At 52.6% G+C, this 57,671-nt stretch carries 43 protein-coding genes (2 of these 43 cut by a window edge); 6 read left to right on the forward strand and 37 right to left on the reverse strand.

Annotation, left to right across the window (positions count from 1 at the left end; genetic code table 11):
• From BLW29_RS13425 to BLW29_RS13500, 16 genes are all read right to left on the reverse strand, one after another.
• Positions 1-276, reverse strand: partial view of a hypothetical protein gene (locus tag BLW29_RS13425; RefSeq protein ID WP_090980272.1) — the 5' portion only. Its footprint begins 63 nt before the window's first position; the window shows 276 of its 339 coding nt (coding positions 1-276); its start codon is at positions 274-276; the stop codon falls past the left edge of the window.
• Between the two features lie 198 nt (positions 277-474).
• Positions 475-954: a transcription elongation factor GreA gene (gene greA / locus BLW29_RS13430; protein WP_090980274.1), complete on the reverse strand. Its 480-nt coding sequence runs from the start codon at positions 952-954 to the stop codon at positions 475-477.
• A 148-nt stretch (positions 955-1,102) separates the two neighbouring features.
• Positions 1,103-1,378, reverse strand: coding sequence for a hypothetical protein (locus BLW29_RS13435; protein WP_090980276.1), 276 nt, complete (start codon positions 1,376-1,378; stop codon positions 1,103-1,105).
• Positions 1,379-1,421: 43 nt separating this feature from the next.
• Positions 1,422-2,273 carry an AraC family transcriptional regulator gene (locus tag BLW29_RS13440; protein WP_177186616.1) on the reverse strand — a complete coding sequence of 284 codons (852 nt, stop codon included), beginning with the start codon at positions 2,271-2,273 and terminating at the stop codon, positions 1,422-1,424.
• Between the two features lie 138 nt (positions 2,274-2,411).
• Positions 2,412-3,476 (reverse strand): dual-specificity RNA methyltransferase RlmN, encoded by a 1,065-nt coding sequence (gene rlmN, locus BLW29_RS13445; protein WP_090980280.1) that lies wholly within the window; start codon positions 3,474-3,476, stop codon positions 2,412-2,414.
• A gap of 102 nt (positions 3,477-3,578) precedes the next feature.
• Positions 3,579-5,225 carry a DUF4091 domain-containing protein gene (locus tag BLW29_RS13450; protein WP_090980282.1) on the reverse strand — a complete coding sequence of 549 codons (1,647 nt, stop codon included), beginning with the start codon at positions 5,223-5,225 and terminating at the stop codon, positions 3,579-3,581.
• 25 nt (positions 5,226-5,250) lie between these two features.
• Complete coding sequence (locus tag BLW29_RS13455; RefSeq protein WP_177186617.1) at positions 5,251-5,853, reverse strand: carbohydrate-binding family 9-like protein; 603 nt, start codon at positions 5,851-5,853, stop codon at positions 5,251-5,253.
• A gap of 176 nt (positions 5,854-6,029) precedes the next feature.
• Positions 6,030-7,970 (reverse strand): diguanylate cyclase domain-containing protein, encoded by a 1,941-nt coding sequence (locus tag BLW29_RS13460; RefSeq protein ID WP_090980286.1) that lies wholly within the window; start codon positions 7,968-7,970, stop codon positions 6,030-6,032.
• Positions 7,971-8,344: 374 nt separating this feature from the next.
• On the reverse strand, positions 8,345-8,872 hold the full coding sequence (locus tag BLW29_RS13465; RefSeq protein ID WP_090980288.1) for a hypothetical protein: 528 nt from the start codon (positions 8,870-8,872) through the stop codon (positions 8,345-8,347).
• 73 nt (positions 8,873-8,945) lie between these two features.
• Positions 8,946-10,367 carry a sensor histidine kinase gene (locus tag BLW29_RS13470; protein WP_090980290.1) on the reverse strand — a complete coding sequence of 474 codons (1,422 nt, stop codon included), beginning with the start codon at positions 10,365-10,367 and terminating at the stop codon, positions 8,946-8,948.
• Positions 10,364-11,101: a response regulator transcription factor gene (locus BLW29_RS13475; RefSeq protein WP_090980292.1), complete on the reverse strand. Its 738-nt coding sequence runs from the start codon at positions 11,099-11,101 to the stop codon at positions 10,364-10,366. Before BLW29_RS13475 ends, BLW29_RS13470 begins: the two co-directional genes overlap by 4 nt.
• A gap of 210 nt (positions 11,102-11,311) precedes the next feature.
• Positions 11,312-12,505, reverse strand: a complete 1,194-nt coding sequence (locus tag BLW29_RS13480; protein ID WP_090980665.1) for an MFS transporter — start codon at positions 12,503-12,505, stop codon at positions 11,312-11,314.
• A 90-nt stretch (positions 12,506-12,595) separates the two neighbouring features.
• Positions 12,596-13,024, reverse strand: coding sequence for a MerR family transcriptional regulator (locus BLW29_RS13485; RefSeq protein ID WP_090980294.1), 429 nt, complete (start codon positions 13,022-13,024; stop codon positions 12,596-12,598).
• A 200-nt stretch (positions 13,025-13,224) separates the two neighbouring features.
• The gene (locus tag BLW29_RS31425) at positions 13,225-13,368 is read right to left on the reverse strand and encodes a hypothetical protein (RefSeq protein WP_177186618.1); all 144 of its coding nucleotides are present in this window, start codon (positions 13,366-13,368) and stop codon (positions 13,225-13,227) included.
• Positions 13,369-13,507: 139 nt separating this feature from the next.
• Positions 13,508-13,891, reverse strand: coding sequence for a rhodanese-like domain-containing protein (locus tag BLW29_RS13495; RefSeq protein ID WP_090980298.1), 384 nt, complete (start codon positions 13,889-13,891; stop codon positions 13,508-13,510).
• 15 nt (positions 13,892-13,906) lie between these two features.
• On the reverse strand, positions 13,907-14,224 hold the full coding sequence (locus BLW29_RS13500; RefSeq protein ID WP_090980299.1) for a rhodanese-like domain-containing protein: 318 nt from the start codon (positions 14,222-14,224) through the stop codon (positions 13,907-13,909).
• Positions 14,225-14,439: 215 nt separating this feature from the next.
• On the opposite strand from BLW29_RS13500, the gene BLW29_RS13505 reads away from it, so the two are divergent.
• The gene (locus tag BLW29_RS13505) at positions 14,440-16,002 is read left to right on the forward strand and encodes a catalase (protein ID WP_090980301.1); all 1,563 of its coding nucleotides are present in this window, start codon (positions 14,440-14,442) and stop codon (positions 16,000-16,002) included.
• A 143-nt stretch (positions 16,003-16,145) separates the two neighbouring features.
• Here BLW29_RS13505 and BLW29_RS31430 read toward each other — a convergent pair whose 3' ends face one another.
• The 3 genes from BLW29_RS31430 to BLW29_RS13515 form a co-directional block, all read right to left on the reverse strand.
• A complete protein-coding gene (locus tag BLW29_RS31430) occupies positions 16,146-16,316 on the reverse strand; it encodes a hypothetical protein (RefSeq protein WP_177186619.1) in 171 nt (56 codons plus the stop codon).
• Positions 16,317-16,464: 148 nt separating this feature from the next.
• Positions 16,465-18,327, reverse strand: coding sequence for an LTA synthase family protein (locus tag BLW29_RS13510; protein WP_371264719.1), 1,863 nt, complete (start codon positions 18,325-18,327; stop codon positions 16,465-16,467).
• A 71-nt stretch (positions 18,328-18,398) separates the two neighbouring features.
• The gene (locus BLW29_RS13515) at positions 18,399-19,091 is read right to left on the reverse strand and encodes an antibiotic biosynthesis monooxygenase family protein (protein ID WP_177186620.1); all 693 of its coding nucleotides are present in this window, start codon (positions 19,089-19,091) and stop codon (positions 18,399-18,401) included.
• A gap of 200 nt (positions 19,092-19,291) precedes the next feature.
• Here BLW29_RS13515 and BLW29_RS13520 point away from each other — a divergent pair, with 200 nt between their 5' ends.
• Positions 19,292-19,750, forward strand: a complete 459-nt coding sequence (locus tag BLW29_RS13520) for a MarR family winged helix-turn-helix transcriptional regulator (protein WP_090980307.1) — start codon at positions 19,292-19,294, stop codon at positions 19,748-19,750.
• A 16-nt stretch (positions 19,751-19,766) separates the two neighbouring features.
• Positions 19,767-20,522, forward strand: coding sequence for a class I SAM-dependent methyltransferase (locus BLW29_RS13525; protein ID WP_090980309.1), 756 nt, complete (start codon positions 19,767-19,769; stop codon positions 20,520-20,522).
• A 115-nt stretch (positions 20,523-20,637) separates the two neighbouring features.
• Here the strand turns inward: BLW29_RS13525 and BLW29_RS13530 are convergent, their stop codons facing one another.
• The 18 genes from BLW29_RS13530 to BLW29_RS32025 all read right to left on the reverse strand — a co-directional run bounded on the left by BLW29_RS13530 (position 20,638) and on the right by BLW29_RS32025 (position 53,684).
• Positions 20,638-22,344 (reverse strand): ribulokinase, encoded by a 1,707-nt coding sequence (locus tag BLW29_RS13530; protein ID WP_090980311.1) that lies wholly within the window; start codon positions 22,342-22,344, stop codon positions 20,638-20,640.
• Between the two features lie 15 nt (positions 22,345-22,359).
• On the reverse strand, positions 22,360-24,156 hold the full coding sequence (locus tag BLW29_RS13535) for an L-fucose isomerase (RefSeq protein WP_090980313.1): 1,797 nt from the start codon (positions 24,154-24,156) through the stop codon (positions 22,360-22,362).
• 20 nt (positions 24,157-24,176) lie between these two features.
• The gene (locus tag BLW29_RS13540) at positions 24,177-26,255 is read right to left on the reverse strand and encodes a hypothetical protein (RefSeq protein ID WP_090980315.1); all 2,079 of its coding nucleotides are present in this window, start codon (positions 26,253-26,255) and stop codon (positions 24,177-24,179) included.
• An 8-nt stretch (positions 26,256-26,263) separates the two neighbouring features.
• Positions 26,264-27,109: a carbohydrate ABC transporter permease gene (locus BLW29_RS13545; protein ID WP_090980318.1), complete on the reverse strand. Its 846-nt coding sequence runs from the start codon at positions 27,107-27,109 to the stop codon at positions 26,264-26,266.
• 29 nt (positions 27,110-27,138) lie between these two features.
• Complete coding sequence (locus BLW29_RS13550; protein ID WP_256208599.1) at positions 27,139-28,032, reverse strand: carbohydrate ABC transporter permease; 894 nt, start codon at positions 28,030-28,032, stop codon at positions 27,139-27,141.
• Positions 28,033-28,115: 83 nt separating this feature from the next.
• Positions 28,116-29,465, reverse strand: coding sequence for an ABC transporter substrate-binding protein (locus BLW29_RS13555; RefSeq protein WP_090980323.1), 1,350 nt, complete (start codon positions 29,463-29,465; stop codon positions 28,116-28,118).
• Between the two features lie 102 nt (positions 29,466-29,567).
• A complete protein-coding gene (locus BLW29_RS13560; protein WP_090980326.1) occupies positions 29,568-31,193 on the reverse strand; it encodes a response regulator transcription factor in 1,626 nt (541 codons plus the stop codon).
• Positions 31,194-31,196: 3 nt separating this feature from the next.
• Positions 31,197-32,984: a cache domain-containing sensor histidine kinase gene (locus BLW29_RS13565; protein ID WP_090980328.1), complete on the reverse strand. Its 1,788-nt coding sequence runs from the start codon at positions 32,982-32,984 to the stop codon at positions 31,197-31,199.
• Between the two features lie 87 nt (positions 32,985-33,071).
• Positions 33,072-40,484 (reverse strand): 3-keto-alpha-glucoside-1,2-lyase-like domain-containing protein, encoded by a 7,413-nt coding sequence (locus BLW29_RS13570; RefSeq protein ID WP_143044400.1) that lies wholly within the window; start codon positions 40,482-40,484, stop codon positions 33,072-33,074.
• A 339-nt stretch (positions 40,485-40,823) separates the two neighbouring features.
• Entirely contained in the window at positions 40,824-41,363 is a 540-nt protein-coding gene (locus tag BLW29_RS13575; RefSeq protein WP_090980332.1) for an NAD(P)H-dependent oxidoreductase, read from the reverse strand.
• A gap of 406 nt (positions 41,364-41,769) precedes the next feature.
• Positions 41,770-43,026, reverse strand: a complete 1,257-nt coding sequence (locus tag BLW29_RS13580) for an ROK family transcriptional regulator (RefSeq protein ID WP_177186621.1) — start codon at positions 43,024-43,026, stop codon at positions 41,770-41,772.
• A gap of 30 nt (positions 43,027-43,056) precedes the next feature.
• Positions 43,057-44,826, reverse strand: coding sequence for a sensor histidine kinase (locus BLW29_RS13585; protein ID WP_090980335.1), 1,770 nt, complete (start codon positions 44,824-44,826; stop codon positions 43,057-43,059).
• Between the two features lie 9 nt (positions 44,827-44,835).
• The gene (locus tag BLW29_RS13590) at positions 44,836-46,344 is read right to left on the reverse strand and encodes a response regulator (RefSeq protein ID WP_090980337.1); all 1,509 of its coding nucleotides are present in this window, start codon (positions 46,342-46,344) and stop codon (positions 44,836-44,838) included.
• Positions 46,345-46,418: 74 nt separating this feature from the next.
• Complete coding sequence (locus tag BLW29_RS13595) at positions 46,419-48,104, reverse strand: type 2 periplasmic-binding domain-containing protein (RefSeq protein WP_090980339.1); 1,686 nt, start codon at positions 48,102-48,104, stop codon at positions 46,419-46,421.
• 80 nt (positions 48,105-48,184) lie between these two features.
• Positions 48,185-49,078, reverse strand: a complete 894-nt coding sequence (locus BLW29_RS13600) for a carbohydrate ABC transporter permease (protein WP_090980341.1) — start codon at positions 49,076-49,078, stop codon at positions 48,185-48,187.
• A 31-nt stretch (positions 49,079-49,109) separates the two neighbouring features.
• A complete protein-coding gene (locus BLW29_RS13605; RefSeq protein ID WP_090980667.1) occupies positions 49,110-49,973 on the reverse strand; it encodes an ABC transporter permease in 864 nt (287 codons plus the stop codon).
• 263 nt (positions 49,974-50,236) lie between these two features.
• Complete coding sequence (gene nagZ, locus BLW29_RS13610) at positions 50,237-51,799, reverse strand: beta-N-acetylhexosaminidase (protein ID WP_256208600.1); 1,563 nt, start codon at positions 51,797-51,799, stop codon at positions 50,237-50,239.
• 88 nt (positions 51,800-51,887) lie between these two features.
• Positions 51,888-53,684: a galactose-binding domain-containing protein gene (locus BLW29_RS32025; protein ID WP_177186622.1), complete on the reverse strand. Its 1,797-nt coding sequence runs from the start codon at positions 53,682-53,684 to the stop codon at positions 51,888-51,890.
• Between the two features lie 342 nt (positions 53,685-54,026).
• Here BLW29_RS32025 and BLW29_RS13620 point away from each other — a divergent pair, with 342 nt between their 5' ends.
• The 3 genes from BLW29_RS13620 to uvrA form a co-directional block, all read left to right on the forward strand.
• The gene (locus BLW29_RS13620; protein ID WP_090980343.1) at positions 54,027-54,371 is read left to right on the forward strand and encodes a hypothetical protein; all 345 of its coding nucleotides are present in this window, start codon (positions 54,027-54,029) and stop codon (positions 54,369-54,371) included.
• 27 nt (positions 54,372-54,398) lie between these two features.
• Positions 54,399-56,432, forward strand: a complete 2,034-nt coding sequence (locus BLW29_RS13625) for an exosporium glycoprotein BclB-related protein (RefSeq protein ID WP_090980345.1) — start codon at positions 54,399-54,401, stop codon at positions 56,430-56,432.
• A 212-nt stretch (positions 56,433-56,644) separates the two neighbouring features.
• Positions 56,645-57,671, forward strand: partial view of an excinuclease ABC subunit UvrA gene (gene uvrA, locus BLW29_RS13630; protein WP_090980347.1) — the start only. It continues 1,478 nt past the right edge of the window; 1,027 of the gene's 2,505 nt are visible here — the first part of the coding sequence; the start codon lies at positions 56,645-56,647; the stop codon falls past the right edge of the window.

Here is a 57,671-nt window from a genome sequence, read left to right on the forward strand (position 1 = left end):
CATGACATCTTTCTCGGAATACGTGTAGCAGTGTTGATATACCGGGCAGCAGTGATGCTGCTTGACAACTTCTACGGCGTGAACAACGTTTACAAGCTGCGGATGGAAGACGTTCTCATATTGCGTAACCGGAGGATCATAGATGGTTTGTGTAGGGCAGTCCGGACAGAATTGGTCGTTTGCGCCCGCCACCATGTTAGGTCCCATATTTGGTCCCATGTTTGGACCCATGTTTGCACCGGCAACTTGGCCCATGTGTGGATAATTACGTTTCAAGGTATAATCTCCTTCCTTGTTTTGGAATACACCACATTGTATTCACAGACGAGCAAGGCGGCCTGTACGCTTGCCATGGAAGGCGATGGCCTTCCGCGATTGCGCGGGTTTCCGTTCGGGAGAGATGCCGGGGATCCATCAGCAAACACGAAAAAACCGCCATGCATCTCTGCAGCGGCGGCTTTTCGAAATATAGAATCAGAGCGCTTTGATCTCAAGCAGCTCATACACGATAACACCCATCGGTGCATTTACATGGATCCGGCTGCCTACCGTTTTCCCCAGCAGCTCTTTGCCAAGCGGGCTCTCGTAGGAAATTTTATTGTCCTGCACATCTGCTTCCGCGGGAGCTACGATTTGATATTCAATCCGTTCGTTGAACTCCACATCGTTTAAGATGACCCTCGAGCCGATTTGAACCGAACCTGAATTATTGGGGTCGGTCTCCACGATGCGGGCCGTATTGAGCATTTTTTCTAAGATGATGACGCGTGTTTCCAAGAACGATTGATCATTCTTCGCGGAATGATATTCGCTGTTCTCTTTCAAATCCCCGTAGCTAATGGCAAGCTTAATCCGTTCGGCCAGCTCCTTGCGTTTCACGTACTTGAGGTCGTCAAGCTCCTCCTGCAATTTAGCAAAGCCCTCTTTGGTCAAAATCATTTCTTCGTTAGACATCGTTACAGCTCCCGTTCCATGGAATTCCTCTATTCTACCCGATTTGGGGCCGAATGTCGCCTCGTGTACCCACCTCAATAATTGTTGACAAAAAAAAGGCTCCCTATAAGAGGGAAACCTTCACAAAAATTGTTAAGCGATTCTGTCATTAAAGATCGATCGCCACATGGGGTTTACTGTAATGACTCACGCCTCCGCCGCCTACCATAACCTTGCCGCCTCTAGGGAAAACAAGCAATTTGGAAGCGCCGGTACTCAGCAGCACGGTTACCTTTGCATCATTTCGGGCGGCCGTATACACGACATACCCGCTTCTGGTTAGGGAGGTCCGCCAATAGTTACCAAACTCAGATCGGACTACTCGGCTGGAATAGACCTGATTCTCTCGTTTGACCACCTTCGCTCGCGTTTTAGCTTTAGCCATCGCTCGTACCCATCCTTCATCACGTAGTTAATCCTACGCTATCCTATTCCGAGGATGGAGGGACGATTGGACGCAATGGCACATAGATATCGAGCTCTGAATCCGCGCGTCCTTCTTGGCAACGAGCATCATAGTATTCATAATCATAACCGCGATCACCCATGCCGCGAAGCGTCTCTCCGGAAGCCGTGAGCCACTCGCCATAGATATAGCGGAAGGTCTCTCCGAGCAATTCGGTCGAACCCACATGCGTGAATACCGCATATCTTCCGCCCGGGATGGTATATACCACTGCGTCTCCCGGCATCGTTTGCAGCGGATCGGCCACCTCCGTGCCTGCCAAATAATCGAACTCTCGCTCCCGATCTCCGCTTGTAAGCGGATTGTAAATCTCGAGCCCGAAGCAGACCCTCTCGTCTACCTTGCCCGGAATACTCGCCCAAATGCGGCTAAGCGATTTCCAGGCCTGCGCAATGTTGCGATCCTTCGTCGTATCCGTCGTGCATAACACGCCCGCGACATGAATCGTCTCACGGTTAATCAATACCGGCTCTCTCATCGTACACACTCTCCTTCGCAGGGATTGCGGAGGTTCTCCGAACCGTTTCATAAACGAGCGGATGAAGGATTCGTGGCTGCCATATCCGATGTCAAAGCCGATTCCCGTGCCGGACTGCTCCGAGTCCCGCAACCTTCTGGCAGCGTAAGCCAAGCGGCGCTCCCGAATATAGTGGGACAGCGTCTCTCCAGTGCAAGCATAGAACAGCCTGTGAAAATGAAACGGCGAATACCCCGCCAGCTTCGCGAGCTCCTCTAACCGAAGCTCCTCCTGCAAATGCTGTTCCACGTAAGCTGCAGCCCGCCATATTCCCTTATACCGCTCTTCCTCTTCCATTCGGATCACCTCCTTGCTCTCCATGTTAGGTCATTGCCGCTCGCTGCACCTGACATTTCTTGCGAAGCTATATCAAAAAAGGCGCATCGCCGAGTATGACACGGGATACGCCTAATCTGATTGTTCATGGTCGGCTGATTATACAGTAGCCTTTATTTGCTTACTCCGCAGCTGGCCGCAAGCCGCGTCGATATCTGTCCCGTGCTCGAGACGGACGCTGACGCTGACGGATTGCTTCTTCAATGCATCGTAGAAGATGCGAATCGACTCCTGCTCGCTGCGCTGATACTGACTGTGTTCGTCGACAGGATTGTACGGAATCAAGTTCACGTTCACAAGCGGGCGGCGATCGCCGATAAGCTCCGCAAGCTGCAGGGCATGCTCCAACTGGTCATTCACATCCTTGAGCAGAATATACTCAAGCGTCACACGGCGCTTATTCTTGCTCAAGTAATAATCGATAGCCTTCATCAACGGTTCGATCGGAATCGCGCGATTGATCTTCATGATGCGCGTGCGGAGCTCATTATTCGGCGCATGCAGTGAGACCGCCAGGTTAACGCCTAGGTTGCGATCGGTAAATTCTACGATTTTGTCAGCCAGACCGCTTGTGGAAACGGTAATATGTCTGGCCCCGATGGCAAGACCCTTATGATCCTTGACGGTTTCGATGAAGTCGACCATGTTCTCGAAATTATCGAACGGCTCCCCGATCCCCATCACGACGATGTGGCTGACCAGTTCGCCTTGCTGTGCGGCATCCAGATGCACTTGCACCTTCATAATCTGGCTGACGATTTCGCCCGCTGTCAGGTCGCGGCTCTTGGCAAGCAGGCCGCTTGCGCAGAAGCTGCAGCCGATATTGCAGCCAACTTGCGTCGTTACGCAGACAGACAGCCCGAATTTATGCCGCATGAGCACGGTTTCGATCAGATTGCCGTCATGCAGCTTGAGCAGGAACTTAATCGTGCCGTCGGCCGATTCTTGCTTGGTATGTTCGCCGAGCGTCTGAATGTCGAAGTGCTCTGCCAATAAAGCCAGGCAAGCCCCGTTCACATCCGTCATCGCCCCGAATGACATAACCCGCTTCCGGTAGAGCCAATCCCATACTTGCCGCGCGCGCGACGGTTTATGTCCATGCTCCCCAAGCCAGCTCGTGAGCTGGTCGAATGTGAAGCCATATATGGATGGTTTATGTTGCATATCCGTTATCCTCTTTTCAACACCTTGTATTCGTCCCTATCTGACTAGTATTGTCCCAAAATTCCGAGACGAACACAAGGGCGGATCACGGCGTCTGCCATTCTAGCCTATGATTTCGGCAATTCGCTTGTTCACCGTTTCGCGTAGATTCAGCAGCCACTCGCTCTCTGCAGGGTAGCTGCTGAACGTTATATTGCCAATAAGTGCTTGCAGCTCATCCTTGCCGCCCAACTCTTCCAGCAGTGCAAAAGCTCTCATATCTTGCAGCGCCTCATAGAACACTTCCATACGGATCGATTCGATCGGTCCCTCTTCTCCGGGGTAGACAAGGAAGGCATCTCCCGATGGAAACGCATGGCCGGCATCCGTCGTTATATACGGGTTGATCGGTTTGATTGAGTACTGGCTGTACCAGAAATTAAAGCCCCAATGCAGGAAACCGGTGATTCCGAACTTGTGCATTTGCACGCCGATGATCCGGTTTCGAGCTGATGGGAACGTGAAGAATCGGTTAGCGACTTCTTTGTACTGTCCGCAGCAATAGTACGTCCACAAGTCCGGTACGCCTGCTTCAAGGAAAGGCTCGATATGGTTCGTAGCCGGTATCGGACGTGGAACCAATCCGGATTCATAGAATTCATAATCGGACAAAGCATCGATAACCGGATACCCTTGCAGCATCGGTCTGAGCCAGTCGCTTGCTTGGCGATAATCCTCAAGCGCGCTCATGCTCGGCTCATCGGAAATGTGGAAGTACACCTGCTTCTGCAGGCTGCGGCTTTCTACCCACTTCAGCAGCTCCGGAATAAGCTGTCCCAGGAAGCTGCGATATTCCTCGCCGGCCGCCTCTGTTTCCCATCCGAAAATCCGTTTATATTCGCCGTTCTCATGGGCCATAATCTTAGGCGCATGCTTCGCACCCCACTGTGTGTACAGATGGGAGAACTCGAAGGAACGTACGCCGGCCGCCAGACACATGTCCGCCCAGCGGTCCAGCTTCTCGAAACCAAACGAATACAGGCTGCCTGCCTTCTGGACATCCACCAGCTGTACGGTAGGCCGCTCTCCCCCGACAGCCGTATCGAGCGGCGGCGTGAACAGCGGCGTCAGCAGCAAATTAATGCCGTGCTTGACGGCTGTACCGATGAAGGCTTCCAGCAAGCGCCAGTGTTCTTCGCTGAACACCGGTACGTTGTACTGCGTCGCAATACAATCGGTATGGAACCACTCGGTGTGGATCAGCTTCTGCTCAGGCAGTTCGCGCGGAATGACCGTCAGCGCGAAGCTCTCTTGAGCAAGCTGCTCCCCTTCCGACGTTTCGAATGCTATATTCAGGTCGAATGTCCCGCCCTGCTGAGCACGATCCACTTCTACCGTTACCCACACAGAGCTCCACACATTCGGGAGTGCCGTCACCCCACTGGTGGTGATCGGATACAGCGGATCGGGAAATAGTCCCGGCGTCGCTTGGAAGATCCGCGCATCATGATCGGCATACATAGGCATTTCTGATGGAACAAGGCCGACGGAGCGGACGGTTATGGGATTATTTTGCAGCTGGGAGGTGACGGTTAGGTTGATGTTCTTGCGCATCTGCGCACTGCGATAGGCTACTTGAAACGAATAGACTTCTCCCCGGAGGGCGCTCCCCTTCTGATAGGCAGGCTCTTGGAGCTCGCCGTCCTGGGCGAAGATTTTGACGAGTGAACTGACGCACCGCGTCTCCAGCTGGTTATGGTTTAGGGTCATCGATACTTCCTCCTTGAAATGATAATTAGATGAGTACTAGCGTGCCAAATCGCTGCGGCTTATGAAAATTAACCAATCCCGTCGGCTGCCAGGCTTGATACTCGCGGATGCCATCCTGCCGTTCGTCGATCCGATAGAAGTTAACCCGCCAGCGGAGTCCCGCTTCCAGCGGCTTGCTGAACGTGTTCGCCGGAATACGGATGTCGTACATCCTTTGTCCCGGTTGAACCTCGCTCACCTCGGTATGCAGCCCCTCAATGTCCCATTCCGTATCGATTCCAACCGAACCGCTGCCGTCATTGGTAATCCGCGCATCGAATACGACGTTGCGGGGGCTGACCTCCAGCTCTATGTATTGGGTGCCGCTGCCATCCTCATCGATAAACACCTCTACCACGTCCTGGTTATACAGCGGCTCATCGCGCTCGCTGTAGTCCGAAACCATGTGCTTATCCTCGCAGTGGAACTGAATCCGCAACGCCTCCGCCGTCCATCCGCAGCGAACCTTCGTCCATTCCGTCGGCGCGTCACCGCTTACCGTATCGCGCAATAAGATCCATTCACTATCCATACCAGTAGTCTCGCTGATTCGCTTACATGCGTAGACTTGCTGATCATTTGTGTCCATCCTACGGTCCACCTCAGTTCCACTAGAATCTTCCATGCCTCTATCATCATCATAGCTAATCCCAGTGCCGATTGATTTAGCATAAAGGGATAAAATTTAGACGATTCCGAGATCACGGGTATGCGGGCTGATAGGGATAAAAACAAAAACCTCCCTGAGGGAGGTTTTTCACTTGCTTAGCTAGTGCCGACTTCGGGATGCTGCTTCTTGCTGCTTGCGGCGGCATCGTTGTAGAAGCAGAATGTGCCTCTGCCGATTGTTTTGGCCTCATACATCGCTTGATCCGCGTATTGGAGCAGCTTCGTCGCATCCATGGCGTCATCCGGATAGATTGCGATCCCGATGCTGGCCGAAATCTGAATTCGATTGCCGTCTACGATATCAAGCTGCCGAATGGCGCCAATGAGATCAAAGGCCAGCTCCTCCTGCCGGATGTCTCCAACTGCTTCATCCACAAGTATGACGAACTCGTCGCCTGCCCATCTGGCACAGGTACCGTAGCCACCCATTCCGGTTTTGAGCAGCGCCCCAACCTCCTGCAGCAATCGGTCGCCCATTTCGTGGCCGAGTGTATCGTTAACTCGCTTGAAGCCATCCAGATCCATGAAGAAGACGGCAAAAGAAGTTCCTGCCTCTGATGCTCTTCGCATCGCAATGCGCAGCCGCTCATTAATGTATCTGCGATTCGGCAGGCCGGTCAGGTCGTCGTAATGCGCTTTGCGCTCTTCATCGGTTCGATCGCCGAACGTGAAGAGATGACCATGCAGCAGACCGCCATCCTTGCTGATAATCGGGCTGACGTAGCATTCATAATGGCGCAGTTCACCGCCTTCCTTATGGAAGGCAACACGCTCCCGGAACGGCTGCAGCCGCTGCTCAAAATATTGCTTAATCTGATCGCCCAAGCTGCCATAATCAGCCCGCATCTCTTTGCAATAGATCGCGAGCGACTGTCCGACGGATAGCTCTCGTCCGAACATCGTTTTGAATCTGCGATTGACGAAGACGACACGTCCATCGCTGTCGCACATCGCAATCGACTCGTGGCTGGATTCCAGCATCCGTTCGATGATTTTGTTCTGCTCGGCGATGGTCTGCTCACCTAGACGGCTCTTCGCAAAGAGGGATTTGTAGCGGCTCTCGCTGTCCGTTACTTGGGTGTAGAGCTCTGTCATTTTGTAATACATTTTCGTAAACTCGTAGATCATGCCTGCCAGTACGATATTGGCGCAAATGAAGGTGTCCAGCTTCGAGACGTACCAGCCTATGCTGAATCGATTACCGCCGCTCATATTGATGCCGACATCCAGCACGGTTGCAAGCAATGCCACGCACAGCCAGGAGGAGGTTACGGTGCTTCCTTTGGTCATGTAATAATAGAGGGCTAGTGCAAGCAGGCTGATTATCAGCGTAGTCAGGCCAAATCCATACATGGCGAGCGGCGTGATGCGACCATGATCCATTAGAACGGGAAGCTTGTCGTGCAAGGCTAGCGACACATACCCGATTCCTGCCACCACTGCAAGTACTGCAGCTCCTGTCAGAATGGTCATGAGTCGCGCGGTTTCGTCGCGAAGGCGTACCTGCTTGTACTTGACCTCGGTGACGATATGAAGCAGGATCGCGATGGGGAATCCCAGATGCCAGAGGGAATAGATATATTCGGCTGACTGATTGCCCCCCATGAGGAACTTCGGTTCTGGGCTGTGTTCCATGCCTGGGCCTGGGCCTGGGCCCGGCCCCGGTCCTTGCATGATGGGACCCGGACCGAAACCATCAGGCGGTATGATCCCTGGAAAAGAGAACAAATATAGAATCGTCATGCAAGCCGAATAGAAGTAGCCTCCTGCCAAGATGAGAATGGAAGGAGAACGGCTGACTTTGAACTGGCTGTAGAGCACGAACACCGTAATGAGCTCGAAGCAGATAACCGCGGAGCATAGTGCGGACAAGAACGCATTATTATTGGGCACCGTTATATGCGCAAACGGTAGGGAAGCAAGCGAGGCAAGCGCTATAATCGCACCAACGATAAAAGCAAATCTGCGCTGTGAAGGGTTGGATTCTAACGTAAATAACGTATAGGCGAGCGTGCCTGACGATGCTGGTTTCTTCATGTCGACCTCCACAATAAATCTGTGGTGACATCATTCGACATGCTATCCAGAAAACCCTCTTTATGGCAAGTTGAGCGTGCGAATCCGGAGGCGAATTCGAGGGGCAATGGCGGGCGATGCGGCGAAATCTGGCGATTTCGCTCCTTGTGCGGTAACTGGTACCTCTCTTCATCCACCTCCTCTCACCTTTAGAGAAATAACCGCTTATTCCACTAGAAATCAGCTAGTTTGACCACTTTAAGCGGTATTGCCGCTTACAGTATTTGAATAGCTCGGGTTTGACCGGGCAGCGTGGAAACAGAGCGCATAACAAAGAAGCTACCTCACTCCATCCGGTAAACGCGGATGATGAGGCAGCCTCGCCTGCTGTAAAACTAGACGCCAATCGAAGTGAGCAGCGTTTGCAGATTTTGCTGCAAGGTCAATACTTGCTGCTTCACCTGGATGATTTGTTCCTTGAGCGCGATGATTTGCGTGAGATCCGCTGTACCCGCATCTGTGTTGCCGGCTTGCTTAGCGGCCTTGACTTGTGCCCATAGCGCCTGCTTCTGCGTACGAAGCGCTTGAATGGAGTCATGCTGCGATTGAATCTGCTGCGTCAGCTGTTTCAGCGATGCCTTCAGCTTTGCTCTTTGCTCTTTCGGCATCGCCTTTACCGCCGATTTGTTGACGGCATGCAGCGATTTGATTTGAGCCGCCAGCGCTTGCTGCTCCGCTCGCAATGTAACGAGCTGGCTCTTAAGCGCCGCAGTTTGCGCCTTCCACTCGGCATGCTGCCCTTTCTTGGCGGATGCTGCACCACCGTCGGCATTTGCGCTGTCTGCGAATACCGCTTGAGCGGATCCTGCCGTAAGCGCCAGTCCGATTACGACTGCCGCCAGTTTTTTGCCCAGCATGTTCATCTTATTCTCCTCCTGTTGCCCATCGATTTGACTTACATGCTCAACTCTACCGCGCAAATGTTTCAAAAGTTTGTCATGACCGCTGCAGAGGCAGCTCCACGATCATCACCGTTCCTGCTCCCAATGTGGATTCCGCCCGAATAGTCCCGCCGTGGGCTTGCACAATGTAACGGGAAATCGTGAGCCCCAGCCCCGATCCCCTAGACGTGCGGCTGGATTCTGCTTTGTACAAACGTTCAAACAAGCGCGGAATATGCTCGGCGGCAATGCCGCGGCCATTGTCCGCAACCGCTAGCACGGCCATGCCGCGGGCATCAGTACGAAGCCGCACTTGAACCGTTGTTCCGGCAGGGTTATGATCGAGCGCATTGCCGATCACATTCAGAATTACTTGCCGCAGCCGCTGCGGATCACCCTGCAGCATGACAGGCTTAGCGGCGTCAGAGTCGATGGCGCTATCCGTCTCCAAGCGCATCCCTAGTTCCTCGGCCTTAAGCGTGCACTGATGCGCCGTCTGCAGGCAGAGCTCCGCGAAATCGATCACTTTCATGTCGTACTTGATCTGATGCTCTTCGAACGCGGACAGCTCACTGAGCGTATCGATCAAATGGTTCAGTCGCAGCAGCTCCGCCAAAGAAAGCTTCACAAACTCCGTCTGCTCACTCTCCGTCAAGATGCGATCGGTTAATGCCTGCAGCGTCCCTCGGATGCTCGTAAGCGGCGTTCGAAGCTCATGCGCAATATCCATAAGCAGCTTTCTTCGCTGCTCCTCAATACGTTCGATTCGTTCCGCCATCATATTGAAGGAAACGCCTAGTCTCGCCAGCTCATCGTCGCCTCGGACTTCGACCCGACTGGAGAAATCACCTCCGGCCACCTTATCCGCGGCTTCGCTCATCCGCTGAATCGGCCGGACAAATCTGCGCGCGGCATACCATAGCAGCACAACTAAAGGCCCCGCGCACAGGAGCACCACCAGCCAGATGCTTCTGCGTATCGGCGCGGCAAGCTGCTTGGCGTCGGCTACAGATGAGTAAATAAAAGCGGAAGCAATCACTTGCCCGTCACGCTGCAGCGGAAAGCCGATAATGAGCATTTTCTCGTTATCCTGCTTACGGAACTTTGCAATCTTCTCCACGCGGTTCCCTTCATTGACAGTGACAATCCAGCTTTTCACATCCGGATGCACTCCAACCTCGTACAGTCCCTGCTTCAAATACTTCACTTTGCGGCCGACGATGCTGATTTGCACTTTATTTTCCTGCTCAATCCGCTTCAGCTCTTTCTTAAATCCGCCGGTCGTCATATGGCCCTGCTCCAGCTGCCGGTACGCCGCCTCAACAGTCGCTGCCCGCTCATTCAATCGATCCAAGCCCTGACGATAGAAATCCCGCTGCACCAGCCAACTAATCACAACAGTAAGCAGCAGCAAAATCGTGATCGTGATGCACACGGAAGCAGCCAGCCATTGGCGAAATATGGAATTTAGCTTCATTCGCTCCCCACCTCGAACTTGTAGCCGACTCCCCAAATCGTCGTAAGCTGCCAGCCTTGTCCAGCTCCAAGCTTGCGCCGAATGCGCTGAATGTAGAGGTCCACGACACGATCCTCACCTTCGTAGTCCCAGCCCCAAATCTGAGCGATGAGATCCTCCCTTGTATACACCCGCTCCGGATGAGCCGCAAGCCATGCCAGCAGATCAAATTCACGCCGCGTTAAGCTGACCGACTCCTTATTGATGGAGACCGTGAACGCATCGAGCTTCAGCTGCAGGTTGCCTACAGACAGCAGCTTCCCGCCTTCTCTATCCCCACCTTTAGCGTTTTCCCGTTCCCCTTCAGCTTCCCGCCTGCTCTGATGCCGCTCCTCTCTTCGCAACAGCGCATCGATGCGAGCAAGCAATTCATTCGGATCAAATGGCTTCACCATATAATCGTCTGCGCCGATTTGAAGACCCTCTATACGATCATGTACTTCACTACGTGCCGTTAACATGACAACAGGCGTGAAATCGCCCGCTTCCCGCAGCTGCTTGCAGACCGCCCATCCATCCAGGCGAGGCAGCATAAGATCAAGCACGATCAGTTGAAAGTGCCCCGCTTTAATCTTCTCCAACGCATCTTGGCCGTCGAAAGCCTCCTCCACCTCGTACCCGTTCTTGGTTAAGTAAAGCTTCGTAATTTTGACGATAGAAGGATCGTCATCTACGAGCAATATCCGCCTTGGCATCGGTGCCTCCTCCTGTCCTGTCCATATTCCGTATGATATAGCCAAATTATAAGCGACGTTTCGGCCTCATGGGTGAAGAAATCCCGACCATAACGAAAAACCCCGTTACCAACTCATCGGAGTCGATAACGGGGTTTGCTCCTTTCGCATGAATATAACACTAACGTTAACGTTATATTTTGAGCCAAAAAAAGGACGTACCTTCTGCAATTAATGAGCTTCCGCCTCATCTACATGCTTCAAGTGTTTGCGGTTCAGCCAGATGACGATAACCGCTAGTACGACGAAGCCGCCGCCGATATAGAATGGTGCGTGGAAATCAAACCACTCCGCAAATTTAACCGCATAGTAGGGTGCAAGCGCACCGCCGATGAAACGCAGGAAGCTGTAAGCAGCCGATGCCGTGGGACGTTCAACTGGAGCAGCGTTCATCACCGCGGTTGTAATGAGTGTATTGTTATTGCCTAGGAATGCGCCGGCTAAGATGACCATCGCAATAATGACTGACTTCTCCGTTGTCCAATAGCCCATGACGAACAAAGTTACCGCGAAGAGAAGGAGCTGCACGCACATCGATTTCACAGTGCCGTAGCGCTTTTGCAATTTGGGGGCCGTAACAACGGATGTAAATGCGAGCAGCAATCCCCATCCGAGGAACACGTAACCAAGGCCGTGCACATCAACGTGATGCAGGTGGCCAAGTACAAGCGCCGCGTAGACAAGCAAGGTGAAGAATCCGAAATTATAAAGGGCAGCCGAGATCCCAAAGATCAGCAGCGCGCGATGTTTGAGTGCACGGAAAGGATCCAGCAAGGAAACTTTCTTCTTAATCGGTGTCACGGCGGCAGGAGACTTGGCCGCCTTCGGCATCATGAACAAGATCAAACAGAACGCCAGTACCATTAACCCGGCAACGCCATAGAACGGACTTCTCCACGAGATCGCGCCTAGCTCCCCGCCAAGCAGCGGTCCGACCGAGATCCCAAGTCCGACTGCTACTTCGAACAAGATGATCGATTTGCCGACACCGACGCGGGATAACGAAACGATGGCAGACAACGCGGTTGCGACGAAGAAAGCATTACCCAGTCCCCATCCTGCGCGCAGCCAAACGATTTCCATGACATCGCCTGCACTGCCCGCGAGCGCAGAAAACACGGCAATGAGGACGATGCCGGCAAGCAGCATTCGCTTAATGCCTAGCCTCGAGGAGATCACTCCCGTAATCAGCATGGCAACGGCCATAACCGCGTTATAGCTAGTAAACAGCAAGGTCAGCTGACTGTCAGAGGCATGCAGCTGATCCTTCATCATCGGCAGGATTGGGTCAACAAGACCCAGTCCCATAAAAGCAATGATACTTGCAAAAGCGATCGCCCACACGGCAATCGGCTGATTAAACATAGAGTTACTCTTCTGTGCACTCGGCTTCAAAGGGGCTTGCGGCGCTGCTTTATGCGCTGTATTAGGTGTTGACACTTACACTCCTTCTTTCTACGTAGTGGTTTGATCCAGCGCGTCGGTAACGCGCTTCTTAATTTTTACTAATTCCTCGCGAAACTCCTTCATCTTCTCAAGCTTATGATCAATCATTTGCATCTGTTTATCGATCGTGTGCCCTACCTCCACCAGCTGCTTTCGCTTCTGCTCCGCTTCCTCCGTTTGCCTGTAAGCATCGCGATGCTGCATAAGCTGTTCACGAATCGCGACGAAATCGATAATTTCCTGCAGCGAGAAACCAAGCACATCTCTAGCGTTGATGATCTGCTTGAGCCGCTCGATATGCATACGCGTATATAAACGCGTTCCGCCATCGGTCCGCTCCGGCGAAGGCAGTAACCCAATCTCCTCATAATACCGGATCGTTCGTTTCGTCAAACCGCTCTCTTTGGCGACATCATCGATCTTATAACGATCTTCCATTGTGTTCCTCCTCCCTATCTTTGAATTAGAGTGTTTCATTTGTTTTCATCTTACTCCCTTTATAACGTTAACGTCAACGTAAGATTTTAGGCATGGTTTGTACGAGCTTCTTTGGTAAGAAGCCTGTGAATTCTGTGTATGAAGCATACCCAGACGTCTACATCGAAGCCGGAACTGTAAATTTTGCACATGAAGCCCACCTAGACGTCTACATCGAAGCCGATACTGTGAATTCTGCGCATGTAGCCCACCCAGACGTCTACATCGAAGCCAATACTGTGAATTCTGCGCATGTAGCCCACCCAGACGTCTACATCGAACCCAATACTGTGAATTCTGCGCATGAAGCATACCCAGACGTCTACATCGAAGCCGATACAGTAAAGCCCAAGGTTTTTTCTTTGTAATATCGGTTACATGCAAAAAAAGCCTGCTCGCAGCCTCATCCATCCGCTGCAAACAAGCTTATATGGCCTTCCTATTTTACTGGACAAGCTTCCCGCTCCATGCTCCAAGCCCGCCCTGTAAATGGGCGATTTGCGAATACCCGCCGCGCATCAGCTGCCTTGCTGCCGTCTTGCTGCGCATGCCGCTTCGGCAATACAGCAGAAGCTGCTTATCCGTCGGCAGCTCGCCGAGCCGCGACCCAAGCTGGGATAGCGGAATGTTTCTTGCTCCCGGGATGTAGCCGCTCCTATACTCTCCTGCTTCCCTTACATCAATCAGCAGCATATCCGTCGATCCCGTCTCAAGCTCCCGGCGAAAATCCGTTGCCTGCAGCGTGCGGAGTCCTTTGACTTTGCCGAATCTCGAATACGCAAACCATGCTACAACAACGACGAATAATACGTTAATCGCAATGTCCATTACTGCTACCCCCCACTATTCTCCCGTCATCTCACCCGTCCAGCCCAATAAACCGCCTGTCATGTTCACAATCGAGAATCCTCTCTCGCCAAGCAGCTCGCAGGCTAACCCGCTTCTTCCGCCGCCTCTGCACATCACGATGACCTCTCGCGCAGCATCCAGTTCATCCAATCGTTCAATTAACTGCCCGAGGGGAATGTGGATGGCGCCTACAAGATGGCCGGCCGCCCACTCAGCAGGCTCACGAACATCCAGCATATATAATCGCTCACCCAAGCCGAGGCGTTTCTCCACCTCTTGCGGTGACATTTCTTTCCCCACTTGAAATCCCATTGAAATGATATCCTCCCTTATGTTCCTATGCCTCAATTCATATACCCATATGGGTATAGATTCTAGACGACTGCGACCCCACTGTCAACGCGAATCACGTCTTGAACAGCCTCCAAAATTAGCAAGTTCACCTGTACGAGAATCTGAATCAGGAACCATCCACTGGGCAACAATACCACTGAAGTTTACATTTACCTGCGAGAGGAGCTTGGCACATGGACAAGGATTCAGATCAAACGCTCACGACCCGGCAGGGCCACCCTGTAACGGACAATCAAAATATACGAACCGTTGGCAGTCGTGGACCGAGCACGCTGGAGAATTACCATTTTATCGAGAAAATCACGCACTTTGACCGGGAACGCATCCCAGAGCGCGTCGTTCATGCCCGCGGAGCCGGTGCTCATGGCATCTTCGAAGCTTACGGCAAAGCCGGGACTGAAGCGGTCTCGAAGTATACTCGCGCTAAGCTGCTGCAAGAGGCCGGCAAGCAAACACCGGTATTCGTGCGATTCTCCACCGTCATTCATGGCAACCATTCACCGGAGACGCTTCGTGATCCTCGTGGCTTCGCGGTTAAATTCTATACCGAGGACGGCAATTGGGACATGGTCGGCAACAACCTGAAGATCTTCTTCATCCGGGATCCGCTGAAATTCCCGGATATGGTGCATGCGTTCAAACCCGACCCGCTCACGAATGTGCAGGATATGCAGCGGTTCTTCGACTTCGTATCCCTCACGCCGGAAGCGACGCATATGATTACATTCTTATTCTCCCCTTGGGGTATTCCCGCCAACTATCGGCAAATGCAAGGCTCCGGTGTAAATACATACAAATGGGTCAATGAAGCCGGTGAAGCGATGCTCGTGAAATATCACTGGGAGCCACTCAAGCAAGGGATCAAGAACCTGCTGCAGCGCGAGGCCAACGAGATCCAGGGCATGAATTTCAACCATGCCACGCTCGACTTGTACCAGGCGATTGAGGCTGGGAACTATCCGGAATGGGAGCTTTGCGTGCAGCTGATGACGGATGACGAGCATCCGGAGCTGGATTTTGACCCGCTTGATCCGACCAAGCTGTGGCCGCCTGAGCAGTTCCCTTTCTTACCTGTGGGCAAAATGACGCTGAACCGCAACCCCGAGGACTATTTCACCGAAGTGGAGCAAGTGGCATTCGGTACCGGTGTGCTTGTCGACGGTCTAGACTTCTCCGACGACAAGCTGCTGCAGGGCCGAACGTTCTCCTACTCCGATACGCAGCGTCACCGGGTGGGAACCAACTACTTGCAGCTGCCTGTCAATGCACCACAGACGCATGTGGCAACCAATCAGAGCGGTGGACAAATGCAATATCGTCCCGACCGCTCAGCCGGGCAAAATCCGCATGTGAACTACGAGCCATCCTCCATGGGCGGATTGCAGGAGGCAGCACGCAGCGGCAAAGACCACGAGCCGCATTACGATGCCAAGCTGACGCGGCAGAAGATCGAGCGGACGAACGACTTCAAGCAAGCCGGCGACACGTTCCGCGCCTTCGAGAGCTGGGAGCAGGACGAGCTGATCGACAATCTGGTCGGCGCGCTATCGGTGTGTAAGGAGGATATCCGCGCCCGGATGATCGGGAACTTTACCGAGGCCGATGTCAGCTACGGGCAACGCGTTGCCGAAGGGTTGAAGCAATCCGATGGCCGCAACGTTGCAAGCGGTCAATCGCGGCCGGAGAAGGCCGTAGATCAAGCGAAGCAAGCGGGGCACGAAGTGGATCCTTATTAATAGTGATGGTACGAGCTTTCGTCCACAAATGGGATAGCTACTACCGCCTATAGGCGTTGAAAGTGACTTCCAGCGCAAACTGTTGCTGCTCACTAGCCATTCCTGCCCATGTATTGCTCCCAGAGCAACACATCTCCTGCTCACTAGCCATTCCTGCCCATGTATTGCTCCCAGAGCAACACATCTCCGGCTCGCTGGCCGTTCCTGCTCATGTATTGCTCCCAGAGCAACACATCTCCGGCTCGCTGGCCGTTCCTGCTCATGTATTGCTCCCAGAGCAATACATCTCCAGCTCGCTGGCCGTTTCTGCTCATGTATTGCTCCCAGAGCAACACATCTCAGCTCGCTGGCCGTTCCTGCTCATGTGTTGCTTCCAGAGCAATACATCTCCCGAGCATAACAACAAAGGGCTGTCCCTCAAGGCAATTACCTTGAGGGACAGCCCCTTTATATCCCTTTATATTATTCTTTGTCCGGCAGTTGACTCACATAACTGTCCGATAAGTTCAACAGCTTTAACGTACGATTGTATTGATCCTCTGTAGCCCCTTCAGCATGCTCGGTCTCGCTGTTATCGCGGAGCGAGTAGTTCGTGCCATCCATATAATCGATGCCCGGCAAGAACATATCGTCATCCGTAATGACGGAGCCCGACGGCAAGAAATGACGCATCGGCAGCATGTTGGAGCTCTGGTTCAACAAATCTTGGCCAAAATAAATCTGATCCTTTAACGATACACCTAGCAAGTTCGCGGCCGTTGGCAGAATATCGATCTGACCGCCGGTTTGTTCCCTAACGGAAGGAGTCGTCACGCCGGGAGCATGAAGAATTAGCGGGATACGGAACATGTCGGTATACCCGTACTCATGGCCAATCATGCCGGCCACCAAGCTCTTCTCGTCGCGGTCAAGCGAATACAAGGACAACCCTTGATGATCACCGTAGAACAGAATGACGCTGTCATCCCATATCCCGCGCTGTTTCAAATCGTCAATGAACTGTCCGAGCGCGTAATCGGCATAGTTCTGGGCATGAATATAGTTACCGACGATGCTATCGTCGAACGCTTCCGGCAGCTTCATTTTGTACTTGGACTCCGGAAGATTAAACGGATGGTGGGCGCTCATCGAAATGACTTGCGCATAGAAAGGCTGCTCGCCTTCATCTAATTTTTCCAGCTCATCAATGGTCTTATCGTATAAAACTTCATCCGACGAACCGAAGGCAATATGATCCTCGTCGCCGTAGAAGGATTTGTCATAGTAATGATCCCAGCCTACCGCCTTGTACAGCTCTGTGCGATTCCAGAACGAAACATCGTTCGTATGGAACGTCGCCGTCGTGTAGCCATTGGCATGCAGCAGCTTCGGCAAGCTTGGCAGCGCCTTATCCACATTGTGATCGGTTGCCGCTTCATGCTGTGGCACGTACAGGGATGTATTCACCACGTATTCGGCATCTGATGTGGTCCCCTGACCGACCATCGTGTAGAAGTGATTAAAGTGCATGTTCTCCTGCGCCAGCTTGTTGATATTCGGCGTTACTTCCTGACCGTCAATCTCAAGGCCGATCAAGAAATCCTGGAAGGACTCCATCTGCACGATAATCAGGTTCTTTCCTTTGCTGGCTCCAAAATATTGCGGCTGTGGCTCCGGCTGCACCGTGCCCTTAAGCTCATCGATCGCGCTCTGCGTAATGTCGGCCATCGGCACGGTCTCGTCATCTTTGCGGCTGTCGGCGAAGATCGTATAGATCTCGTAATTGAGCAGCCCCATCTCTTCGGCCTGCTTGTTCTCGTTCATACTGGCTCGGTTCGGCCAAATATTAAGCAAGCAGAGCAGCGAGGACACGATGAACATGATGGTTAAGCCTGTTTTTCTCACAGGTCTCATGCCGACTCGCTGTTGAATGTGTTTATGCTTCGGTCGGAACAAGATAAAGGCCAACACGGCGATATCGAGGAAAATAAACAAGTAGTACGGATCAAGCAGCGAGTACGTGCTCTCTCCAACCTGCGCGACTTTACCGGCCTGGGCAAGCGCGTGATACGTAACAATGATGCCATAATATTTGTAGTACATGAGTACAGTAAAATAGAGCAGCGTCAGCAATAAATTGACGATCATATAGTACAGCATCTTCCGTTTGCCCGCTAACCATTCGATTAGACAGAATACCACCCAGAAGAACGGAATTTCCGTTACGAGCGTCATCCAGGACGGCCCTTCGTCAAACACGACCGACCAGGCCAGAATACCCTTCACCAAGAGTATAAGTGTAAAATAAAAAAATCTGCGATTAAGCAGTCTCATCAATGGAGACACCTTCAACAACTCCTTCCCCGGCACAAGCAAGCCATCGCTCTTGCACCGGACGTTCCTTGTAGTTATTCCTGCTAGTTGAGCAAATTGTGTTCCGCCGATCCCACCACATGCGCGAGTTCAAACAGATGCAAACTAGGCGGCTTAGGAAGCACGCCGCAAACCGTCGCCATCATGCCCGGTGCCAGTCCTCGGCCAAAGGCGCGAAGTACTTCTTGCTTGCGAAACATCGCTTGAAAATGTTTCCTGCTCTCGAATTGGCCGACATGAATGGCCTGTCGATTATCGCGGCTGACCAACAAATTCGTCGAGATATAGCCAGGCTGCTTGCGTACATACGGCATCGTGCGCTCGAAATTCCGAATCATGACTTCGCGTTTGCCCGGCGCAAGGTGCACGATATTTAAGAAATACAACGGCGCCAACCCTTGTCCTTGCGCTGTCTTGGAGGAGGGCTGCGATGCGATATGATCGCTGTACTCTACCGTATAACGATTCGGACCCGTAGCTTCCCCCGCCAGTGCATCGACAAGCGCAAGTGAAACGACATGTTTCCCCCGTGTACCTCGCAGAACGCCGCCGCTCTGTACGGCTCCGTCTTGCCATACCCGTTCCATTGCCGATATGGCATGGTCCACTTGTTTCAGCTGCTTGTGCCGGCCTGCAACTTGAAACACCTTTAGTCGAACCAAAGCGCCAACGGGCGATGGTGAATGTCCTATATGGTTTAACGCAACAAACTCCAACTGAGTTTCATTTTCCATCATTGCAGCGTTCCTCTCACGTAATTGCATGTGAAATTTATTACGTACTCGTGTATAGTTGTATCATGCAACTATGTCTATTCGTAATTATACAAGGTATTCAATAGCTGTCAATCGGTCTATCTCTTCCACTTGCATGGATTATATTGAAGCGATATGCTGGAATAAAGATGCTTCACAACCTAGAGAAACGGTGATCCTACATGAACATTGATCCAGGCCATCTGCATCGAATCGAGCATGAATTGGCTATTTTTATGCGTCGAGCCGAAGCTGCCCGTATCGCTTATTTTACCAATACCGGGCTTGATCGCTCTACTTATTTATTGCTGAGACGGCTGATAGACCATGGTCCGCTTGGTATTAAGGCGCTTGCCGACACCTTTCAATTGGATATTTCGACAGCCAGCCGGCAGACCGCTTCACTTGAGGCAAAGGGATATGTGGAGCGAACGGTGGATCCGAAGGACGCAAGGGTCAGCCTGCTCCAAGCCACTTCCACAGGCCGTGAGATGCTGCTCAAAGTGAGGCAGCTGCGCCAAACCTTCTTTACGGACGTGCTGAAAGACTGGACAGAGGAAGAATCCGCCTTGTTCGGAGAACTGCTTGAACGGTTTAATCGGACGGTGGAGGACCACTTGAACGATAGCAAATGTTTGTAAGAGGAGGGATTCGTCTATGAAGGATAATACGAAACGTTTCTCAGATCGCGTGGAGCAATACGTGAAGTATCGACCTACTTATCCGGCAGCTGCTCTGGACTTCATCTACGAGGAGGGGTCTCTTGTACCGTCTTCTGCTATTGCTGATATTGGGTCAGGCACGGGGATTTTCACCCGACTGCTGCTTGAGCGTGGCAGCAATGTCGTGGCCGTGGAGCCTAACATCGAAATGCGGCTTGCGGCAGAGGCACAGCTTGGCGGTTATGATCGCTATCGATCCGTCGACGGATCGGCGGAAGCGACCACGCTGAGCGATGACTCTGTGGATTGTATCGTATCGGCGCAAGCCTTTCATTGGTTCGAGCCGGAATCGACCGGTCGTGAGTTCCGCCGTATTCTGCGCGCTGACGGCCATGTCGCACTAATTTGGAACACTCGCCTGATCGACGATCCTTTTGGAGCTGATTATGATCAACTTCTCTTACACTACGCATCGGATTATAAAGATGTGAACCACAGACGGCTTCATCGCGAGGACTTTGCCTCCTTCTTCCGGGACGGAAGCTATAAGAAAGCCGAGTTTGCGAATGAGCAGCGATTTGATCTGGAAGGACTTCAGGGGCGGACCCTCTCGTCCTCCTATGCCCCGCTTCCGGGCACGCCTAGTCATGAGCCTTATATGGAAGCACTTAAGGTGTTGTTCAACAAGCATCAACAAGACGGCGTAGTTAGCTTCCGGTATACAACGGAGATTTATTTCGGAATGGTGTAACGACGGTTTTCATAGCATTCAAAACAGCACAGAAAGCCCCTTGCAGCAGGCATTGATGTAAACACTAACGTGTTTTCTCATTATCTGCTGCAAGGGGCTTCATTCATTTTGTTTTCTAAACGCTTACTTCATGGAACTCATTCGCTCTAGCGGACTTTGCTGCCGTCTTCATTTCTTTCAAGGTCTTGAGCACAGGGTTGCCGCCACGACCAAAATAATCGTGAAGAGCCTCGTACTCCTGGTACAGCCGCTGGTAGGTTGCTACATTTGCCTGAATTGGCACGAACGTCTCCTCACGGATATGCGCCATGCGATCGGCCGCTTCTACGACGCTGTCGTAGCCGCCTGCTGCGCTGCCCGCGGCCACGCTTGCGAACATTGCAGCCCCGAGCGCTGCCGTCTGGGTAGACGCCGCGATCTTAATCTCCCTGCCGGTAACGTCGGCATAGATTTGCATGAGCAGCCGGTTGCGCTGCGGCAAGCCGCCGCATGCGTACAGCTCATCGACGTGAATGCCTTGTTGGACGAAGGAATCGATAATTTTGCGGGTACCGAAGGCAGTAGCCTCCAGCAAAGTCCGATAGATTTCCTCCGGCTTGGTGAGCAGCGTCAAACCGAGGATCATGCCGGACAAGTCCGCATCCACGAGCACCGAACGGTTGCCGTTCCACCAATCCAAGGCAAGCAAGCCTGTCTCGCCAGGCTCATACGCCGCCGCTCTCCGCTCCAGCCAAGTATGTACGCTTATGCCCTCGGCTTTCGCGGCTTGCACTACGTATTCCGGAACCGCTTCGTCAATGTACCACGCAAAGATATCTCCGACCGCAGACTGTCCCGCCTCGTAGCCGTAATAGCCCGGAACAATCCCGTCGGCAACGACTCCGCACATCCCTTCGACGATTACTTCTTGCTCGCTCAGCAGCAGATGGCATGTTGACGTGCCCATCGCCATGACGAGCTTGCCCGGCGTAACGGCGCCGACGGCCGGTACGGCCGCATGCGCGTCCACGTTGCCCACAGCGACGGCCGTCCCCGGAAGCAAGCCCATTAGCTTAGCCATGCGTTCGGACAATCCTCCCGCTCTCGAGCCAAGCGGCAGGATTTCTCCGCGAAGCTTCGTCGCAGTCAATCCGCTCAAGCGCGGATCAAGTGCCTCAAAGAACGCATCGGAAGGATAACCCGCCTCCTTATGCCAAATCGCTTTGTAGCCTGCCGTGCAGCTATTCCGTACGGGATTATCCGTCATCTGCATGACAATCCAGTCAGCTGCCTCCATAAACAGATCGGTCGCTTCGTACACTTCGCTTGCTTCATTCACGATTTGCCAAATTTTCGCGATCATCCACTCCGAAGACTGTTTGCCCCCGTAACGAGCGGGGAAGCTTTCTTCGCGTTGCTTGGCGAGCTCATTGATTCGATCCGCTTCCTCTTGTGCCGCATGATGCTTCCATAGCTTCACCCATGCATGCGGATTGTCCGACCACTCCGGCAGCATGCACAGAGGTGTCCCATTCGCATTTAGCGGCATCATCGTACAGGCTGTAAAGTCAATGCCTATCGCGATAACGTCTTCGGCGTTGACGCCGGAGACGCGTAGTACCTCCGGCACGGATTTGCGGAGCACCTCCACGTAATCATCGGGATACTGCAGTGCCCAATCCGGCTCCAGCTTCCGTCCGCTTTCCGGAAGTACTTCATCGATGACTCCGTGGACATAGGGAGTCACGTGCGAGGCGACCTCTCGGCCGTTACTTATGTCAACGAGAAGCGCTCTGCCTGACTCCGTGCCGTAATCGACTCCGATTGCATACTTGCTCGTCATCTGGCGTCTCTCCCTTTACTTATATAGAGGTCCTAGCGTCTGGCAAGCCCGATAATCCGCGCCTACCGAGTCCATCCCGCCGAATGAAGTCCAAGCCGAAGGCCTGAACATCCGCTCGTCCGGCACATTGTGCATGCTGACCGGGATGCGCAGCATGGAAGCCAGCGTAATCAAGTCGCCGCCAATATGACCGTAGCTGACTGCCGCATGGTTGGAGCCCCAATTGTTCATGACCGTATATACATCCTTGAACAAGCCTTCGCCCGTCGTATTCGGTACGAACCAAGTGGTCGGCCACGTGCTGTTGCTCCGTTGATCCAGCGTGTCGTGAACTTCATTGGGAAGCTCGACGGTATAACCCTCGGCCAATTGAAGTACGGGTCCGACGCCGTCAATGATGTTGATGCGGGCCATCGTAACCGGCATGCCTTCGCGCGTCGTGAAGTCGGTCGAATATCCGCCTCCGCGGAAGAAGTCGACCGCCGGACACCACCTGGTGGCCTTCAGGCAATTGTCGACATCCTCCTGCGTAATGTCCCAGAACGGTTTCATGGCGGGTTTGCCGTTCAGTTCCATTTGGCCCGTCGCGTCAAGCGCTGCAGGACCGGAGTTAATGAGATGGATAACGCCATCCTTAGCGGCTCCGTTCAACTCATAGCCTGTTACTCGCTTAACCGCGTCAGGGCTCCAATAGGTCCGAACGTCCGCGAAGATTTGCGCGGCGTTCGTAAGCAGGTGGCCGAACAACATCGTTACGCCATTCAACGTATCGTTCTCCGTTGCCAGCATGAACGGTTCGCGAATGCCGTTCCAATCGAACGAGGAAGTCAAGATCGCTTCCATGAAGTCGCCGTTCGGATAGAAATCTGTCCATGCGCGTTGACCTTGGAAGCCCGCAGCGATTGCGTTGCGTCCGAGCGCTTCTTCACCGAATCCGATAGCGGCTAGCTCCGGATTGCCAACCATCATATCGCGAGCGATAAGCGTCATCTTGACGACCGTTTCCCAATCGCCTTGCTTCTGTTCAGCGGTCCGCTGCAGGTGCGGCGGATTCACTTCATTGCCTTCGATGCAGTTGTTGCGCGTCCATTCCAGCGCCTTCTCGAATTCTGCTCGGTCGTAGATCCCCAGCTCCATACGTCTTACAAACTCCGTCATGTCCACGTATTCGTTGCGAATACCGAGGTACTTCTGGAAGAAGGACTCATCCGCGATACATCCCGCGATGCCCATCGAGACATTGCCCATCGACAAATAGGATTTGCCTTGCATCGTGGCGACGGCAAGACCCGCTCTCGCGAATTGCAGCAGCTTCTCTTGTACATCAGGCGTAATCGTCGTGTCCCCGATATCCTGAACGTCGCGGCCGTATATGCCAAATGCCGGTAAGCCCTTCTGATTATGCGCCGACAAAGCCGCCGCCAAGTATACAGCACCCGGGCGCTCGGTGCCGTTAAAGCCCCAGATCGCTTTGGGACGGGTAGGATGCGTATCGATTGTTTCTGTAGGATAACACCAGGAAGGGGTTACGGAGATCGTCAGTCCTACGCCCGCACGAGCAAACTTCTCTTCCGCCTGCGCAGCTTCCACGACGCCGCCAATGCAAGTATCGGCAATGACGCATTCGACCGGCAATCCGTTGCTATGTCTTAAATGTTCGCTGAGGAATTGCGCCGTCGTGCGCGCCATTTCCATCGTTACGTCTTCCAGCGATTCGCGAATTCCTCCACGTCGCCCATCGACGATCGGACGAATTCCGATCAGAGGCATGCTTCCTTGCAGCCGATTTGTTCCTTTACTCGTTGTGCTCATATTGGATTCACTCCTGATAGTTAATAGTCGGTGGTAGCAGCAACAGGGACGGAGACAGCGGCAAGCGAACGCTCGAACTCTGCCAGAGACGAGGAAGCCGCACCACAGCCCCAATCGAAGATAGTAAACTCGCCGAGTCCGTCTACGGGAGTACCGTCATGATGGTTGAAGTTCTCCATATGGAAGCCGTAGTCGTTCTCGTCGAAACGGGGATGAACACGCTCGTAAATCGCCTTAACGACAGGATTCAGCGGGCAGTACATCATATAGAAGGAAGATTTCATCGCCCACAGCGCGCGAGCCCGATAGCTCGCATTGCCGGTGAGGCGATAATATTCAAGATAAGTCAAAGCGAATAAGCTTTGTCTGGCGTCGTTCCATTCGTCGTCGCTGTTCATGACGCCGAAACCCCCGACGGTTGGAACCGGGAAGTAGCCAGGCTGCCAAATTTGCTGATATAGGGATGCTTCAGCCAACACCTGCTCTCCAGCGTCCAGCCATTCCGCCTTTCCGGTTGCCCGGTAAAGATCTTTGAACGCTTCGGCCGTCCAATACATACCGAAGTTGCATTGATTGTACAGGCCGCTTCGCGGATCGAGCATGCCGTATTGCTTATCCTCCCATTGTTTGGAGCAAGACCAGTACGTCTCGAAATCCTCCCAGCGTCCAGTCTTCACCACCTTCTCGGTGACCATGTGAGCCGCTAGCTCGGCTGATGCGACGTACCGGGCATCGGGCTCGATTTCGTTCAGCAGGCACAGCAGCATGACATGCATTGAAGCTTCCGGACTCTCGAGCAAATACGGCGAAATTTGCGAGGTGACGGGCTGAACCCAAGCGGGGAATCCGCCGTTCTTGAGCTGAAGGCTTAACAAGCGATTCACGTAGCTGCGCACGAAGGGCAGGATTCGCTCATCGGCGCATACGTCCCTGTGCCACTTCAGAAGCCAATAGCAGGTCCAGGAAGAGTCCAGCAGATGCACATAATCTTCGTGTCCGGCAGGACGTCTCGGGCCAGACATATACCAGCGCCCGGATTCCCAGCGATTATCGTCGCCTGCTTGGTAATAACCTGGGAATAACCCATCTAATTGCGGTGCGCTTAAGGCAAAGTTAAGCGCCAGCTCGGACTTATCCACCCAATCTTGGCGTCCTTGGCGCTTGCCCCACTGCGCATAGCCGTAGGCCGTACGCAAGCCGCAAAACCATGCTTGGTTCCATAAACTCTTGGGTTCGCGCCATTCTTGTTCTTGGCCAAGCCCCGGCTTTTGCCTTGCGCAGACGATGAATACGACACCGCCTACCTCTGCACCGTTCAGCGAGAATTGCTGCCAGGTTACACCCTGCCAACGGTCGAGCGCCCAGCCATACGCGTATTCCGCATAGGGCGTTAACGCTGCGACAACCGATGCTTCCTCCTCAAGAGGCATACGATCGGCAGCGAATTGCTCCCAAAGGAACCGCTCGATGCCTCTGTAATCTTTGTCCCGTTGATCTGCAGTCTTCGTCAGCTCGAGCAAGTAGAATCGGTACGTGACGGATTGAGAGAACGCTTGCGCAGACGGGGTCAATCGATGATAGACATGACCTGTTTCCTCGTAGGCGCTCAATCCATACATCACGCTATGATCGGCCTGGACGTAATCCATGATGTGGGGAATCATGCGCTCGCGCTCGATGTGCGCCAAGTCGGGAACAAGAGCCGTCATTCGCGCCGCGTCCTCGAAGACGATCGCAGGCGAACGGAACATTTTATCCCCCACGACCATATCCGCTTGCGGTGACAAGTGCGGCTTCCAGATGCAGGAGAGAATGCTCTCCACCGGCATGACGAGCTGAACCCCGCTTATTACTAAGCCTGTACGTAAAGGCGTAATCGTAACTTCCGCTTCGGAAACCTGTTGTTCCACTGTCGTCAAGCCTCGGTTATTGTGAATGCGAAGCTGTACTCGCGCATCCGGCAATTCAGCTGAATAATGACATGTATGCTCTGCCGAATCGTGGACGGTTTCAGCAGCCAGCGCGTTAAGTTCGTAACTATGCCATTCGTTCTGAGCAAACCATTTGATGATCATACCTTCTTGAAGCCAAGCCGCCATGGGAACACTCATCCTTTCACTCCGGACATCGTAATGCCTTGGACATAATATTTTTGCAGTAGGAGGAACACGCCGAGAATCGGCACGGAGCTGATGGTCGTTGCCGCCAGCACTTTCCCCCACGATATATTCCTTAGGGATTGGAACGAGGAGATCGCTACTTGTATGACCTGTTTCTTCTCTTCATTAATGACCACTAACGGCCATAAGAAGGAATCCCACTGATTCAGGAAGGTCATTAAGCCTAATGTAATCAGAGCAGGAACCGCGGTAGGCAGAACGATTTTGTAATAGATCCGGGTCCAAGCGGCACCATCCATCCGGGCAGCATCGAGGATGTCGCGCGGAATATCGGCAAAAAACTGAATGAGCATGAATATCCCGAACACCCATACAATCTGGGGAACGATCAATGCTCGGTATGAATTCATCCAATGCATGTCGCTAATCAGTAAATACTGAGGAATCATAATGACTTCGTAAGGAATGACAAGCGAAGACAGGAAGATCACGAGCAGCACTTTCTTGAACGGAAAACGAAGCTTGGCAAATGCAAAAGCGGCCAATGAGTTGATTAGCAAACCTGCTGCCGTTACAAGTACGGCAACGAACAAGGTGTTGGCCATATACCTTCCGAAGGGCTTGGAGGCGTCCATGAAGATGTCCTTATAGTTACTGATAGTCCAATGGACCGGGAAGAATAGATGCCATCCGAGCTTGCTGTACCTGAAAATCTCTTCATGGGTTCGGAATGAGCTCATGATCATCCAATAGACAGGGAAGATAACGAGAATGGCGATAATGCTCATGATAATGGTTCGAATGACGACGATGCCGGTCCGGCTCTTGTCCATGTGAAGGCCTCCTTAGGTACGAAATCGGACTAATACTCGACATCTGTCCGGAATACTCGCAATTGAATAACAGAGATAACGAGCACGATCGCGAATAAAATGAAGGCCGCCGCCGAAGCGTAACCCATGTTCATTTGCTTGAATGCCGTTTCGTAAATGTAGTGCACGACGGTGCTCGTTGATTGTGCAGGGCCGCCGCTGGTTGTGATATAGACGGGCACGAAGATTTTGAGCGCGTCCATTGTCGTAATGACAACGACGAAGCCCATCGTACGCTTCAGAAGGGGTAACGTGACCGTTACGAATTGCTGGAACGGTCCAGCCCCGTCCATGTGCGCTGCCTCGTAGAGCGAATCCGGAATGTTGTTCAGTCCGGCTAGGAATACGATCATAAAGAAGCCCATAGCCTTCCAGATACATAAGATAATGATGCCGATCATGGAGATATCGGGATTGGACAGAAAATCCAGCGTAGGAAGTCCGATTCCCTTCAGGATAATATTAAGCATCCCGTAGTCCTTGTTATAGATCAGCTTGAAGATCGTGGATGCGATGGCGAAGGATACGACCACCGGCAAGAAATAGATCGTACGGAAGACCCCGACCCCGCGGAATGACTTTCGCACAAGCAAAGCAAGTCCCAATGCGATGACCGTCTGAAGTGGAATGACGACGGCCGCAAAGTAGAACGAATGCCCCAGACTGGCGAGGAAGGTGCTGTCGCTTAACAGATTCTTGTAATTATCCAGCCCCGCTGGAGTCGAATGAGACGAAATCAGATTGTAATTCTGGAAGCTGATCAGAAGCGCCCGCGTCATCGGATAGAAGATGAACAATAAGAGCAGCGCCAGTGCGGGTAGGATGAACAAGAATGCGGCTCTCGTCTCCTGCTTGTCATACAGGCCCGATTTGTATCCTTTCACGGTCGATTCCTCCTGACTTTGTTGGATAACACAAAGGGAGAGGAGCGTAGTACTCTCTCTCCCTTTGCGCATGCTATCGTAGTTTATTTCACTTGCGCGATTCCGCTGTCGACTTTATCTACCGCTTTCTTGAGTGCGTCGTCGACATTCATGCCGCCAAGGCCTACGTCTTCGAACAGAAGACGGACTGCTTCGCTGACTGCAGGATAAGCCGGCGTTACAGGACGAGGATGCGCGTACTTCGCAGACTGCTGAACAAAGATGTTCATCGGATACTCTTTAAGCTCTTGGAATGCATCTGCCGTTGACAGGCGAGCCGGCAGGTTCTTCGTATCTTGGTACCATTGCTTGGAGCCCTCTACGCCAGTTACCCAGTTCAAGAATGCCCATGCTTCTTCAGGATGTTTCGTTTTGGCGGTAATCGCCATGTTCCAGCTGCCGTTAGGCGTTACTTGCTTCGCGTCTTTCCAGAGCGGAGCCACGTCGTAATCAACGCCTAGCTTGAAGTTCGGGAAATTCGATTCAAGAGCGCCGAATGCCCAAGGGCCATCGATGTTGATTGCCACTTTGCCGTTTGCGAACGCGTCTTGCGGGAGCTCCTTAGGAGCAACTTTCTCGGTATTGTACAAGGAACCCCAGAATTCGAGCGCCTTCTTGTTCGCCGGGGAATCCAGGAAGCCCTTCGCGGTCGTCATCTCTGGGTTCAGAATTTCGCCGCCCGCCTGCCATAGGAACACCATTTCGGAGAACGGAGCACCTTCATGTCCTGCGAAGCCCCATGGAGTCGGGTTCCAACCGTACACGCCGTTTGCCGGATCGTTCAGCTTCTTAGCCGCATCGAGCATTTGTTCCCAAGTCCAAGCTTCGTCCGGGTTCTTCGAAGGAAGCGGAATGCCTTTGGCTTCGAACATCTTCTTGTTGTAGAACATCGCCAAGCTGGCATCGTTGTTAGGAGCTGCGTAGATCTTGCCGTCGTACGTCAAGCTCTCCAGAACCGGTTTGGCGATATCGTCTTTATTGCCGTCTTTGTTCATGTAATCGTCAAGGGGCAGCAGCGCTCCTTGATGAGCGTAGGAAGCCAGCGTCGGGCCGTCTAGCGCCATGATGTCCGGCGGGTTGCCACCGGCAAGCGCCGTGCGGATTTTAGTCTCGTACTGGTCGTTCGGAATCAATTCCATTTTGACCGTAATGTTCGGGTATTTCTCTTCGAACGTCTTGATCATCTTGTTCAAGGAATCGGCTTCCGGAGCAAAGTCATGGCGCCAGAACGTCAACTCGACCGGCTCGGCTCCTGCGTTGCTCGCATTGTTAGTGGCAACGTTCGCCGGTTCGCTGGCATTGGCGGCGTTGTTGGTCTTGTCGTTGGAACCGCAACCTACCAAGCTGACTGTCAGTGCCGAAGTTAAGAGCAGGCCTGCAATTTTTTTATTCATATGACCCTACCTTTCAATCGTTGGCTGATGTATTTACAAGTTCATGTTACCACCGCGGCAAGTTGCCTTGAATCCAATCGTATGGGTTTGTAGCATGCAAAATTATCGGATTTGGTCTTCGCCTCGATGCAGCCGATACTCGTTCGGGCTCACTCCGTACATCTTCTTGAACACGCTGCTTAAGTAGCTGGCGTTAGCGAATCCGACCAACTCCGCGATATCCGCGAGTCGAAGGTTCGGATCGGCCAACAGCTCCGAGACTTTGCGTATGCGGGCTTGCACGAGATACTCGCTAAAGGTTGATCCGAACTGCTTCTTAAACAGCTCGGAGAGGTAGGTTGTATTGATGTGGAACCGATCCGCAAGCATGGACAAGCTGATCTCGTTCATGTAATGCGCGTCCATATATTGGCGCACCGCTTCGACTACGGCTGAGCCGCCGCTTGCTCTCGAACGCTTAATGCCTTCCGTTACGATCATGGCAAGCTCCCTCAAATAAGCGATAGCTGACTGATGGGTCGTAAAGCTCCATTGGGTAATCGGGAATATCCAATCCTGCGTCTGCCCGATAGCCAGTCCGTTCTTGGTGACCGCTTGATCCAAGAGCAGCACGACGCGCAGCATGAAGGAGTAAATGTCCTGCAGCGATACCTTCCGCGACTGAAGCATATTCTCTATCATATGGACGAACCGGTCCAGCTCCGCATCCTCCAGCAGAATAAGCAGTCTTTTCTCCACCTCGGGCAGCAGCTTCTCCGCCGGATACGCTGCCTTATCGGCATAAATCGTCTGCGTGATTGCGCCTGCCTGGCTTCTGCTCCAAGCCGTCAACGCCGATAGAAAAGCTTGCCTCACGGAAGAGAGTCCTGCGTGCAGCTCTCCCACGGCGATGACCGTTTCCACCTTCAGGTGAAGCTTTAACGTTTCGTGCACCAGTTCCGTCAATTGAAGCATCCTTTGTTCGCCTTGCTCGGCCGTATCCGCGGAAATCAGGTAATGCATGATGTTCGGATAGCTCGGATGAGGAAAGGCAAACACCGCTTGCTCGAGACCGTTGTTCTCCACAATCTCCCTGCTGAGCATCTGGAAAGCTAGACGGAACAAACCGCTCTGCCCTTCTCCGGCCTCGAATCGGTTGGCAGTAGAGCGGATCTCGACGGAGAGGAAACGGATGAGCGCATCATCGTTCATAAGCGGCGTAAGTTGCAGCGTCGTAATATCGCTCCGAAGCGGAAGCAGATGCTCTTCTCCTTCGTCGCTAATCAAAGCGAGCATAAGCTGTTCCCGAACGGCGGGCAGCGACTGGCTTAATCTCCACTGCGTATCGCTATGCTCGGTTTGCTTCTTGCGGTCTTCGCCAATTTCATCGCGCACCTTTAAGATAATCTCCTTCATCTCGCTCCGAACGACGGGTTTAAGCATGTAGTCCCTAGCTCCGCACTGAAGGGCCGCTTTGACGAAATGAAAGTCGTCGAAGCCCGACAGTACGATGACCTTCAAGAACGGATGCTTCACTGAACAGCGCTTCAGAAGCTCAAGGCCGCTCATGACGGGCATTTTAATATCCGTAATCATAAGATCGTACGCGGTCTCCTCCAGCTTATCCAGCGCTTCTTGGCCATCTTTCGCTTCGCCGGCGACAAAGAAGCCCATGCTTGCCCAATCTATCTTCAGCTTTAATCCCGTGCGGATTTCTTGTTCGTCGTCGACGATCAATACGTTATACATCGCTTAAACCTCGTTTCTTGGAAGGCCGATGGCAATCAGCGTCCCTTGTTCAGGTGAAGACTGTATGTTCATGCTAAGTCCAGGTCCGTAATAGAGCTGACAGCGAGCCAGAACGTTCCGAAGGCCGATTCTGCGTCCGGACGCCCCTAGCACATCCGAGATTTGACCGTTATCAATCTGTTCGTACAGTTCATCGATGAGTTCTCGGGACATCCCTACTCCGTTATCCTCAATTCGGATGACCATTCGGTTCTCTTCCTGGCCAACGGCAACCCGGACAATGGCCGTGTGGGAATTTTCCAAGCTAAATTTGACGGCATTCTCGACCAATGGCTGAAAAATAAACTTGACGATGGAGAGATGCTCCAGCGCAGGATCCACGTTGAGCTCGATATCCAGACGGCTGCCGAATCGAATGCGCAGAATAGAGATATAATGCCGGATATATCTCATTTCCTCTTGGAGCTTGACGAGATCCGTATCCGTCTTGAGGGAGAAGCGCAGCATCTGTCCGAGTGATTCCGTCACGTCCACGACTTCCTCGGATCGGCCTTGCGCGGACAAGCTTCCGATAGCCTCCAGCGTATTGTAAAGAAAATGCGGATTGATTTGCATGAGCAGCGCTTTATATTCCGCATCCTTGCGTCGCATATTCGCTTGAAATTCGGTTTCAATCAGGAATCGCAAACGCCTGACCATGGTTTGGAACACTTGGGTCGCATAGCCGACCTCGGTTCTCCCCCGAGGGGCGTTATCCGATGCATGCCGTTCGGCCTCGGAAAGTTCCCCGCGCTCTGCCAGCTTCATCGATTTCACGAGATTGGAGAGCGGCCTTGCGATGCTGCCTGACAAGCCGAACACCGCACCGATCGTAAGCACGAGCAGTACGCCGGCAGCTCCAAGCATCGTCTGCTGTACCCTGGTCATCTTCTCGAAGAGCTCCGATTCCGGAACTTCGCCAATGACCGTCCAATCCGAACCCTTCAGCTTCCGAAAGAGTACGAGGTGCTGCTTTCCTTCGGCATTCACTGTTATTTTGCCGCCGGAATGCTTGTCCTTCAGGATGTTTGGCCACACAAGCTTATAGCCTGACATGTCCTCGGGAACTTGCTGGTCAAGCACCGGTAGACCTTCGTTGTCCAGCAAATAGACCCGGCCCGTTTCGCCGAATTTTATTTTCTCGATAGGTTTCTGAATTTCCCTGGACAGCACGTTAACCTTCAGTATCCCGATGTTCTGAAAGGTGCTTAAGTGAACTAAATTGAAGAGCAGACTATTGGTGCTTTCCTTCTGCAGATAGTTCGGTTGATATTTATCTAGGTGGGCCGGTGTCCAGCGCCGTTCCTCGGATTTAAAAGCCGAGTACCACTCGCTCTTCAGGTACGAGTCGTCATGGAACGCTTGGTCGTTAATGCCTACGGCCATTCCTTTCTCGTCAAACACTGTAATCGAGGAGATATACGTATGATTGAGAGAGATCGAGGATAGAAACTTCCGCAGCTCCGCATCGAGGAGAACTTTGCGGTCCTCGCGAAGATTCGGATTCATCTGTCCGCTGATCCATTGCTGGGTCACCTCGTTGCTGAGGACCTGATTCGCGACGTCTTCGACTTGATTAGTCAGCGTATTGACGAAGGCCGCGTACTGATCCATCGTCTGCGAGGTGGATTCCTCGATGGAATGACCGATCTCCGAGTTCGACATCCCGGTCAAAATGCTGACCATGGTCACGAAAGGAATAATTAACAGCACGATGAAGGTGACGGTAAGACGCCCCCGCAATGAATACATCAACGTAGATCCCCTCCGAAATGCGCACGACTCCCTCCAGATCGCGTCTGAAGGGAGTGGGTGCGTTGACAGTAAATTCGATTAAGTCTATTGGTCTAGCAGTTTGAAGAGATTGTACACGGCTTGCATCGTTTCCGCGCGAACCGCATTGGATTTCGGAGCGAAAGTTCCGTCTCCGTTGCCTTGCATTAACCCCAGGCTCGCGGCCTGCTTCACGAACTCGGATGACCAATCGGACAGCTTCGCCTGATCTTTGAAATCGCCAGCCGCGCTTGTTCCCGGTTGAGCGGTATCTTGATCCATGTTCTTGTAGTGGAATGCACGAACAATCATGACGGCGATCTCTTCGCGGGTGATCGTTGCGTCTGGATTGAAATGGCTGCCGTCTCCGAGAACGAGGCCGGCTTCGCTAGCCGCCGCTACGCTTTGTGCGTACCATGCGTCTTGATCCACATCCGTGAATGCGGATTTGGCGGTTGCTTCAATGCCGAGCAAACGAACGAGCATGGCCGCGAATTCCGCGCGAGTTGTCTTTGCGTTTGGCGAGAATTGCGTCTCGGACGTTCCATTCACAAGTTGCTGAGCCGACATTACTTTCAGCGCTTCATACGCCCAGTTCGTGGTTGCGACATCATCGAACGATCTGTCGTACACCATCAGTGCAATGTTGTTCAAGTTGCTGCCCGTTACAACGGCTTGATCGTTATGCCTATCCATTGTGCCAGGCAGGTACTCCCAAACGCCCGACGTTTCGTTTAGTCGATATGCACCGAGAAGCAGCTCATTATTCGAGCTTCCTTTGTAGTGCAGTGTCAGTTGTCCTGGCAATTGAGCTCCATCCAGGTCAATCAGTTTGCCTTGACTATCGATTGCCGAGAACTGCAGGCTCGCAATTCCGCCGCCAGCTAGCTGCATCCGAACGCCAGGTTCCGTCGGTACTTGCGACATGGCTTGTGCCTGATCGCCGGTTACCGTTCTGATTCCTACGACGAGCTGTGCGTTTGGACCGGCTGTGGCCGCCATTAGCTTCGCAGCCGCTTGCAGCGTTGCCGCGTTAAGTGTAATCGTGCTTGTTCCTCCTGCAATGATAAGCGAACTGTTGCCTAGTTTGCTTGCAGCGCCTTCAGGAAGCAGAACTTGCTCTTTCCCTTGCGGCAAATTAACGTGAATGCCGTCCTTCGGAGGAGATTGCCATTGCTCCGTTGGAATAACAGCTACCGTGTTAGGCAAGGCCGGCGGTTGAGCGGGATTTAGGACCGGGATATAAGGAGTATCCAGCGTTCTGACAGCGACCGACAATCCGTCGTTCCAGTTCCCCGCGGCATCTGCTGCCTTGACCTTGAAGTTGTACAGCGTGCTGCTGGTTAAACCGGTCACCGTATAACTATGGACGGAATCCTCAACCGCAGCCAGCAGGACATCATTCTGATAGACCCGATATTGCGTTACTCCAACCTCGTCGTTCGCAGGGCTCCAGGCCAATTGAAGGCCGGTCTGAGAAATGCCTGTCGCTTCGAAAGTTGCTTCTTCGTCCCATACCGGTGCGAGAGTATCGGGATTACTTGGTTCTTCATCTTCATTCAGCGTCGTTGCCGCTGTCGATGGGCCGTCCGCACTCCAGTTGCCTGCAGCATCGGCCGCTTCCACCTTGAAGTGATATTCCGTGCCGCTCGATAAACCATCCACCGTATATTCGTTTATGGAACCGGCCACTGTCGCGATCGACGCTCCGTCTTGATAAATTTGATATTGCGCGACTCCGGTATTATCGCTTGCGGTGCTCCAAGCCAATTGCAGACCGGTCTTCGTGACATTAGCAGCGCTCAAGGAAGATTCCGGTGTCCATGTCGGCGCCTCGACATCCGGATCGCCCGGCTCGATGTCACTTATAGTGCCTGCTGTCACCGACGGACCATTCTCACTCCAGTTATCCACCGCGTCGCCGGCTTCGACTTTGAAGCTGTATTCTGTTTCAGGCGTTAAGCCTCCCACCAAGTAACTATGAACGTTCCCTGGAACAGTCATTATTGGAACGCCATTCTGATAGATGCGGTATTGCGTTATGCCTGTCGTATCGACAGCACTAGTCCAATTCAACGTCATACCCGTGCTCGTCGCGTTCGAAGCGGTCAAGCTTGCATCTGGCCAAGTCGGCGCCTCGACATCCCATGCGTTGACTTGAACGTTGTCGTACTCGGCAGTTCCTTGGAAAGCGAACAATCCGAATTTACCGGCAGCATAGGTCGAATCGTTCTTATCAATCGCAAGTACACCGTCGAGATACACTTTGATGTTCGCACCTTTAACGACCACCTTCAGGTGATAGGTTTGATTCAAAGCTTTGGTGAAGGACGTGTACCGGATTAGCTCCGCATAAGGTCTCTTCGCCAGCTTAAGTCCGTCATACACGCTAAGGATGACATCATAACCTTGCGTTCCATTGGCGTTGGTTCTGAAGCTAATGCCCGTGGAGTTTCCGTTGATCAGCTTCACATCCGCGCTATAGACGAAATCCTGGCCTTGCTTGTCGAAAATGTTCCATGCGTCGAACCAGCTGTTAGGCGTTAGATAATCGACCTTCATTCGATCGCCTGTATTGCTCCATACGCCGCCATTCGGCGCCCAGCCGGACATGTCCCCGTCATTGAAATTCTCTGTAAACGTCTCCGTTCCAGCTACCGTGATTGCTACGGTATTGGAGACTTTCGTGACCCCGTTTAGCTTCACGGTCGCCGTAAGGTTAGCTGTTCCAAAGCCCTTCGCGGTTACCGTTCCACCGTCAGCTACCGTCGCTACAGCAGAATTATCACTGGCATAAGTAATTGTTGCGTTTGTGAGATCTGCTGCCGTCCCGTTCGACATCGTTCCGCTTACATGAATCGTCGACATTTCGGCGATATTCATCTGCGGTGTCGAAGTCGAGGCCGAAACGCTATCTAACAGCGCTACCGAATCGTCAATTGTGACGACAAGATCCGCGCTATTGGAGCGCACGGTCGTACCGTTAAGCGTAACATCCGCATAGATCGTTGCGGTGCCTTCGCCTATTGCCGTTACTTGACCGTTGGCATCTACGGTGGCGACCGATTCGTTGCTGCTTGCGTAGGCATAAGTCGCCGTAGTCAAGTCAGCCTCTTCTTCGGTGTTCAGCTTGCCCGTTGTTTGCAGCTGCGTTGCCTGGCCGACAAGCAGCGAAGAATTGGCTAGCGCTACCGTCGCTTGATCCAGCTTAAACGTCGTTTCGGCTTTCAGGTTATCGAACGAAGCTTCGCTCTGGAACGAGAACATGCCGAATTTACCAAACGTATAGTTGTATGCCGTTTCGTTATAATCCATTTTCAATGCGCCGTTCAAATAGACTTTAATGTTGTCATTCTTAGCCACGATCTTGACATGGTAAGTCTGATTGTCCGCCAAAGGAGTTTGTACCGTCTTGAAGGCGCGATATGGCCGGCCCGCAAGCTTCATGCCTTCGTTCTTGTCCAGGATGAGATCGTAGCCTGTCGATCCCGTATCGTTTGTTCGGAAGCTGAGACCGGCCGCTTGGCCGTTCTTGAATGTAACGTCTCCGGAGTACACAAAGTCCTTGCCTTGAGCATTCATAATATTCCAAGAATCCCAGCCTGTCGGCTGCGGATTGCTCACCTTCGCCTGGCCGTCCTGAACGCTCCATACACCGGGACCGCTCTTCGTCCAACCGAGTAGATCTCCATCGTCGAAGTTATCCGCGAAGCCTGTGAATTGGCTTGGATCAATAACGGTAATGCTGATGGAATTCGGAGAAGTTACAGTGACACCATTAACTGTGACTTCCATTGTAATGGTTGCTGTGCCTGCCCCGTTAGCCTGCAGCATGCTGCGGCTTTCCGGATCCGCATTCGACGGATCATGGGTTACGGTGGCTACGTCAGGATTGGAACTGATGTAATGAATTTGCGTGCTTGCCGGCATATAGCCGAGGAACCACCATATTCCGTCCTTCAGCTTCGCCCATGGCCATACTTGAACAGTCTCGTTCACCATGAGGTTCATGCTTTCTTTATCGTCTTTGTAATAGATTTCTGCATAACTTAGATTTTCGACTTTCATGGCAAGCGAGTTGGATTGCTTGGTCACGCCGTTAATCGTTACCGAAGCGGACACGTTCGCCGTGCCGACTTTCGTTGCCTTCAATAGTTCATGGTCCTCCGTAAGTACAGTCGAATCACTGATGACATATTGGCGCAGCGCCGGTACATGCGTGACATCGAGCGTTTCGCCGTTGTCGAACGTCGCAATGACCGGTATTTCCTTCTCCTGCGTCATGAGCATGGTGTTCGTCTTGTAGCTGGAAATAGAAACGCTAACCAAAGAGGGAATCGTCACTGAGCTTGCGCTGTCGTTAGCCAACACATTATCGAAGCTCACTCGTCCTTGTGCATACAAGCCGGCATGTCCTTCTTCATAGGTTGAATCGACAATATGAAATACTTTCGTGCCGTCCAGATAGCCCATGAGAATCGGGCCGGCTGCAATGACCTTTAAGGTATAAGTTCTGTTTACGTTCACGTTCATCGGCTGGGAGTAAAGCACATGGCCTTGACGCGTGGCCAATTTCAGTTCGCCTTCTGCTCCGGCTTTGGAATCGAGCACGAAGTCGTAGCCTTCCTCGCCGGTCTCATCCGTACGGAAGCTCAGCCCCGCTGCTCCCGCCTCATTCAGCTTGAGATCCGCGCTATAGATCAGATCTTCTTGCGTCGCATCGTTGAGCAAGAGGTCGCCATTCACGCTTTGGGCTTCCAGCTTGCCGCTGCCAGCCGTCCATGACTCGCTGTTCAGCGAATTCCATTCGGACAGACTAGTGGAATCAAAGTTATTCTCGAAGCTCAGATGCGGAATGTCCACTTGAACCGCGTAAGTGGAACTGGTCGTACCAATACTGCCCTTCACCCACACCCACTTGGAATCCCCGGAAATTTCTTCACTGTACTTGCTTGAATCAAGTGCAGCTCCATTATTGGTGACCGAGGTAATAGAAGCATCCTTGGCGAATGGACCGAAGCGGAACTGAGAGCCTGCAATCGCATTCGCGGCAGATACTTGAAGAGTAGCCTGCTCCGGTTGAATGGAGTAGTCGTAGGAAACGTCGGTCTGGCCGATATTCCCGGAGCCGTCGCGGTAATGCGCCAGCCAGTCATTGACTTTAACGCCATCCCAACTGCTTGGAATGCGAGGCACGATGTTCAAGTTGGAGGTATCTTCCAGCGCGTCATCCAAGCCCGCCATTACGCGGACGTTCTTCAATGCAACGATATACTCAACCAAGTTCATGTCTTCGTTGGCGCCGCCGTTGCCGATTTCGTTCTGCTCGGCAATCCCGTGGTCCGACTTATTCACCTCGCGTACGAGCAGCCAAGGAGAAGTCTCCTGAACCCCTTCGTTGTCGTTAGCAAAGTTCAAATCCGTGCTGTTCCATATTACGTGCTGCAAATTCTTCTTCGCCATATCCATTCGATCGCCCATTAGCATCGATAGGAGCGGCCAGCCTCCACGTTCGGACAAAACCCCGTAATCGGTGCCGAAGCCGCGATTATGACCGTATAGCTTCCAGTCCGCCCAGAAATTCTCCGAGTGGTAATCTAAGGTGTTGTTTGTAATTTGACGCCAATCTTCGACCGCGCTGTTGCGCGTATCCGTTGGCGATTTGTAGCCATAGTACAATTCCTCTTGACTGCCGACTCCGAACCAGCCGGCATTGATCCAAGGAGCATCGCTGCCGTCGGTTTTAGTGCCATCGAGCGAATAGCGCCAAGTATCTTTCTTTATCGTATGGCCGAGCCACGTAAGATCCGTATGCGCAACCAGATTAGTGCTGATTCCTTGCGCGAGCAGGTCAGCGGAAGCTAACCAGTCCGCCGCTTCGCTGGTATGACCTGTCTTGCCAGCAACCTCGGCGCCGGCCAACAACGCAAAGTAAGCAATGGAGTTATTGTAGATCCCGTAACCTTTGTTGGTCGTTTCGAGACCGGTACCTTTGATCAAATGGTAGCTGTTGTTGCTGATTTGATCCTTGTAATAATCCAGCCCATCCTTCATTACCGGCCAAGCCTTGTTCACGTAATCGCCGACATAGTTATCGCCTTTAATCAAATAAGCAATGGTCGAGAATACGAGGCCGGCAGCTCCATTGTCCCCGGTGTAATGATTCGAGGCGCTGCGGAATAATGAGGCTTGCTTTGCTTCGTCGACATATCCCCATCTCGCCATCTCCAGCATCGCGGGAGCCGAGTCGGCTACCCAGTACAAGAGAGGGAAGATTCCGTTAGGCAGCGAGGAATCGATGAAGCCGGTGCTTTTCTCCGTCATCATGTCCATGTGGAAGTACATGGTGTTGTTGATGAGGCGTGTCCAATCCTCCGCCATCTCGTTACCCTTAAATACGACCTTCAAGGAGTCATCGGAGGTTGCCCCGTCCGTCACTTCCACGAGGCTCACGAAATCAATGGTGGAGCCAGGTGCCGTAGCGATTCTTACGGAATTCGCTCCATTAGCGATATACGAGGTAACGTCCAGATCCGAAATTCGTTCTTTGCTCGCTTCTCTCGTTGCTTCGATCGAACCATTGGCGCCGAAGTCGAAGGTATGATTACCCGTGCCGCCAATGAGGCCGGCCAATAAGTAATATTTCTTTCCGGGAGCCGGAGCCGGTTGATTCCAGTTCAGAACGACCGTGCCCGATTGACTCAGCGCGGAAATAGCCGTCCCGGAAGCCGGCAGGGAGAGATTCGTCGAACTCCCTTTGAATTCGCTGCTTGTTCCCTCGTAGTAACCCGCTTGCCACAGGACTTTGGAGGTGTCCCATACGATATGGCTGATGCGGTCTCGCCATACGGAGGATGGTCCAAGCTCGAGCCAGTGAAGATTGACGCCTTCTCCGTCTGTCGGATCAGCATCCTCGAATTTCAATTCCACGTACCCGTCCGCCCAGAGGGCCGGATCGGACAGCGTGAATTCCCATGGCGTCTGAACACCGAGCCCGCTGTTCCCTGTATTGAGCAGCGTCTCGCCTTCGGCCGTTAGCTTGATTTCGCCGATCCCTTCCATCGCCAAGTAGAGGGGAGCTGTCTGCGACGGATTTACGGGGATCTTATAAGAGAAATAAGCGCTTCCATTTGCAACCCGCTTGGTGACCTTCTTATGCCAGCCGTAACGAGCAAAATCCGCGACTCCGTTGCCTTGGCTTTCTATCTTGGCTTCCGAACCGCTATTTTGATCCAAGTATAGCTCCTTAACGACGGAGCCGACCATCCGACTGCCCGACGTATCGGCATTGCCCGCATCCGCTCCCGCGTAGATCCGGATTTGTCCCGGCTGCGGAGAATCCGAGAAAGAACCAGGCTTTACTTCGGTTGTAGGTATGCTCGCATGGGCAATACCCGCTCCGCTACCCGGAAATGCCGATCCCGATACGATTAAAACCGCAAAACAGGCAAGCAATGTTTTCTTTATTCTACTGTTCACGCCTTCACCCCACTGAAGTCTATTTATTGATGGTTTTACCTTATCACGAACATGAAAGCGCTTAGAATTTCATATATTCGGAACCTAGAGTACAAATTTATCGGTTTCCTCGCTAGAGAGTGAAGAAGCCGGCTCCGTACAAAGTTTCGACCATTATTTCATACTCTTGAAAATCTCGGCAATCGAGCAAATACTGGAAAATGAATCTCGCATGCAGCAGATTACCTATGGGCACGAGGAAGACGATCCTAACCATAGAAAAAAGGCTAACCAGTTCATGAACTGGTTAGCCTTTTTGTGTAATCAATATATAATGGCAGCAGCTATGACTAAATCAATCTAGCGAGCAGCATAAGAGTCAGCAGGTGCTGTCAAATAGGCCGCAAGCTTGTCCGCGCTTTGCGTGAGCTCTTCGTCGGTCAAACGAGGAGCATGGAACACCATAAACGGCGGAACATACTTCATCTCGGTGAGCAGGACCGTAGCTTGAAGCGGAAGCAGCAGCTGCTCCATCGTGTAGAGGCTCTCGCCATCCGGACGATAGGAGTCTTCAGCACGGCCAACGGAAATGGCCAGCACGTACTCCTTGCCTTTGAGTTGATTGCCTGTCCCGTAGCCAAAGCCGTAGGTGTATACTTGATCCTGCCATTTCTTAAGCAGCGACGGCGTGCTGTACCAGTGAAACGGAAATTGGAATACGATACGGTCATGCTGCAGCAGGAGCTGCTGTTCTTTCTCGACATCGATCATTTCATTCGGATACGTTTGGTATAAGTCATGTACAGTAATACCGGGCTCTTGCTGCAAACGTTCTTTCCACATCCGGTTGACGCGGGATTCTTGCATGTTAGGATGTGCGACAATCACAAGTGTTCTCATGGTGACGTAACTCCTCTGTTAAGAAAATGATATAGGGATTATAGCATAGATCCCTGCTAGAAAAATAAAAAACCGCAGCTGTTACGCGCTAACGAATCGTAGAGGTCTTATTTGACCGAAAATAGCCCCATTTCAATTCTAACGAATTGTGGGGGTCTTATTTTGGGAAAATGGTGCGAAAACAGGCTTATCGATACGAAATAAGACCTGTAGGATTCGTTAGATTTTCAAACCTGTTCATTTCGCCGAAATAAGGCCTGTATGGTTCGTTAGAGTTTGAAAGACGAGGGGTGAAGCGCAAATTCGCATGTCGGGGGTTGGGGAGAGGATCGGGAGCGTGGGCGTATGTCGGAGGTGAAGAGCGAGGCAAGAGAGCACAGTCAACGTGCAACCCCTGCCTATATTACTAGCTGTACCGCTGCGAGAAATGGACGCCGCCGAATACATCCTGCAGCAGCCATGTCGCCGCACCGGCGAGAATTTGATGCTGCTCGACGCTCTTGAATACAAAGCGCGAGCTCCCCGTCTCCGTCGGGAACGGGAAGGCATCGAGGCGCCGCTTCACTTCCTGCATGAAGGTATCCGAGCGGCTCGGCCAGCCGCCGATAATTAATTTTTCCGGACTCATGAAATTATAAATCGTTGCCATCAGCTGACTCATGACCTGCGCCGCCTGATGCATCATCGGCTGCAGCCATTCAGCGCCTTGCTCATACAACGCCAGCACCTCGTCGAAATGCTGCGGTAAAACAACGTCGACACCGGCACCTGCTTCTACCCCTGCACTCCCACTCGCACTCGCACCAGCAGCAACCGCTGCCTCCCTCGCCGCCAACTGCGCGCGCTGCAGCATATACGGCATAGTCAGCACCGTTTCGATGCAGCCCCGATTGCCGCATTTGCACAGCATGCCGCCCGCATCGACGATGGTATGGCCGATTTCGCCCGCGGCACCGTTAGAGCCGGCATAGATCTGCTCATTAATGATAATGCCGGCGCCTATCCCTTCCTCCACGGACACGTAGATGACATTGCGATACGCGGCGTTCAGGCCGTAATAATACTCCGCGAAGACCGAGGCGTTCATATCATTGACCACTTCGATGACACAATCATAGACGTCAGCCAGATGGGCCTGCACCGAGAACTCGCTGAGCTGCAGGCCGCGCGAGAGCTTGATTGTCCCGCTTTGCTCGTCGATGATGCCGGGCGACACGATGCTGATGCCCTTGATCCGCGCAAGCTCGGCAATGCCGGACTGCTTCATCAGCCGAGGGATGGCCTCGCTCAGATAGCGCCTCACAGCATCATTTCCGTGCATGCTCGGCACCACGTCGACATGGACAATCTCGCCGTGGAAATTCACGAGCGCACACGTAAAGGACTGACCGCCAAGGCCGATCACGATGACGTATCCTTTACTTCGCGTAATTTCGAGCTGCACCGCTTTGCGCCCCACGGTCGTCGTATCGGTCTTCCCCAGCTCGTCAATGAATCCTTCGCGAATCAATTCATCGACCTGCGAAGATACGGTTGTCGGTGTCAAATGGGCTAGCTTCGCGATCTCTACGCGGGTTAACGTTCCTTTCCGATGAAACAGTCGAAGAATCGCGGCGCGATTCATCTCCTTCATCGTTTGGAGGTCTCCTTTGATCGGCTTCATGACGGCTCTCCTTCTGTTCATGTAATAAACTTACGCGCCTAGCAAATTCGCCGGATCCTGATAGAAAGGGATTCGAATCGTGACCGAGGTTCCGATCCCCGGACGACTGTAGAGCGAAACCCCATACGCTTCGCCGAATTGCAGCTTAATGCGCGAATCGACATTGCGAATGCCATACCCTATCTGCACGCCGCGCGGATTCATGATTTGCTCCAACAGGTCTTGCCTGATGCCGACCCCATCGTCAATGATCCGAAACACGATATGCTGCTCTTCCTTGTGCGCCGTAATCCGAATGTTAATCTGATCGCCATACCAGGCATGCTTCAGCGTATTCTCGATAAAAGGCTGAAGGACAAGCTTAACCGTCGCAAACGACAATACTTCCGGATCAATCTCGTAATAGACGCGCAGTCGATTCTCGTATTTGGCCTGCTGCAGCTCGGTGTACACCTTGCAGTGCTCCACCTCATTCGTAATCGAGGTGAGAATACGTCCATCGTTCAGCGATAACCGATAAAACTTGGCAAGTCCGAACACCGTCTTCTGCAGCTTATCGTTCTGCCCGAATTTAGCCAACCTGCTAATCGAGGACAGCGTGTTATATAAGAAATGAGGATTGATCTGAGCCTGGAGAAACTCCAGCTCCGCTTCCTTCTTCTGAAGATTCGCCACATACAGGTTCTGAATCATCTCTTCCATATTCCGCCCCATATTGTTAAACGCATCGCCGATTTGGGCGAATTCGTCGCGGCTCTTGAAATGAATGCGTTTGGAGAAATCCCCTTCGCGGAACGAGTCGATGGCCGCGATAATTTTCGTCATTTTGCGGATAAAATAGCGCGAGAACAGTGCACTGATGAGGATAAGAACCGTCACCACCATAATGCACATCATAATATACACATTCCGGACGGAGACCGCATTCTCCTTCAGATAGCTCCGGGGAATATAGGCAGACAGCTTCCAATTCAGTCCCGCGACCGGCCTCGTCATGACCAAATAGTCGTTCCCCGCGGCTTCGCTGTCCCAATTCGCCTCAAGCGAGGATGGCGCGGAGGTAAACAGCGTCTTCCCGTCCCAGTCCGACACGACCAGCACGCTGTTGTCCGTAATTTTACGGTAATCGACCGCCTGAAGCAGGTCGCTGATCTTCGTGACAATCCGCATAAACCCGAACTGCTTGCTGCCCTCATCGAAATTAATCAATCGGCGCATAAGCGAGATGTTGCCGAAACGAGCGTCGTTATCCACCTGCCGCCAGACGAAAGTTTGCCCATAAATCTCTTGCGGGAAGTCGAGCTGTTTATACCATTCCTGCACTCTCAAACGATCCATATGCATAATTTCAAAATCGCGCCCCGTAGACAGCGGATCCATCTCGCTGCCTCTAGCGAAGAATACCTCGGGTACGGTCGGATTATCGGTATAAATATCAAGCCACACATTGTTGACCATAGAGCTGAGCATATTCGTCAGCTTCGGCTGCAAATAGCGTGACATATTTTCATAGCTATAGTAGCCTTCCTCGTATTTGCTCAAATTATTTTGCATCGTTTGGTCGAGGTACAGCTCATCTGAGATATGCTTGATATCTTCCATCCGATAGGCGATATTATCATGAATTTGACTGAGCGTGCCGCTGACGGCTGCGCTCGTCTGCTCCTCGCCCGATCGAACGGAAGACGTATACGCATAGTAGCCGATGGCCAGAACAGGCAGGAGGAGCAGAATCAAATAAGAGAGAAACAGCTTCTTCCCGACAGAGAGGTATTTCGAATGCTTCGTGCCTGGCCCCATGTGAGTCACTCATCCTTGTTTTCGATAATCGCTTGGCGTCAAGCCGAATTGATCCTTGAACTGGCGGTTAAAGCTGCTCAGCTTCTTGTACCCCAAGCGGTTCGCCACCTCGTATACCTTCGTGCTAGGTACTTGAAGCAGCACGCTTGCCCGCTCCATCCGCTTCGCAATGACATAATCGCTGAAGTTCAGGCCCGCTTCCTCCTTGAACATGTAGCCCAAGTAATTGGGCGAGAAAGAGAAGTAGTTCGCGACATCCTTGAGCGTCAGTTCTTCCTCGACATGATCCATAATGTACTTCTCTACTTCCTCAATCAGCTTCCGATTCTTCTTCTGTTTCCGCTGATAGAGCGTCTCGGAGAGCTGGAACAGCCGACTTCTGAGCCACCACTGAATATCCTCCACCGTCTCGAATTGAAAGACGATATCGAGCTTATCGAAGCCGAGGCCGAGAATCTGGTACAAGTCCTCATTGACGGTGCGCAGCCTGAAATCAAGCTGGGAAATCACATGAAGCAAGTACACGTATACCGCATGCTTATCGTCGAAGGTCTTCACCAAGGCGCATAAGTCCTCGACGCACTCGTCAACGCGCACCAGCTGATATTGAATCAAAGCGGTAAAGAGCGAATCCAGCACTTCGCTGAGCTGCTTCGCCTTTAAGCCGGTTTGAGGCTTAATGTCGGAGAACGGAATGACCTTGCCCTTGCCGTAAAACATTTTGTTCGCGATGGCGTCCTTCGCGCATTGATACGATTCCGGAATATGATGAAGCTCGCGTACAAGCGTGCCGAGGCCCGCTGTCACCGACCAGTTCAGCTTCGAGCTGACTGCATGCATGACAAGCTTCAACTGCTCTTGCGGCTGCGTGCCTTCCAAGATAACGACCATGCGTTTCTCATCGGTTTTGCAGAAATAGGGCAGATTCATCTCCACTAACAGCTCGGCAAGCTGCTGCAGCTGTTTGTCAAAGGCGGTGGTCTGCTTCTCCACGCCTGCCGCTCTCAGCTTCCAATGCATATCGTCCATCTCCATGATTCCGATGGACAAGCCGGCTGACGGCGTCAGCTCCGTGCGTGCATCATATCCGCTCAGCAGTTGATTGACCGCCTCGCTCTTGTGCCACTCGGAACGAGTCGTCTCGCTGTCGAGTTCGGCTTTGACCCCTTGCAGCACCTCGAACAATTCATCATCATTGACCGGCTTCAGCACATACCCGGCCGCGCTAAGCGAGATCGCCTGCTTCGCATAATGGAATTCGGAATACCCGCTCACGAAGACGACGCGAAGCTGCGGTCTCTGCTCCATAATCTGTCTAACCATTTCGAGCCCCGACATGATGGGCATGTTGATATCCGTGACGAGGATATCTACTTTATTGTTCTGCATGTACTCAAGCGCACTGAAGCTGTTATTAATTGCGGCGACGACGTTCATGCCAAGCTTGTCCCAGTCGATATGCTGCTGCAGTCCGATCAAATCCATCGTTTCGTCATCTACAACCAGAACACTGTACACGTCATCACCTCCAAATAATGCCAAGAAAAGGTATACTTAGTATACCTTCTCTTGGCATAGAACCCTATGATTATTTATTCGGCATTGATTCGTTTCAGGTTGTCCTGCCACTTCGTTGTTTTGAACGCAAGCAGCTTGTCGTAACCCGCGGAATTTGCCTCTTCGCTCGCCGTATTCAGCATCGCTTCCACTTCTGCATCATCCTTCGCGAAGATCGCTTTGGCGAACACACGTGTAAAGATATCGCTGATCCGTTGTGCAATTACGCCTTCTTCCGAAGTCGGAGCCGGATCCATGTTAGCAAATTGCGTGATGTTGTACGCTGTTTTCCATGCTACTGCGTTCTGTGCGATCGTTGCCCACTCTTGTTGATCAGCCGGCAGCGACAATTCATGCTTCGATTTCGCTTGATCGATGAACGTCGTGTTCCCTGCCCAGTTGAAGGAATCCATCGTGGACATCATTTTGCTCAAGCCTTCTTTATCCGTTGCGTATTTATCCGTAAATTTCGGTGCATCCGTCTCGTCAGCGCCATCCCAGTACAGACCTGGAGGACCCCAGAAGCCTACGCGTTGTCCTTCGGCACCTGTCAGCCAGTCGAGGTAAGCGAAGATGCCTTCCGGATCTTTCGCCGATGTAGTAATCATGTTGACGTTCCAGCCAAGCGAATCATACTGCGTTGCAAAAATCTTGTTCTTATCCAATCCGCCCTTCTGCAGCGGCCAAATCATCGTGTATCCAGCGCTCGGGTCAGCAGCCTTCAGGGCAACCGTACCTCTAGCACCCAGGTCCGTTACGTTAAAAGCAGAGGCGACGGCTACTTTGCCGGTCGTTACTTTCTCACGCACTTGCTCGATTTTTTGTGTCAAAGCATCTTGAGTAACAAGCTTCTCACGGAAGAGTTTGCTTGCGTATTGCAGCGTTTCTTTGAAGGTTGGGTCTGTGAAGATGGACTCCAGCTTGTCGCCGCCAGCGTTTGGCACGGCCATTTGACTAACGAATTGTACCGGGTGATCCTCTGCAAAACCGGAGTACAGCTCATAGATACCTTGTGCGCCGATACTCGTTTCGAACGGGATGATCTTCGGATATTTCTCTTTCACCAGCTTCAAGTAAGCATACAGATCATCGAACGTTTCCAGCTTCGGCGAACCCAGCTCGGTGTAAATCTTCGTATTGACGATGTAACCGCCGTTACCGCGTGCAGAGTTGGCATACCAGTTCGGGAATACATACAGGTGGCCGTCTTCTGCCTTCAGCATGTTCAGCGTGGCATCGCCCGCCCATTTCTTCAAGTTCGGGTATTTATCTACGTATTGATCCAGTGCAACCAGCTTGCCTGCCGCTCTGAGCTTCTCGACATTCGCGTCGCGCTCGCCCCAGATGACGTCCGGCAGTTCATCGGATGCAATCATGGCATTCAGCTTTACTTCCGGCGAGCTGCCTGCTTGCACAGCCGTTACCGTTACTTTCTTATTATCTTGAATCCACTTCGTGCCGGGATCGGCTCCCCACGGATTCTGTGTGTACCAGTCATAGTTGCCATAGAAGCTGAAGGAAACAGGGGTTACGCCAAACTCAAATGCAGGAGCAGCATCAGGTGTGTTCGTCGTTGCTTCCGCCTGATTAGTGGTGTTTGTTGCTGCAGCCGTTGAATCGTTGTTGTTGTTCGTTTCTGACTTTGATGCGCATCCTGCCATTAACATGGATGTACTAAGCAGCATAACTCCAAGCGATGTGGCGATTCTTTTTCTCTTCATCGATAACCCTCCATGTACTTGTTATATTAAGCTATTTCGCGTAAAACCGCTGTAACAATTCTTGGGCTGACTGCCGGCAGCTAACCTTTCAACGAACCGACAAGCACGCCTTTCACAAAATACTTCTGTACGAACGGATACGTAAACATGATCGGCAGCACGGCTACAATCATCGTGGCCATCGATAACGACTTCGTCGTGATAGACTGCATCGCCGCAATGCGATCTTGGGCAGCCGAGTTCAAGTTCAGAAGCTCGGTCGTCATGATGTTGGAGTTCAGAATTTGCTGGAGCAGCGCCTGAATCGGCAGCAGCTCGGACTTCGTGATGTACAGGCCGGCATAGAACCAGTCGTTCCAGAGCGAGACGGCCGTAAACAAGGAGAGCGTCGCGATGATGGGGCCGGATAATGGAAGTACGATTCGGAATAACACGCCGAAGTTGCTGCACCCGTCCATACGGGCAGATTCTTCTAGGCCATCAGGCAGGTCCCTAAAGAAGGAGATGAACACAATCATATTCCACACGTTTATGATGCCTGGGATAACCAGCACCCAGAAGGAATCCAGTAAGTGCATGTTGCGAATCAGCATGTAAGTCGGAATCAATCCGCCGCTGAAGTACATCGTGAATACGCAGAAGAGCATGTAGGCTTTGCGGCCGATCAGATTCTTCCGCGACATCCCGAAGGAGAAGATCGCCGTACAGAGAATGGCGACTGAGGTTCCAATTAATGTCCGCAGCACGGATATGTAGAAGGCATCCAGCAGCCGTCCGTCTTGAAAGACGATGGAGTAGTTCTGCAGCGTGAAGCTGCGCGGCCAGAAGGTGATCCCTCCAAGCTCCGTGTCGGAGCCCAGGTTAAACGAGATGACAATCGAGTTCCAGAAGGGATAGAAGCATACGAAAGCCAGCAAGACTAGCAGCGTGTAGACGAGGGTGTGAAAGATTTTATCTCCGGTACTGCGTTTCATAGCCTGCGGCCTCCTCTGCGTGATGTGTGAATTACCATAGGCTTGAGCCCTTCCTTCTGGCGATTGCGTTGGCTGCGATGAGCAAGCCAAGGTTGATGACGGACTTGAGCAGGCCGACCGCCGTTGCGTAAGAGTATCTGGAATTCTTGAACCCGACTCGGTACACATAGGTGTCTACCACGTTTGCTACTTCGGCCAGCGTAGGGCTGATGGCAAGCAGCAATATATCTTCGAAACCGGCATTGAGGATGTTCCCTACTGCCAGGATCATGAAAATAATAATGATCGGTCGAATGCTCGGCAGCGTGACCAGAAACACTTGCTTGAATCGGCTCGCGCCGTCCATGGCGGCTGCTTCATAGAGCGTTGGGTCTACGCCGGCGATTGCGGCTAAGTAGACGATGGAAGCAAACCCGATTTCTTTCCACACGTTCGCGCTGATTAAGATCGTCCAGAAGTATTCCGGCAGCGAGAGGAAATTGATTGGCTCATCGATGAGGTTCAGTTTCTCAAGCGCCATATTCAAGCTTCCGTTATCGACGGCCAGCATGGAGCTGACGAAGCCCGCCACGATAACCCAGGAGAAGAAATGCGGCAGGTAGCTGATCGTTTGCACGATTCGCTTGAAGTACATGTTCTTCACTTCATTCAACATAAGGGCCAGCACGATCGGAGCCGGGAAGCAGACGAGCAGCTTCAGCACGCTGATCCAGATCGTATTGGAGAGCACCTCGCCGAACTCAGGCGATTCGAAGAAGATGCGAAAGTGCTTGAAGCCAACCCACGGACTGGCGAAGAAACCTTTGAACATATCGTAATCTTGGAAAGCCGTTAACAAGCCGTAAAGCGGAATGTAGCTGAATACGAATAAGAAAACCAGCGCCGGAAGGACCATAAGCTGCAAATCCCACTGGCGGCCAAACAGCACCAGCTTACTCTTGCGCGGCCGTTCTGCACGGGCACTCGGTTGTGCGGCGAAGCGGCTGATATTCGGATTCTCTGTCGACGATTTACTCTGCACCGGAATCACCTTCTATCTCGTTTCTCTTGTATCTTCATGATAAGGTGATTCGGTGCAACGAAATACTCCCTTCATCAACGAAAAGAGTCTGCGATTCAACGCCCTTTTTCGATTTATTATTCCAGTGAATTAATAAATTAGATAGACTTGTGAAGCTCTATAAACGCCCGCATGCTGATCTCTGATGTCGAGCAGATCGACACGACGCTGCTGCTTGCCGGAAGCTCGGCTGCATCGTATGGATTCCTAAGAATCAGACAGAGATGAGGCTTCGAATCCGCACATAGCTCTGCCAGCTTCAATTGTTCCTTGAACATATGAGCGTTAATGGTGCACTGAATGACGACGTCCACGGAAGAAAGCAATTCCATAATCGCGGCTATCTCGTCCGCTGTTGGCTGCTGCGAAATATAGGCCGTAACCGTGTTATAGCCTTGTTCCGCCAAGCCGCTTGCCAGAGCAATTTCCTTGCCGTCGGTGCTGTCGGCCTGCGTCAGCTTGCGCTGCCTTGGCATAATGAGCAGGTAGGTCGTTTGGGGCGACAGCGGGAGCAGCTCTGCAGGATCTCTCGTGGTGACGATGGCAGAGGTCGCGATATGAAGTGCGGTCATTTCGGCTTCCTGCAAGGTCAGCGGAGCCGCATGACGTCTGTAAGATGCCATGCGCAGCTTGAGCGCGAGCACTCGGCTGACTGACGCATCTATTTGCTGCATAGGGATATCACCTTGCTCTACAGCCGCAATAATGCCTGCCATTACGCGATCTTGAAAATCCGGCGTGTGGCACATTAGCACCTGATCATTGCCGGCTTGCACGGCAAGAACCCCTGCTTGTTCAGGGCTAAAGTACAGTCCAATGGCGTGCATTTCAATGTCGTCCGTACAAATGACACCTTGATAGCCAAGCTCGCCTCGAAGCAGCTCCGTCACAAAATAACGCGACAGCGAGGCCGGCAGTCCCGCCGCTTGCGGGATTTGATCGAACACAACATGCGCCACCATAATCGCGTCTACGTCTGCCTCGATTGCCGCCTTAAACGGAACAAGCGCCTCTCGGTGTAGCTGGTCCAGCGTTAGGCTGCATGTAGGCAGCGCCTTATGCGAATCGACGGCAACATCGCCGTGGCCGGGAAAATGCTTGGCGGTAGCAGCAACGCCCGAGCGGTGCATACCCAAGATAAAAGCCTGCCCGTAGGCTGCAGCAATTGCGGCATTCTCGTGGAAGGAACGGACACCGATTACCGGATTAAGCGGATTGGTGTTCACATCCAGCACCGGCGCCCAGTCCATGCCAATGCCTAGGTGAAACAGCTGACTACCGATTACTTTACCGGTTAGATAAGCGAGACCCGCATCCTCCGCCAGCCCGATCGCCCGATTGCCGGGCACGGAAACGTAGAAGTCGGTCAAGTTGGACAGGCTCCCGCCCTCTTCGTCGATCGACAGTAACGCCGGATATGGCAGAGCATTCCTCGCTGACACGGCTTGAATATCCGTCACAAGCTGCTTGAGCTGCGGCTCAGAGCTGATGTTGTGCGGGAATAGGCCAAGCCCTCCTACCTCGGTTTGGCCGATTCTTCCTCGATCCTGCTCGGTTACTTGCTGCCCCGGCACGCCTGTTACGCACATTAGCGCAACCTTTTGCTTCAAACTGAGTTTCTCCAGCATCGTTTGTACCTTATCCTCGTTAAATACGATCATTGGCTGCTGCCCCCTCATAGTTGTAACGCTATAGAAAAATCCCGACCCACGACAGACATGGATCGGGATTGCGTTATATCCCTTGCCTTTAGGAATGATTAACCCACAAATTCATCCAATTCGTCTGATCCGGCGTAAAGTACGAGGAGCCGTACACGCCGGCATTGCGTCCAATAAAGTTGCTCCACCAGAAAATACCCGCTCCGTACACATTGGCCCCGCCTGCAATAGCCGCATTTAATCCTTCGGCTGCTTTCTGCAGGCTCTCCACGGCCGGGTCATGATAAACCGTGCCATCTGCTGACTTCAGCTCATACGAAGGCAGAGTTGGTACCAGCTGGCTGCGAACGCCGCCCGGTCCGGTATTGCCGATTGCGTTGCTGTATCTTGTAAGTTCGTTCGTCCACAGCGTCTTATACGAGTTGGCGGTCGTAATGTCCGAGCCCCAGCCCATTGCATCATAGATCATCGGGTTCATCATGTTGACGATAGCGGCTACTTGACCGATATACGCATTGCTCCACTGATAGCTGCTCACGCCGCTGTAAGGCGGATCTGCAGGCGTCGAGATGGAGAAATTGTTGTTGGAAGCCAGTGCGTTATTGCGCAAATATTGCAGTGTATTCAACAAAGTGGTGTCATTCGTCATGAAGCCTTCAATATCCAAATGAACGCCGTCCGCCTTGTAGAAAGGACCCGTTCCGCCCACTTGCACGCCGACATTCACGAGCGTATTGATAATAGCGTTGACGTTCGTATTAAACGTCGCATTGCCGAAGTTCGGATTGCCGACCTTCGTACCACTGACTCTTGTGAATCGGCTGCCGTAATTGAGATCGATGATAATCAATTGGTTCGGATCGGTCAGTCTGGAGTTCTTTATCCACGTTGCTAGACCTGTATAACCTGCCGCAGGCAATGTTCCGTTGGTGGATGTAGCGGAATCGACAAGCACGCCGATATCGGCAAATTGGTATTTAATCTTCTTGGCGGCGAGCTCGTTGACGTAGGTGGCGATGTTCGCCGCGCTTTGCGCCGAAGCGAACCAAGCCGAATTTAGGAAGGTAGCATTGTTCACATGACAGTTGGAAGAGCAACCGCCACCGCCTGATGCGGACGTTGTGACAGAGAGCGGTGAGCTGGCTGCAGAAGCATTGCCCGCGGCATCCTTCGCTTTTACAGTAAACGTGTACGATGTGCTTGCCGTCAAACCGCTAATTGTAGCGGATGTCCCTGTTACGTTCACCGGGCTAGCACCATTCTTGTATACGTCGTAGCTTGTTACGGCTACATTATCGGTCGATGCTGTCCAGGAGAGATTTACACTTGTTGCCGTTTGTGAAGGCGAGGTCAATCCTGTTGGCGCAGACGGTGCCGTTGTGTCTCCGCTTCCACCACCGCCGTTGTTGTATACTTCCATCTCGAAGATTTCGTAGTAGATGTCGGCTTTACCTGTCATATACACCCGAACATATTGCGCGCTAGTTGCTGTAAAATTCGCAGTCGTCGTCCCCCCTGCTCCGCTTGTTGTCGTGTATTTATCCACCCAGTTGGAAGCATCTGTGGAGGTTTGAATCTTGAAGGTTGTCGCATACGTGTATTGCGGCCATTTGATTACAACATTGTCGATCGTCTGCAGAGAGCCTAAATTGACGTATATCCATGAGGTTGCTTCAGATTCCGCGCTTGCCCAGCTGGTGGCTGTGCCATTGCCGTCTACGGCTTTGGCGCCTCCGTAACCGGTTGCCCAGACGGATGAAGTGGTGGTGGTCTTGTTCAGTGCGAGATTGGTTGCGGCAAAACTGATGGCGGGAAAAAGGGTAGCGAGAAGCGAAATGAGGATGAGAAGAATAGCCGGCTTTCGTTGCCTGAGAATCTTGGACATAAGTAAACCCCCCTAACGAATTAGTGAAGCAGCTAGTATCACAAAGATGGCTAGACATATAATTATTCCATTGGATTTATTAATTATAGGTTAAGATTGAATGCCCCGTCAACGGTCACTTTACTGGCCTCCGTTTCTTACTTAATCGGGTTTTATATGCCTAAATTTACATAATTTTGGCATTTTTCTTCCTTTATCCACACGATTAACACACTCTTGAATACTACTATTAATAGAGCCGTAAAAGTTGTCCATTGCTTCAGGTTCCTCGTCTAGCAGCCTCTGCTTGTACGAACTAGTTTACGAAGGTTTACTACTCTAAAGCGAAAGGGGGGAGAACCAATGCCCTTCCTGTCAACCGGCCCCGTTGCTAATCATGCCGTCGGCGCAATCGACCGTGTTCAGCAATTGGTGGTACGGATGGTTAATCGGGACTTAATCAATATGTCCACGGTTCTTGTTGAAGGATTTTACTTGAACGGGGATCGCACCATGTATGTCTACGAACTGGTTAGCCTGTTACCCAATCAAACGTTTATGAAAGTGAATTATGCCGACTTTGACGCCTACGAGTATCAATTCACAATTGGGGGTGATGGAGCCAATCAAACCGAGATATCTGCTTGGGGTAAAACAGGCACTGGCCGATTAGTTGACGCCCAGCGCCTTATCGCGGTGGAATCTTAATTTAATGAATAAGGAGGAATTAATAAATTGCCTATTTTCTCAACTGGACCGATTGAAAACAGTTTTGTCGCAGAAATTGGAACTAGACCTACGCAAACCGTAACGATCAAAATCGACAACAGCCATTCTACTGACTCGTATATTCTCTACCTCACGGGCTTTTATGTAGGATCTATAAGATCGCTATACGTCGAAGAATTATTTGTCGTTAATCCCAATCAGGTCGTTACCAAAACCTATTTTGCAGATTTAGATGCATTTGAGTTTATTTTCAACGCTACAGGTGCCGGAGCAGCATCGGCTCAAATCTCGGTTTGGGGTAAAGATGCCGACGGTGAACTGGTTGCCTCCCATCGCCTCGTTGCCAATGAATTGTTGAGTGACGCCATCAGCGGAGGGATCGGCGCGACTGGAGCTACTGGTGCCACTGGTGCGACCGGAGCCACTGGTAATCCGGGTACTCCTGGTACGCCTGGCGCTGCCGGTGCGACGGGGGCACCTGGTACGCCTGGTGCTGCTGGTGCTACTGGCGCACCTGGTACTCCTGGCGCTGCCGGTGCGACAGGGGCACCTGGTACGCCTGGCGCTGCCGGCGCGACTGGTGCGACCGGTAACCCTGGTACGCCTGGTGCTGCCGGTGCGACTGGCGCGACTGGCGCGACCGGTGATCCGGGTACTCCTGGCGCTGCTGGTGCAACTGGCGCGACCGGTAATCCGGGTACTCCTGGCGCTGCTGGAGCGACCGGCGCGACCGGTGATCCTGGTGCGACCGGAGCAACTGGTACTCCTGGTGAGCCAGGTGGCCCTACAGGTCCAACCGGGGCAACCGGCGATCCGGGTACTCCTGGCGCTGCTGGTGCAACTGGCGCGACTGGTACTCCTGGTACTGCTGGTGTAACTGGCGCTACTGGTACCCCTGGTACTGCAGGTGCGACGGGTGCTACTGGCGCGACCGGTGATCCGGGTACTCCTGGCGCCGCTGGTGCTACTGGCGCAACTGGTACCCCTGGTACTGCAGGTGCGACGGGTGCTACTGGCGCTACCGGCGATCCTGGTACTCCTGGAGCCGCTGGTGCTACTGGCGCAACTGGTACCCCTGGTACTGCCGGTGCTACTGGTGCTACTGGCGCGACCGGTGATCCTGGTACTCCTGGCGCCGCTGGTGCTACTGGCGCAACTGGTACCCCTGGTACTGCCGGCGCTACGGGTGCTACTGGCGCTACCGGCGATCCTGGTACTCCTGGCGCCGCTGGTGCTACTGGCGCAACTGGTACCCCTGGTATTGCCGGTGCTACTGGTGCTACCGGAGCTACAGGTGCTACTGGTGCTACTGGCGATCCGGGTACTCCTGGCGCCGCTGGTGCTACTGGCGCAACTGGTACCCCTGGTATTGCCGGTGCTACTGGTGCTACCGGAGCTACAGGTGCTACTGGTGCTACTGGCGATCCGGGTACTCCTGGTGCCGCTGGCGCTACTGGCGCTACTGGTGTCGGTGCTACTGGTGCTACGGGTACTACCGGAGCTACCGGGGCCACAGGAAGCGGTGCGATCATTCCTTTTGCATCCGGTCTGCCTGCCTCATTAACAACCGTACTCGGTGGAATTCTCAATACTTCCAGTCTGGTTGGCTTTGGAACCACTGCAACAGGCGTCACCATTGCGAGTGGAACGATCGACCTTACAGGAGGAGCGGGCCTCTTACTAAATGAAGCATTCTCGGTTCCTCGCGCAGCGACACTCACTTCCGTGGCTGCATACTTCAGTACGACAGCTGCATTAACTCTGGTTGGTTCTACTGTAACGATTACTGCCCAATTGTTCTCATCCACTACACCAAATAATACCTTTACCGCAGTACCGGGAGCACTCGTGACATTAGCTCCGCCACTTACCGGTGTTCTGTCTCTAGGTACAATTAGCAGCGGAATTACGACAGGACTCAGCATCCCTGTAACCGCAAATACCCGTCTTTTAATGGTATTCAGCGCATCGGTTACAGCCGGTTTGGATATTGCCACAGTTATTGCCGGTTATGCAAGCGCCGGAATCTCACTCGCCTAATACAGATAGCAGCTGATCGTCATTATTCTAAGTCCCTTCTTCGTGGAGGGTCTTTTTTTTATGCGCTAAGCTTCTAACTTAAGATTAATGCACCATGACAAAGTTCATACTTTTCCCCCTTACAAGAACGGTCATGAAACATCACAAACCTTAGCATTTGCACGAATGTTATATAATAAGGTTATCACTCTTCATTAGGGAGGAAACTAGCAGTGAACGATTGGATTGAAATTAAGGATGCCTACGAGAACAATTTGAAGCATGTTTCACTTCGCATACCGAAGTACAAGCTCGTTGTTCTGACAGGGCCATCCGGCTCCGGCAAGTCGACACTTGCCATGGATACGCTGCAGCGAGAATGCCAGCGCCAATACATGGAATCGATGGGCATGGTCTCTGACTCCATCAATAAGCCGAAGGTCGGCGCCATTATTGGCTTGTCCCCTTCGATCAGCGTCGGGCAGCATGTCACGAACCGCAATCCCCGCTCCACGGTAGGAACCGCAACGGACATTTACACGTATTTGCGGGCGATTTACTCGCGGGCAGGGCACCGTTCATGTCCCTCCTGTGGCGCAAGCATCCCTCCCGGGCCGGCGACCACGGCGCATATAGGAACTGAAGACGACGATGACCGCCAAGAATGGGTCAATTGTCCAAACTGCCATACAGCCGTTGAGCGGCTGACCATGTCGCATTTCTCATTTAACCAACCGCAAGGCGCATGTGCGGGCTGCTCCGGCCTTGGCATGGTTTCGACGCTGCGCATGGAGGCCGTGTTCGATCAGGAGAAAAGCCTGCGTGGAGGCGGCGTCCCTTCCCTATTCGAGATGATGATCGATTATTATACCGTCATCTTGAAGGCCGCGGGCGAGTATTACGGCTTCCACTTCGATCCTGATCTTCCGCTCAAGGATTACAACGAAATACAGCGCGACCTGCTCTATTATGGCGTGGAGAGCGAGGCTTTTATGCGGCATTATCCGAACATGAAGCCGCCGAAGAAAGTGAACGCCGGCAAATTCGAGGGCATTCTAACCGGCATTTGGCGACGCTTTAAGGAGAAAGGGCCTGACGCGGAGGGGGGTATGAACGCAGCTTCTTTCTTCCACCAACAGGTATGCCCGGACTGCCACGGCGCGAAGCTGAACGAACTCGCCCGCTCCGTGAAGGTTGGCGGCGGCGCCATACATGAAATATCCGATTGGCCGCTCGGCCAAGTATATGACTGGGTAGGCC

This window comes from Paenibacillus sp. CF384 (assembly GCF_900106745.1).
Classification (GTDB): Bacteria; Bacillota; Bacilli; order Paenibacillales; family Paenibacillaceae; genus Paenibacillus_Z.

Bases quoted from the DNA above. Each gene is read 5' to 3' on its own strand.
- greA (WP_090980274.1), bottom strand. From the start codon at position 954: ATGTCTAACGAAGAAATGATTTTGACCAAAGAGGGCTTTGCTAAATTG.
- BLW29_RS13435 (WP_090980276.1), bottom strand. From the start codon at position 1,378: ATGGCTAAAGCTAAAACGCGAGCGAAGGTGGTCAAACGAGAGAATCAG.
- BLW29_RS13440 (WP_177186616.1), bottom strand. From the start codon at position 2,273: ATGGAAGAGGAAGAGCGGTATAAGGGAATATGGCGGGCTGCAGCTTAC.
- rlmN (WP_090980280.1), bottom strand. From the start codon at position 3,476: ATGCAACATAAACCATCCATATATGGCTTCACATTCGACCAGCTCACG.
- BLW29_RS13450 (WP_090980282.1), bottom strand. From the start codon at position 5,225: ATGACCCTAAACCATAACCAGCTGGAGACGCGGTGCGTCAGTTCACTC.
- BLW29_RS13455 (WP_177186617.1), bottom strand. From the start codon at position 5,853: ATGGACACAAATGATCAGCAAGTCTACGCATGTAAGCGAATCAGCGAG.
- BLW29_RS13460 (WP_090980286.1), bottom strand. From the start codon at position 7,970: ATGAAGAAACCAGCATCGTCAGGCACGCTCGCCTATACGTTATTTACG.
- BLW29_RS13465 (WP_090980288.1), bottom strand. From the start codon at position 8,872: ATGAACATGCTGGGCAAAAAACTGGCGGCAGTCGTAATCGGACTGGCG.
- BLW29_RS13470 (WP_090980290.1), bottom strand. From the start codon at position 10,367: ATGAAGCTAAATTCCATATTTCGCCAATGGCTGGCTGCTTCCGTGTGC.
- BLW29_RS13475 (WP_090980292.1), bottom strand. From the start codon at position 11,101: ATGCCAAGGCGGATATTGCTCGTAGATGACGATCCTTCTATCGTCAAA.
- BLW29_RS13480 (WP_090980665.1), bottom strand. From the start codon at position 12,505: ATGTTTAATCAGCCGATTGCCGTGTGGGCGATCGCTTTTGCAAGTATC.
- BLW29_RS13485 (WP_090980294.1), bottom strand. From the start codon at position 13,024: ATGGAAGATCGTTATAAGATCGATGATGTCGCCAAAGAGAGCGGTTTG.
- BLW29_RS31425 (WP_177186618.1), bottom strand. From the start codon at position 13,368: ATGCGCAGAATTCACAGTATTGGGTTCGATGTAGACGTCTGGGTGGGC.
- BLW29_RS13495 (WP_090980298.1), bottom strand. From the start codon at position 13,891: ATGGACATTGCGATTAACGTATTATTCGTCGTTGTTGTAGCATGGTTT.
- BLW29_RS13500 (WP_090980299.1), bottom strand. From the start codon at position 14,224: ATGGGATTTCAAGTGGGGAAAGAAATGTCACCGCAAGAGGTGGAGAAA.
- BLW29_RS13505 (WP_090980301.1), top strand. From the start codon at position 14,440: ATGGACAAGGATTCAGATCAAACGCTCACGACCCGGCAGGGCCACCCT.
- BLW29_RS31430 (WP_177186619.1), bottom strand. From the start codon at position 16,316: ATGAGCAGAAACGGCCAGCGAGCTGGAGATGTATTGCTCTGGGAGCAA.
- BLW29_RS13515 (WP_177186620.1), bottom strand. From the start codon at position 19,091: ATGATGGAAAATGAAACTCAGTTGGAGTTTGTTGCGTTAAACCATATA.
- BLW29_RS13520 (WP_090980307.1), top strand. From the start codon at position 19,292: ATGAACATTGATCCAGGCCATCTGCATCGAATCGAGCATGAATTGGCT.
- BLW29_RS13525 (WP_090980309.1), top strand. From the start codon at position 19,767: ATGAAGGATAATACGAAACGTTTCTCAGATCGCGTGGAGCAATACGTG.
- BLW29_RS13530 (WP_090980311.1), bottom strand. From the start codon at position 22,344: ATGACGAGCAAGTATGCAATCGGAGTCGATTACGGCACGGAGTCAGGC.
- BLW29_RS13535 (WP_090980313.1), bottom strand. From the start codon at position 24,156: ATGAGCACAACGAGTAAAGGAACAAATCGGCTGCAAGGAAGCATGCCT.
- BLW29_RS13540 (WP_090980315.1), bottom strand. From the start codon at position 26,255: ATGGCGGCTTGGCTTCAAGAAGGTATGATCATCAAATGGTTTGCTCAG.
- BLW29_RS13545 (WP_090980318.1), bottom strand. From the start codon at position 27,109: ATGGACAAGAGCCGGACCGGCATCGTCGTCATTCGAACCATTATCATG.
- BLW29_RS13555 (WP_090980323.1), bottom strand. From the start codon at position 29,465: ATGAATAAAAAAATTGCAGGCCTGCTCTTAACTTCGGCACTGACAGTC.
- BLW29_RS13560 (WP_090980326.1), bottom strand. From the start codon at position 31,193: ATGTATAACGTATTGATCGTCGACGACGAACAAGAAATCCGCACGGGA.
- BLW29_RS13565 (WP_090980328.1), bottom strand. From the start codon at position 32,984: ATGTATTCATTGCGGGGGCGTCTTACCGTCACCTTCATCGTGCTGTTA.
- BLW29_RS13575 (WP_090980332.1), bottom strand. From the start codon at position 41,363: ATGAGAACACTTGTGATTGTCGCACATCCTAACATGCAAGAATCCCGC.
- BLW29_RS13580 (WP_177186621.1), bottom strand. From the start codon at position 43,026: ATGAAGCCGATCAAAGGAGACCTCCAAACGATGAAGGAGATGAATCGC.
- BLW29_RS13585 (WP_090980335.1), bottom strand. From the start codon at position 44,826: ATGGGGCCAGGCACGAAGCATTCGAAATACCTCTCTGTCGGGAAGAAG.
- BLW29_RS13595 (WP_090980339.1), bottom strand. From the start codon at position 48,104: ATGAAGAGAAAAAGAATCGCCACATCGCTTGGAGTTATGCTGCTTAGT.
- BLW29_RS13600 (WP_090980341.1), bottom strand. From the start codon at position 49,078: ATGAAACGCAGTACCGGAGATAAAATCTTTCACACCCTCGTCTACACG.
- BLW29_RS13605 (WP_090980667.1), bottom strand. From the start codon at position 49,973: ATGGTCCTTCCGGCGCTGGTTTTCTTATTCGTATTCAGCTACATTCCG.
- nagZ (WP_256208600.1), bottom strand. From the start codon at position 51,799: ATGATCGTATTTAACGAGGATAAGGTACAAACGATGCTGGAGAAACTC.
- BLW29_RS32025 (WP_177186622.1), bottom strand. From the start codon at position 53,684: ATGTCCAAGATTCTCAGGCAACGAAAGCCGGCTATTCTTCTCATCCTC.
- BLW29_RS13620 (WP_090980343.1), top strand. From the start codon at position 54,027: ATGCCCTTCCTGTCAACCGGCCCCGTTGCTAATCATGCCGTCGGCGCA.